The sequence below is a fragment of the Fluviirhizobium alvei genome (assembly GCF_030551875.1).
In the GTDB taxonomy this organism is placed as follows: Bacteria; Pseudomonadota; Alphaproteobacteria; order Rhizobiales; family Rhizobiaceae; genus Rhizobium_E; species Rhizobium_E alvei.
The window spans coordinates 1-56,048 of sequence record NZ_JAUOZU010000004.1; the positions used below are offsets into that span (position 1 = coordinate 1).

Consider the following 56,048-nt stretch of genomic DNA (forward strand, 5'->3'; position numbering starts at 1 on the left):
CTGAGCTCAGCCAGGCAATCAACGTAGCGGGTGAATTTGCCGGCAGCAGATGGTCGGGACAGGCCCGACCATGACGACTACGAATGTTGCGCTCGACTACGACGGCGATGGCGCGTCCGACCATAGCCGAGGCGCAAACCTCTCGACTATCATCCTCGGCCCTGTGCCGAGGATCTGCCTTGATTTGCCACACAATCGACGTCGTGACTGAATTCGGCGGCAGCGGATGGTCGGGACAGGCCCGACCATGACGGCGGTACGGGTATCCGACCATGACGCCGTTGGACGGACGCTACCATGAACAGCGGCGCAGCCCTCTCGACCGTCATCCTCGGCCCTGTGCCGAGGATCTGCTGAGCTCAGCCAGGCAATCAACGTAGCGGGTGAATTTGCCGGCAGCAGATGGTCGGGACAGGCCCGACCATGACGAAAGCAGGAAGCCCAGCCATGACAAATATTGAGTGCCGCCCGCACCCGAAACGCCCGTGTTCCCGCCGGAACAGCGGCAAATCCCGGCATTCGTTAGAACCCTCTCATCAACAGGGGATGAGGCGCGGCCCAGGGCAAATGGCCCCTCTCCCGGAACAGAACGGAGATGACCATGTTCAAGACCATTCTCGCAGCCGTCGCTGCCACGATCGCCCTCACTGCCCCGGCGCAAGCCGGCTTCCTGTTCAAGAAGCAGGACAATGCCATCGAAGTCGCCTTTCTCGAAAGCAAGAATGCCAAGACCGGCTGGCTCGATGTCCTGAACGCTGCCAAGCCCGAGAAGAAGGTGAAGAAGACCATTCACACCTCGCCGGTCGCCCGCAAGCTCGTCTCCTTCGATAGCGCCGTGGCACCGGGCACCATCATCGTCGACAATTCCGAGCGTCGCCTCTACCACGTCATCGCGCCGGGCCTTGCCATGCGCTACGGCATCTCGGTCGGCCGCGACGGTTTCCGCTGGACCGGCACCGAAAAAGTGACCGCCAAGACCGAATGGCCGAGCTGGAACCCGCCGGAAGAAATGCGCATCCGCGAGGCCAAGAAGGGCCACATCCTGCCAGTGCGCATGGAAGGCGGCATCGACAATCCGCTCGGCGCCCGCGCGATGTATCTCGGTTCCACCGAATATCGCATCCATGGAACCAACCAGCCGGCATCGATCGGCCAGGCCATGTCCTCGGGCTGCATCCGCATGGCCAACGAGGATGTCGAACATCTCTATGCCAGCGTCAAGATCGGCGCCACCGTCGTGGTCCGCGATTGATATCCACTTCAGAAACAAACCCTTAAGGCCCTCGGCATCACTCCGGGGGCCTTTCCGTTCAGTCGTCGTTGCTGGCGTCGAGCGTGTCGACCTTCCGACCATGGTCGCGCGCCGCCTCCATCACCTTCACCTTGGCGGCGAGTGCTTCGAGGCAGGCAATAAAACCCGTCAGATCGGTATAGAGCGCTTCAGGTTCGGCTGCATGGATTGCGACATGGCCGCCGCGACGCTCCACCCCGCCATCGAGCATCAGGTTCTCGATCATGCCGAAATCCTCGAGCGACAGCCCGTCCGGCCCGCGCTTGTGACCATGATCGTCAATCGAAACCTCGCCATTGTAATAGGCGAGCACCCGCTCATAGTGATTGGCCGCGACGTTGGTATAGACGGCAACGAGCTTGCCCTGCCCGCACATATAGCCGAGTTCGAACACCGTGCCGGGATCAGCGGCGATGCCGCGGAACGGCGTCAGGTTGGCGATCACCGCCTGCGACTGATTCATCATATGCTCGTCGATCTCGCTGATCGCGAGCCCCATCTGTCGCAGACTGTCGGTCTTGGGGATTTCGAGATCGCCGGGGCAGAGCGGCTCGAAACCATACTGTCGCGCAAGTTCGGCCTTCCGCGTCAACATCTCGCGTGCGTTGGGAAGGAAAACTTCGGGTCCGGCAATATAGAGCTTCATCGTCATGGCGATCTTTCGAATTCATAAACACTTCAAAGACCTAGCATGACGATACCGGGTTGGGAAGCTCGCCGGAAAGGCGGAAGGCGGCTTATACCAAGTGTCGATGATAGGAAGCGATTGCGTGGGACCGGACGCCGTCATCCGACGCGCAGCAGACCGGAGAGCGATGCAAACGCATCGGTCTAGGATTGCGACAAAGTTTACTGCCGGAAAAAGCAGGCTCGAAATAGAGATTTCGATTGCCAATTTTAAAATGGTAATATTTTCTTAACCAAAGGGAGATCCCAAAAACATATACTTGCGAAAACTGGGCGGAACATGACTTACATCGTCAGCGAAACGACTGTCGTCAATACAGTCACAACCGGAATGCAGAGCGACCCTGCGATTACGGTTCTTGCCGATGGCGGCTGGATTGTGACCTGGGAAGACCAGATGTCGAGTTACGACATCCATCTAAAGGTCTTCAATGCCGATGGATCTGTTCGCGTCGATGAAACAACGGTCAATGACTATTCCACCGGTGAACAGCGCAATCCTCTGGTGGTAGCCCTCGCGGACGGCGGCTGGGTCGTAGTCTGGGAAAGCGTCGGGCAAAACACATCGGGCGTTACGTCCATCTACGAACAGGTCTTTCAAAGCGATGGTACGGCCATTGCGCCATCCGAACTGCTGGCCAGCGTTTCTTCGAGCAGCGATGCCAGCAACGTATCGCTTGCGGCTCTTGATCCCGCCGGCGGCCTCCAATCCGGTTGGGTACTCAGCTACCAGATGGGCAACGACACCTATTATCACACCGGCCATATCGACTACGACCAGTCGAACATCGCGACAATCGTCACCGATGGCGGCCTGTTACATGCCGCCACGACCGGGCTTCAGCAGGATGCGCAGGTCGCGCCTCTTGCCAACGGCGGGTTCATCGCCGCCTGGTTCACCTATACGGGCTACAACCCCGCCGATGTGCTTTTCACCATATACGACGAGAACCTGGATCCCGTGGCAGGCCTTGAGGAAATCTCAGTCGCTGTCGATATCATACCTGACGACTACTATCAGGGCCTGCCGCAAATTGCCGTTCTCGAAGGTGGTGGCTGGGTCATCGGCTGGTTGGGAATGGTCAACAATGCCCACGGCGATTTCTACCATAAGCTCCGCTTCTATGGCGCGGATGGGACGGCCGGCGATACGGTCACGCTGAATCTCGGCGAGACCGAGGGAACCAGCAGCGAGGGACTGGGACTGACGGCCCTCAATGGCGGTGGCTTCGTCGCAACCTGGGTGACGGCCTCGTCGACAAACACGCATGAGATCTACCAGCAGGTCTTTGACGCGCAGGGCGACAAGATTGGCACTGTCGGACATGTCAATACGACGACGACGGATACCCAGAACGCGCCCGAAGTTACCGCTCTTTCCAATGGCGGTTATGTGACCGTCTGGCGATCCTACACGCAGGGAAATCCTGTTGTTCCCGGATACGATATCTATCTGCAGGTCTTCGATGCCGAGGGTAACAAAGTGGATGGCGAAGTCCTCGTCTATTCGGATGAGACAGATCTCGCAAAGCCGCTTCCAGAAATCACGGCTCTGCAAAAAGGATCCTTCGTCGTCACATTCGAGGCGACCGGCCCGGATGGCTCGCTGGCCGGCATCGTTCAGAAAACCTTTGCCGTCCTCAACGAAGCACCGGCCGGCACAGACAAGGCTCTGACGGTTACTGAAGATACGGTCTACACGTTCACAGCCGACGATTTCGGCTTTTCCGACACCGATGGCGATAGTTTCGCCGGTATTGTCATTACCTCATTGCCGCTCAAGGGCACGTTGACTCTGAACGGGGTCACTGTCGCCGCGAACCAGTCTATCGATCTCGCCAATATCGCCGATCTTGTCTGGACGCCACCGACAAACCGGTCGGGCAATGCGCTCGCCGAGATTGGCTTCAAGGTTCGGGATGATGGCGGCACGCTTTCGGGCGGCGTCGACCTTGATCCGACCGCCAACAAGATCACCTTCAACGTTTCTGCGGTCACCGATGTAATTCTCGGCGATGGCGATGCCAACGCACTCAACGGCACTCTAGAGGACGATATTCTCAAGGGGCTGGCCGGCGACGACAAGCTAAATGGCAAGGCCGGTATGGACCGTATGGAGGGTGGTGCCGATGACGACACTTACACCGTCGATAACAGCGGCGACACCACCATCGAAAAGAAGAACGAGGGCACCGACAAGGTCTTGGCGTCAATCACTTTTGCGCTCGCCAACCATGTCGAGAACCTGACGCTTTCCGGAACCTCGGCGATCGATGGCACCGGCAATGGTCTCGGGAACATAGTGTTCGGCAACAAGGCGGCCAATCGTCTTACGGGTCTCGGCGGAAACGACACGCTTTCTGGCGGCGACGGCAACGATGATCTGGCCGGCGGCTCCGGCGTCGATACGCTGACCGGCGGCAATGGCACGGACCTGTTCGAATTCAGTCTCGCAAACGACTCCGGCAAGGGCGTCAAGGCGGATCACATTACCGATTTCAAACAGGTGGAAGACGATATCGACCTGTCGGGATTTGCCGGCACCTTCACCTATCTCGGCACGACGGCGTTTCGCGGGAAGGCAAACCAGATCCATGTTGCCTTTTCGGATGGTGATTCCCATGTTCAAATCGATTTCAACGGCGACAACATCCTTGATTTCGAAATCGTGCTGGACAATGTCGCGAAGCTGGCCAAGAGCGATTTCCTGCTTTGAGGCCGAGCCGGGAAGCAGCCACTCCCCGGCATTTTCATAACAATCTGGTTTCTTACTTGCAGGCCGAAACACCTTCACGCCGGCCGATCTCGATCAGCTCGGGCCGGTATTCAAAATGCATCGTGTCATAGTGATACCAGCGACCACCCCAGATGAAACCGTGGCGCTCGAAAATATCGATGATCTGCATCGGATATTTGTTGGCATATTTGGGCACATGGCCCGGCTTGCCGCCCGACCAGATCCAGTAGTCGGCAAACTTGGTGTTGATGTCGATCGCGGCACCGAAACTATGGACCGAGAGGTTTGTCTGGCCTGAAACCTTGCGCCAGTTGAACACGCCGGCGGACGGCGCCAGGTAGCGCTTGAGCTCGGCATGCGCCGCCAGTTCATCGCGCACTTTTCCGAGCGCCTTGTCGACACCATTGACCTTCGTCACCCGCAGCGTTTCACCGAACCACTCCACCGGCGAAAGCTCTGCTTTCACCACCTTGGCGCTGTCGCCATACATCGCCCGCATCAGCGCTTCCGAGCGGATACGACCGGGGTCGAAATTCACCTCCGGTCGGGTTTCGCAAGCGCCGGCCGGATAGGTCTGCTGCAGCGAATCCTCGATGTCGCCCTGCTCCAGCTTCTGGAAGTGGTCGCGCACCTTGCCGTCGTCGATGATGATTTCGGCACCGGATTTCATGCGGATCTTGCCATCGGCGACCGCAGCGATCGTGTCGGGATAGGCATCGCGGAGGATGCCTATCTTTTCGTCGAGCGTCAGCGCCGCAGCGGGCGAGGCAACGGCTGCAAGAAGCGCGAGCGCGGCCAGACCCTTATTCAACAGTGATCTTGAGATAATCGCCATCATCGCCTTCGAACACCTTGACGTTGATCGTCACGTCGCCCTGAAGCAGGAGCTCGCGCGCATCGCGGGTCATCGTCCCGTCGCGGATCATGCGTTCGGCTGCGGCGCGGTTGTCGACCGAAGAGAAGAACTGGTCGCCCTCGTCGCCGCGCTGACGGATCTTGAACTTGTGATAGTTGGCGCGATCCTGACGGATGATCTGCCAGGGCTCGCGCAGGCGCTCGCCGTTGGAATTGTAGAGATCGTCCTCGCCGATATAGGCATTGTACTCGTCCACCAGGTCATCGGCCCGAGCCATCTGGGTCGTCTGGAGAAGGAGGGCCGCCGCAATCGCGACGACGGCTGGAATGGTCTTGCGCATAAATGTCTCCCTTTGGACCGGTTGAGCCCCCGGCCCTGCACAATGTTGCAGCCAGAAGACGGTTCGTCACGTCGGTTTATTCGAAAAAAATTCAGTCACCACATGGTCTTGGCTGCGCGACCCGGCCAGTCGCGATCATAGCTGGCTCCGTCGAAACCGGCCTTGATTTCCGTCATCATCGCGCCCACCGTCGGCAGTGTATTCGCATCGACATGCTTGTCGCTGTTCCAGAGATCGGCGCGAATGACGGCGCGGGCGCATTGCACATAGACCTCGGCAATCTCGATCACCACCACCGAACGCGGGTGCCGCCCGTCCATTTCGAACCGGTGGCAGGTCTCCTCGTCGATCGCAACGATCGCCCTGCCATTGACCCGCATGGTTGAGTTGGAACCCGGGATGAGGAACATCAGCGCCACACGCGGATCGCGCACGATGTTGGCGAGCGAATCGACGCGGTTGTTGCCGCGCCAGTCGGGCAGCATCAACACATGGTCATTGTCGACGAACACCACCTGCCCGGCATCGCCGCGCGGCGAACAATCGAGCCCTTCAGGCCCGACGGTTGCCAGCGCCACAAAGGGAGACGCCTCGATCATGCGGCGATAGGCCTGCGTCAGGTGCGGCGTTACCTTGAGGATCGAGGCTTCGGCCGGTTCGCCATAAAGCGCATTGAGTTCCTCGACCGTCTCCACCTTGCGCATCGCCTGCTCCCTTGATCGTATGGGCGCCGCAAGCCGAAATTCGGATGACCGGCGCATTCTTTTCCGCCCGTCATCCTAACGAAAGACTGTGACAGCTACACGAGGAAATCGGTGATGGCAGTGATCACTTCCTGTGATTGAACGATGCGGCGATGGCCGAGACCGTTGGTCCAGCGCAGGGTCACATGCGCGCCCGCCCGGTCGTACCGACGTGCCGCATCGGCCTTCACTTCGCGATCGTCTTCGGCATGCAGGACGAGAACGGGAAGATTGCCACGGCTGGACAACATCCGCGCCGCATCGAAGAAGGTGGTCGGCCGACCTGTAATCCGCTCGACCCGGTGATCGAGCGCCAGCCGCGTCTTCGGCTTCAGGCCCAGCATCGAACCGAAATGATCGAAGGCCGAGGATGCCGTCGCCGGCGCCGCAATCAGAACCAGCCGGCCGGGATCGATCGCCTTGCCATATTCTTCGGGCAGCGCGGTCGCCATCGCGGAAACGAATCCACCGAACGAATGGCCGACGACAGCATCGAAGGGGCCCAGATGATCCCAGGCGGCGCGAATTCCGGCGAGCGCGAGCGGCACGGTGAGATTGCGCCCCGACGAATGGCCATGCCCGGGCAGATCGAGCCCGACGACCGCAAAGCCTGCCTGCCGGAGCCCGGTGATGAGCGTCTGCAGATAGGCGATCCGCGAGCCCCAGCCATGGACGACAAGCAGCGTCTTGCCGTTGGCGGTGCCGAGCGGTGCGAAACGATAGGCCGCCACGGTCCGGTTTGCCCCGATCGGCAGATCGGCCCGAATCCCTTCGGCCATCCGGGCCCGGGTGGCTGCCAGCAGCGCCTTTTCCTTGTGGTTCGTCGGCTTGCCGCCCGGTGTGCGGCTGAAGAGCCGGAAAGCGAGATTGCCGGCAGCCGCAGGCGAAACATGCCCGGTCAGATTGAGCGCTTGCCCTGTCAGCCTGAAAAGATAAGATGCCATCTATGTCGCCTCAAAATGTTCAATGCTGAACAATAAAGTACAAGAATGAACGAAAATCAAGTCCTCCCTTGGGACCATCCCCGTTTTCGGACCTGGATTGCCGTGGCCCGCGCCTGCCAGCTGATGCAGCTGACGCTGACGCGCAATCTCGCGCATCTGGATCTCAAGCCGCCGCATCTCGATATTCTCGCCAATCTCTACAAGCGCGAAGGCATCTCGCAACAGGAGCTGGCGCGCAAGCTGCTCGTCGGCCGGTCCAACATGTCGATGCTCCTGCCGCAGCTCGAAAAGCGCGGTCTGGTCGAGCGGCGGGGCGACGGGCGCGATCGGCGCGTCCTGCGTCTCTACCTGACCAAGGAAGGCAAGAACCTCACCGAGAAGGCCTTGAAGATCCAGACCGCGCTGATCGATCAGGTCATGGCCGGTTCGGATGAGGAACGCTGTATCCAGACCAGCGAACAGATGGAGCGCATCGTCGCCATGCTCCTCGAGGAGGACGAGGCCGACATGGTTAGCGCGGCTTCGCGCTGATATCGCGGCTCATGCCCTTGTCTGCGAGTTCCTGTTCGTAGGCGGCAAACAATTCGCCGCCCTTTTCGCCGAGTTCGCGGAGGTAGGACCAGGTATAGATGCCGCTGTCGTGGGAATCGTCAAAGCCGATGCGGATCGCATAATTGCCGACCGGCTGCACGGAAATGATCTGCACGTTGCGTTTGCCTGGCACCGTCAGCTTCTGGCCCGGACCATGGCCTTGGACTTCTGCTGACGGTGACAGAACCCGCAGCATCTCGGCGGAAAGTTCGAACGCCGTACCATCGTCGAAAGTCACCGCCAGGCGTTGGCGGTCCTTGGTTACACGCAATTCCGTCGGCCAGTTGCTCATGATCACATCCTTTTGTCCCCAGTTAGTTCGCGACTGTCGCATCTGCAAGACATTTTGCCTTCAAACATCATTAGGAGCATCCTATATTCGCTTGCTGACGGATAAGGCGCTCGGGCAGACTGGCGCCCGGAGGAGAACCGCATGAACAGCCATCCCGGTCCATTGGCCGAGACTGACAAGACACCCCCGATGATCGATCCGTTCGGACGGATGGTCTCCTACCTGCGCGTTTCGGTGACTGATCGTTGCGATTTCCGCTGCACCTATTGCATGGCGGAAAAGATGACCTTCCTGCCGAAGAAGGATCTTCTGACGCTCGAAGAGCTCGACCGCCTCTGTTCGGCCTTCATCGACAAGGGCGTGCGCAAGATCCGCCTCACCGGCGGCGAACCGCTGGTGCGCCATAACATCATGTATCTCGTCCGCAAACTGGGCGAAAAGATCGGCCCGGGCGGACTGGACGAACTCACCCTCACCACCAACGGTTCGCAGCTGGCGAAATATGCCGCCGAACTCGCCGATTGCGGCGTCCGCCGCATCAATGTTTCGATCGATACGCTCGATCCGGACAAGTTCCGCGCCATCACCCGTATCGGCGATCTCGCGCAGGTACTCGCGGGCGTCGATGCGGCTCAGAAGGCCGGCATCGCGATCAAGATCAACGCCGTGGCGCTTAAGGATTTCAACGACCGCGAAATCCCCGACATCATGACCTGGGCCCATGGGCGCGGTATGGACATGACGGTGATCGAAACGATGCCGATGGGCGAGATCGACGAGGATCGCACCGATCAGTATCTGCCGCTCTCCGAGCTTCGCGCCAGCCTCTCCGAACGCTTCACGCTGAGCGACATTCCCTTCCGCACCGGTGGTCCCGCCCGCTATGTCCGGGTCGCCGAAACGGGCGGCAAACTCGGCTTCATCACGCCGATGACGCATAATTTCTGCGAAAGCTGCAACCGGGTCCGCCTCACCTGCACCGGTACACTCTACATGTGCCTCGGCCAGAATGACGCTGCCGACCTGCGTGCCGTGCTGCGTGCTTCCGACGATCCCGCCATTCTCAATGCCGCGATCGATGATGCGATCCGCCGCAAGCCCAAGGGGCATGATTTCATCATCGACCGGGCGAATAATCGACCCGCTGTCGCACGTCATATGAGCGTGACCGGTGGCTGATGGCTGCCGGACCGGCAGTCTTCAGGCCGGAATGGCAACCAACCGAATGGCATCGATCATGAATTTCCGCCTGCCCCTCTTCTCTCTCCTCACGCTTCTTTCCGCTTCGAGCGCGTTCGCCGCCGAGACCGACAAGGACATGATCCGCAAGGCGGCCCAGTGGGCGGCGCCCGTCATGGGCAGCGCCTGCGATTTCGCCACCGCCATCGATGGGAACGAAGCCGAACGCAGCGCCGTCTATTACATTCCCTGGCGCTATGCCGGCCAGGGCCAGGACGAGCCGGACAACCAGTATACCCTCGTTCGTCTCTATTGCTTTTCCGGTGCCTACAACGAAGTCTTCGTCTATGTCGGCCGCGAGAGCGCGGAGAGCGATTTCAAGCTCCTGTCCTTTTCCGAGCCGAAACTCGCCTATGACTATACGGACGAGAATTTCAACGCGCTGAAGGCGCCGCCGAAGGTGGTCGGTTATCTTGCCCGCACCGAACAGATCAATTCCGACTATGACCCGGCCACCAAGACGATCTTCTCCGGCGCCAAATGGCGCGGCATCGGCGATGCCTGGTCGTCCGGCAGCTGGGAATTCATCGAGGGCGAATTCGTGCTGAAGAAATACGAGGTCGATCCGACCTATGACGCCAATGCCGACAAGCCGGTGGCCGGCCAGCCCGAGAGCTATACGGTCTATCCGGAGAAATAATCGAAAGGACCGGAGGTCGCGCAATGAAACATCGTCTTTCAATCGCCTCCGGTCTGCTCCTGCTAACGATGGCTGCACCTGTGATGGCCCAGGACGCACCCGACCCCGACATCGCCGGGGCTGCCGCCCTCTTCAAGGTCGCCTTTGCCGGCCGTTGCGGCGATAGCGCCTTCCTTCCGGACTATCTCGACAATCCGAGCGTCTTCCCGATCGCGTGGAAAAACGAGGGCGAAGATGAAAAGACGCCCGAACACCGAATGAAGGTCTTCCAGTTCTTCTGTGACAACTTCGCCCATTTCGGCAGCGCCGCCTTCATCCAGAAGGCGGAAGACGGCACCTTCTCCGTCATTTCGCTCGCCTGGCCCTATGGCCGTTTCGTCAAGGATGAAAACGAGGAATCCGGCATTCGCCGGACGGGCATGGAAGGCTTTGCCGCCCAGGACATCGTGCTCGGCGGCGATTTCAATCGCGAGGACAATACGATCTCCGCCAACACCTGGGATCGTTACGCGGAATATTACTCCATCTGGAAATTCCACGAAGGAAGCTTCCTGTTCTCCGAAAGCGATGCCTACCGCATCGAGGATGGCAAGCTTACGGAAAAGCCGGCGGAACCGGCCGAAGAGTGACACCAGCTTGTAAGAGGTGACACGACAGCTGCAGGTCGCTCCGGCATAGATCGGCTCGCACCCAAAGGTCCGCCCGCCCCCGCCATCACCCTTGTCGAGGAACCGCCATCAATAAAAAATTAACCATGTTTTGAGATATCAGGAAGGAAAGGAACCTTTATGAAAAGCGTTGCCGTCCTTCTCTCCACGATCTGTCTGGCCGGCTGCGTTTCGGCTTCGAATGCACGGCGCCCGCCCCTTCCGCAAGCCGTGATCTATGCCTACACGAGCGACGATACAGCCTGTTATGTCCGCTATCTACAGCAGCTGCCGCTCGACCAGATCTGCGTCCAGGGGGACAATGTCCGCTACTCGGCCTTTCCGGATCCGGCACAGCTGAAATATCTCCCGATGCCGGCACCGGTGGACGCGCTTTTCAATTCCATGCCGGTCGAGCGCGTCTTGCAGCACCGTCGCTCACTGACGAACAACCGGAATCCGGCTGAGCGCACCGTTAATTAGATAAAAGCCGCTCTCGAGCCCAAAGGTTCCAATCTCCTCACCGTCTCTTGAAAAGGAGATCCCGTTTTCCGTGACGGCATAGGAGAATATGGCGCCATCGCAGCTGGCAAGCATCTGTTCCGGTGCCGATGGCTTGGAATAGAGATCCAGTTCGTGACAAAAGGCTGCCTTCTGTCGCGAGGAAAGCGCGCCATCTTCGCTCGATACGGAAAGAAGAAGCGTCGAATCCAGAAACTTTCCGCCAGCCCCATCGGCGGGCGGCATCGCATTCATGGCGTCGAGCAAGGCGTCGCCGGAATAGATCCCACCCTCGTCGATGGACTTGGGCTCCGCCTTCTGTGGCTGCTGGACATTGATCTGGCCGCCTTCGACCAGGAACCGGACCTCGATCCGGCGTCCACTCTCACCATCGAGCTGGGCGGCGCCCGCTACGAGCGGCATGGCGGTGCAAAACAACAGCACGCCCATCGCCCGAACTTCCCGAAACACATTCACAGCCATTCCAGCCTCCATGACCGAACAGGTTAAATGAAGGCGCGGCAGGAGCTCCGCCGCGCCTTCTCACGATCAACGGCAGGGAACCGGAACCAGGGTCATGTGCTGGTCTTCGATGATTTCACGGGTCTGGATATAGACCTCGTCATTGTAGCGGTCGCGAACCTGGGCGCCATGCCGCTGCATGTTGCCTTCCCAGCTGCGCGAGGCATCCCGAAGCTTGATGCCGCGGGTGTTGTAGGCGACGGTCGCCGGTACACGACGCGACTGATAGCACACATCGCGGTTGATCCGCTCCTTGCGCGTATAGACTTCGGCATTGGCAGAATCCACCGAAGCCAGCATCGAACCACCGGTCACGACCGTGGCAAAGGCGACTGCAAACAGGTTTACTTTCTTGATCATTGAGAACCCTCTTGAACTAATACCCGCTCCATTGCGGTACAGTCAAAAAGCATCACAACACATTACGAGTCAATATTCTTGATTTATCGATGTTTTCCATAATTAATATTTACTATTAATAGCAGAAAATCTACTTTTTACTTAGATATACAAAATTACATACTTTAATTTACGAGTACAATTCCTTCATCACCCATTTGGGTGAAACAGCATACTGAAGAGATCCTGTTTGCGCTCTATGGTAAACATTGCCCGAAACAGGACGGCACCCCCACTTCCCTAGAAGCCGGAGACCCGACAGGAGAAAACCAACAAAGACCTCATCAAAAGCTTTTGCCGCCCTTGAAGTGATGCCTGCGCAGAATGGATGGGATTTGAAACGCTATTCGATCGGTCGAAGGCTCGCGAGCGCCGCCACGAAGTCCGCCTGCCGCGACATGCCGGATTTCGACAGGATCGACTTGACCTGGCTTCGGACGGTTTCGGCGCTGACCGCGAGTTGTTCGGCCGTCATCGAAATATCCCGGCCCATCGCAAGGTTCTGCGCCACCCGCGCTTCTGCAGGCGTGAGATCGAACAGTCCCTGTATCGTCTCCGCGGTCGGCACGCGCGAACGATCGATCGGAGTCACAATCAGGAAATAGGCTGCGTTGGCAAAGATGTCGCATGCGTTGCCGCGCACGGGCACCAGATGAACCACCGCCGGCGGCGCATCTTCAATGCGCGGAAGCGGAAAGGATCGGCTTGCCTGCCGGCTTTCGCCATGCGCCATCGCGAGCATTTCGGCAAGAAGCGCGTTGGCAGGCGAATACTGAAAGCGAACGAAGTCATGCGCGGCAATCGAAATCTGTGGCGCGAAACGCTCGAGCAAGGCATTGGCAGCCATCACGCGCCCATCGTGGCGGAGGACAGCGGCGGGCAGATTGGCCAATCGCAACGCCTCGACCGCCGCATTGACACGCTCGAATTCAAGCTGGCTCGACATCATTGCGGCCCGCGCCAGGTGCGGCCGGATCCGGTCGAGTGCCGCGATCGACCGCGCGGTCACCGGTCCGGTATCCAGCTTTTTCTCCACCGCCACGATGATTGCGTCGCCGGTCGGCATTTTGATGAATGTCGATGTGCCGAAGCCGTATCCCAGGGGTCGGATCACTTCGGTGAAGATCGGCTGGGTGCGGACATCATGATCGGAGAAATACTGGGCCTCGTCGACAAAGCCATGATGATCGATCGAAATGAGCCTTGCAGCTCTCGTATTGCGTTCAAACCACCCCTCGGCCTGCATCTTGTGATGCATATCGGAAAGGGAGCGGGACGCCAGCGCATTTGTGGCGGCAATCCGCGGATTGAACAGTGCCGTGCCGTGAGCTTCGGCCAGTTTCGCCAGATCATCAAGGATTGGCAACCAGTTTTCCGGGATAAAGGCTGCCTCATAAACCCTGTCGATAATGGCAGAAATCTCAACCAAGACTATTCTCCTCACGCTACGACAGTTTTCCGCCCCGAAAACCTGCCTCAAATCTGAAGGATATTCCTGAGATTCGCCTTGAAATTGCAATCATTTCTTGATTGAAGTTTTTCGATTGCACACTTTGCCGATCGGTCATTGCGCTCGAACAGAAACGACACCAAATACCGGATCGATAATCCAGTCGCCCGCGTGATTGTGCTTGGCCGGTCAAGCCGCTATGAGAACCAATCATCTCATTGTTTCGCACTCCGGTTCCCATCATGGCCATGAACGACAATATCAAGGGCGCGCTGCTGATGTCGCTGTCGATGGCCAGCTTCACCATCAACGATGCGATGGTGAAGGTCGTGGCACCCGATATGAATGCCGGACAGATCATGTTCGTCCGCGGCCTGATGTCCTCGACCATGATCCTCATCATCGCCTGGCGGCTCGGGGCCTTGCGCCCGCTGTCGACGCTCAGGGACCCGCGGCTGCTCTTGCGCGCCTTCTGCGAAGTCCTCGCGTCGGTGACCTATGTCACGGCACTCTCGATGATCCCGCTTCCGAACGCGGCGGCCATTCTGCAGGCCCTGCCGCTGGCCGTCACCATGGGGGCCGCGCTCTTCCTCGGCGAACCGGTCGGCTGGCGCCGCTGGGCGGCCATTCTCGTCGGCTTTTGTGGTGTGCTCGTCATCATCCGGCCGGGTGCGGAAGGTTTTACCCTCGCCTCGCTTCTTGTCGTCGGCTCGGTTCTCACCGCCGGCGCCCGCGACCTCTTCACCAAGGTCATCGATCCGGCCACCCCGTCGCTCTTCATCTCGGCCACGACATCAATCGCCGTCACCCTGACCGGCGGCGCCCTCATCGTCCCGTTCGGCGGCTGGCAGCCGATCGGCATCAGCCATCTGGCCGCACTCCTGTTCGGCTCGTCGATGCTCATCATCGGCTACCAAACCATCATCCTCGCCATGCGGACCGGTGAGATCTCCTTCATCGCGCCCTTCCGCTATACGAGCCTGATCTGGGCTATCCTCCTGGGCATCTTCCTGCTCGGTGAACTCCCGGATCTCTGGATGCTCGTCGGCGCGGCCATCGTCATCGCCGCCGGCCTCTATGCCTTCTATCGCGAACACAAGCTGCATCGCGAGATCGCCGCCCGCCGCGCCACCTCGCCATCCCCCTGAAGGGTCATCATGCTGCCCATCCGCTCGCTCGAAAGACCGCATATCCTGACGATCGTGCTGATCGCCAGCCTCGGGGCGCTGAACCTCAACATCCTCTTGCCCTCGCTCAACGAAATCGCTCGCGCCTTCGCCGTGCCCTATTCCTATGTGCAGCTGATGCTGTCGGCCTATATGGCGCTCACGGGGGCGCTTCAGCTCGTCATCGGTCCGCTGTCGGACCGCTACGGACGGCGGCCCGTGCTGCTGATCTCGCTTTCCATCTTCCTCGTCGCCACCCTCGTCTGCATCTATGCGCCGACGATCGGCGTCCTGCTTGCCGCCCGCATGGTACAGGCAACCGTGATTGCCGGCCTCGTCCTGTCGCGCGCCATCGTGCGCGATATGGTCCCGCTCGACCAGGCCGCATCGATGCTCGGTTATGTGACGATGGGCATGACACTGGTACCGATGGTGAGCCCGGCCATCGGCGGCTATTTCGCCAATTCCTTCGGCTGGCAGGCCAATTTCGCCATCACTCTCATTTTCGGTGGTTTTGTCTATCTCGTCTGCCTGCTGACACTGGCTGAAACCAACAAGGCGCCGGCCGACAGTTTCACCGAACAGTTCCGCGCCTGGCCGCAGCTCCTGCGGTCGCGTCGCTTCTGGGGCTTTTCCTTCACCGCCACCTTCGGCTCCGGCGTCTTCTTCTCCTATCTCGGCGGCGCCCCCTTCGTCGGCAGCGAAATTCTCGGCATGAGCCCGTCCGAACTCGGCTACCAGTTCGCCTATGTCGGGCTTGGCTACATGGTCGGCAACTTCATTTCCGGCCGCTATTCCACCCGCCTCGGCGCAGTCAATCTCATGAATGCCGGCGCCATCGTTTCGGCCTCTGGCGCCATCGTTCCCATGCTGCTCTTCTGGGCGGGCTGGCAGGTGCCGACGGCCTTTTTCGCGCCGATGCTGCTGGTCGGGCTCGGCAATGGCATGACCCTGCCCTCGGCCAATGCCGGCATGGTCAGCGTGGCACCGCATCTCGCCGGCGCAGCCTCCGGCCTCGGCGGCGCCATGACGATCGGCGGCGGCTCGATCATGTCGGTCATTGCAAGCGCGGTTCTGAGCCGCGAAACCGGACCGTACCCGCTGCTGGCCGTCATGCTCGCCTCCACCATCCTGTCATTTTTCGCATCGTCCTACATCCGCATCCTCGACCGGCAGGAGGCTGATGAGGAATGAGACCTCCAGCCGTCATCCTCGCGGGCGGACTGTCCTCCCGCATGGGCAGCCCAAAGGCGCTGCTTGAACTGGCCGGAATGCGCCTGATCGATCGGATCGTCGCGCGTCTTGCGCCGCAATGCGACCGGCTCGTCATCAACAGCAACGATCCGGCGATTATAGTTGATGGCCTAGAACGCATTTCGGACCGGTTTGCGAATTTCCCGGGCCCGCTTGCCGGCATCCACGCTGCCCTGTCCTTGCTCGCCGAGACAGGCGAAACGGCGACGCACATGCTCTCGGCACCGGTCGATTGCCCCTTCCTGCCCGACGATCTCGTCGCCCGGCTCGCAGATGGTCTCAATGGTACCGACAGCGCCGCCGTCGCCATGTCCGGCGACCAATGGCAGCCGGTGGTGGCGCTCTGGCCGCTCTCGGCCTTGCCCCGCCTCGACGCCTGGCTCCGCGATCCGCCCTCGCTGAAAATGCGCATCTTCCTCGAAACGCTATCGGTCAAGCCGGTCGCCTTTCCGATGCTGGAGACGGTTACAGGCCCGCTCGATCCCTTCTTCAACATCAACCGGCCGGGCGATCTTGCCACCGCCCTCCATCATATCGAAGGCGAGGAAAATCCATGAAACACCCAAAAATCCTCGGCATTTCCGGCTGGAAGAATTCCGGCAAGACGGGCCTGACCGTCAGGCTCGTCACCGAACTCGTCGCGCGCGGCTACAAGGTCTCCACCATCAAGCATGCCCATCATGATTTCGATATCGACAAGGTCGGCGCGGATTCCTTCCGCCACCGGCAGGCCGGCGCCCATGAAGTGACGATCGTTTCCGGCACCCGTTTCGCGATCATGCACGAATTGCGCGGCGCCCCCGAACCAAGCCTTGAAGAAATCCTTGCCCGTATCGCGCCTTGCGATATCGTTGTGATCGAGGGCTACAAGCGCGAGCCGGTTCCGAAGATCGAAGCCCGCCGCCTGGAGGCTGCCAATCGCACGCCACTCGCGCCGACCGATCCCCATATTGTCGCAATTGCTGCCGATCATGCGGTGACGGATTCGCCATTACCCGTTTTCGATCTCGATGATACGCTGACGATCGCCGATTTTGTCGTCGACCTGCTCGAACTGAAAAGGAGCTAAAGATGCGCCTGCCCCTGATCATGCTTGCCTTCAGCCTCGCTGCCCCAGCCTGGGCAGCGGATTGCGAGCCCTGGAAGGCCGAGATGATGGAAGATGAAGGCGGTCCCGTCATGACCGCCGCAGTCTGCGCCATGACGAACGGAAAAAGCAGCGACCTTCTCGTCTCCTGTGGCGGCGATGTTCTGGCGTTCCGCTATCTGGCCGTGCTTCCGGACAATTTCCCGCCCGAGGGCACGACGGAGTTTCACACCAATCTCGATCTCAAGATCGATGGCAAGACACATACTGTCGATGCCGTCTTCGAAGAGATGGATGGCGCGCTCGCCTTCTACCCCAAGCGCAGCGATCCGCTCGTCGCGGCCATGAAAAGCGGCAAGTCGCTCACGATCTCCACGAAGGATGGCACGACCACGCCGGTGACTCTGCCTCTCAAGAATGCTGCGCAAGCGCTTGAGAAAGTCGAGAAAAGCTGCGGCGGTTGAGCGCCGCAGCTCTATCTTTCCTCACCGCAGGCTTTCCTGCCATTCCGCTTCGAGCGTGAAAGGCAGCACGAAACGGATATCCTCCGCATTGGCGGCAATCACGGCCTCATAACGACCGGCATCGGCAATCCAGGCCTTGCGCTCGACATCGAAACGCGCCAGGTCGCGATGGCTGATCGAAAGCACTGCCGTCCCGGTCTGGCCGGCATCGAGATGCAGCTTTGCGAAAGCCTTCAGTTCCTTCTCCGGTCGTTCGGCGCGGGCATCGAGCGGCCGGATATAGAGTTGCACAACATCAGAGCCGCTGCGGCTGCCGCTGTTGGTCACCTCGATCTGGACGCTGAGGCCACCCTCTTCCATCACAGGCGCCGAAAGACGGGCATTGGCCCAGACGAACGTCGTGTAGGAGAGGCCGAAGCCGAACGGCAGGAACGGCTTGATGCCGCGCGTATCATGATGGCGGTAACCGACAAAGATCCCCTCGCGATAGGCCACGTGGCCGTCGAGACCCGGATAGGTGAGAATATCATCGGTGAAGGCGGAATTGTCGATCGCTCGCCTGGGGAAGGTCTGCGGCAGACGGCCACCGGGTTCGGCATCACCAAACAGCACATCGGCAATCGCGTTGCCGGCTTCCTGGCCCGGATACCAACTCTGCATCACCGCGGCCACCCGGTCAAACCAGGGCATCAGAACCGGACCGCCAGTCTGCAACACCACGATCGTGCGCGGATTGACAGCCAGCACCGCCTCGATCAGCGCGTCCTGTTTGCCCGGCAGGTTGAAATGCGGCAGGTCCTGACCTTCCGTATCCCACTCGCCTTCGCGGCCGGCAAAAATTACCGCCACATCCGCATCGCGGGCGCGCTCGACGGCTTCGGCAATATCGGAATCCCCGAGAGGGCGAGCCGCCCCGATCCGGAAGGCACGCAGCGCCATCAGCGCATCACCCGGCAGGCCGGTCCGGTACTCGAGTTCATAACGCACCGTCTGGCCGAGTTTCATCGAAACGCTGGCGCGCTGCTCGTCATTGCCTGTCGAGAAGAAGTTGGTGCCCTGAGTCCAGTCGTCCCAGAAATCGGCAACCACCTCGCCATCGATCTTCAGAAGCCCGCGACCGGCCGTGACGGCGCCGAACACATGATCGCCATCCTCGGCCGCGGTATAGTCGCCCGAAATGCGTGCCGAGAAGGCCGACATATCGAGCTTCGGCGAAATCGGATCGAGCCAGAAGGCATGCGCCTCGGCGAGCGTCATCCGATGGACGACTGGGCCTGAGAGATCGACGGAATCGAAAAATTCCACCGTTACCGGCCCCTGCAGCATCGGCATCAGGCGGGAATTGTCGGCGCCGCGCGCATGCAGCACCGCATTCTTGCCGGCGAGTGCCATGCGGATGCCTTCAAGCGGCGAAACCCGATAGTGGGCGTTGATCTGTGCTGAACCGCCACCCATCACGCGCGCCGTGTCGGCATTGGGTCCGATGACCGCGATGTTGCCGATCTCGGCCTTGGCGAGCGGCAGCACGCCGTTGTTTTTCAGCAGCACGGTGCCTTCGGCGCCCATACGACGGATTAGCGCCCTGTGTTCGGGCCGGTCGATCGCCTGTTCCTCGTGCATCGTCGCATCTTCGAAGGCGCCGACCCATTCGAGCAGACGCAGCATGTTGCCGGCAGCGCGGCGAACCGTCTCTGGAGCAACAAGCCCATCCTTGACGGCCGCAACCAGCTTGGCGCCGCGATCGCGGGTCGGACCCGGCATTTCGAGATCGAGACCGGCATTGACGCTTTCGACCGTGGAATGGCTGCCGAACCAGTCGCTCATCACGATACCGTCAAAGCCCCAGTCGCCGCGCAGCACTTCGGTCAGCAGCCAGGGATGATCGGAGGTATAGGTCCCGTTCAGCCGATTGTAGGAGCTCATAACCGCCCGCACATTGGCGCGTTTCACGGCAGCCTCGAACGGCGGGAAATAGATTTCGCGCAGCGTCCGCTCATCGATATCAGAGGAGATCGTCGCCCGCTCGATCTCGCTTTCGTTGCCGACATAATGTTTGATGGTGGCCGCAATGCCTTCGCCCTGCACGCCTTCGATATAGGCCACAGCAAGCTCGGACGTGAGGTAAGGATCTTCCGAATAGCATTCGAAATTGCGGCCATTGAGACCCGACCGGTGGATATTGACCGTCGGCGCCAGCAGAACGCGGGCCGATTTCGTCTTCGCCTCTTCGGCAAGCGCCTTGCCGAGTTCGCGGGCCAGCTCAGGATTCCAGCTTGAGCCGACGGCAATCGCAGCCGGAAAGCAGGCCGACTTGACACCACCGACCAGCGAACCGCCGCCGCGAGCACCATTCGGCCCATCGGTCACCTTGATCTTCGGGATCCCCAACCGCTCGACCGGCACGGTGGTCCAGAAATCGGCGCCGGACAGGATAGAGGCCTGCTCTTCCAGCGTCATCTGATCGAGGATTTCAGCGATATTCATGGGACCTCCCGGCGGTTTGATCTGGCATTGATGGCGAATATTCTTATACCTATCATTCAGTAGGTTTAGGAGCAAGTCCGCCGTCACCCTCCGGCCATTGACGAACGGATTGCGCTGCGCTTGCTTGGAAGCGGATGAAAGGAGCCCTGGATGCAACAGGAACAGACGGTCAGGCGACGGCACTCTCCCAAGGGCAGCTTGCGGCGGAGCCAGATCCTCGAAGCCGCCATGCGTGTCTTCAGCCGCGACGGCTACCACAATGCCGCGATCGCCGCGATCGCCGAGGAGGTCGGCCTGACCCTAGCCGGGCTCCTCCATCATTTCCCGAGCAAGGTCGATCTGCTCCTGGCGATCCTCGAGCAGCGCGATATTGAAGGCCATGCTCTGATCCGCAAATCGGAAGCAGACTGGCGGGCTCTTCTGGCGGGCCTCAAGATGCTCAACCGGCACAATGCCGCCAATCCGGACCTCGTGCGGCTCTTCTCCATCCTGAATGCCGAAAGCCTGATCCACGATCACCCGGCAGCGACATGGTTTCAAAATCGCTCCGATCGGGTCAGAACCCAGTTCTCCGAAGCCATCGAGCAGGGCAAGATAGCGGGCGAGGTTCGAGCAGACGTCGATAGTGCCCTCCTCGCCAGCGAAATCATCGGCACCATGGATGGGCTTCAGATCCTTTGGCTGCGCGATCCCGCCCGGACTGACATCGTCGCGATCTTCGATCTTTATGTCGATCGTTTATCCGCCGCGATTGCCACCGGCACGGCTTGACCACCGGCGCCCCATACCGTCTCCTTGGTCACGGATTCGCAAGACAGGAGACGACGATGACCGAAACAGCCAGACCCGGTGGAGAACTGACCCTGCGCACGCTCGCCATGCCGGGTGATGCCAATGCCGCCGGTGACATCTTCGGTGGCTGGGTCATGGCGCAGATGGACCTTGCCTGCGGCATCCGGGCCGCCGAACGCGCCCGTGGTCGCGTCGTCACGGTCGCCGTGCGCGAAATGGTGTTCGAACTGCCGGTCAAGATCGGCGACACGCTCTGCATCTACACCGAGGTGCAATCGGTTGGCCGCACCTCGATCACGCTTGAGGTCGAAGCCTGGGCGCAGCGTTACCTGTCGCACCAGATGGACAAGGTCACAGCGGCGACCTTCGTGATGGTCGCGCTCGACAAGGACGGCAAACCCACCGAAGTGCCGGCCGAATAGTCACTTCGTCCGCACCACCTCGGCATCGACGATGCCGTCATACCAGGTCCGGCCGCGCCAGATCGCAAAGGGCAGAACCCACCAGAGCAAGGCAAACAGGCCGAGTGCGAGCATGCGGAGATAGTCCGCCGGGAAGGTTTTCGGTGCCGCCGCGCGTGCCTGCGCCACAAGCTCCGCCAGCGTCGGTGTCTTTCCCATCGCATAGGGCAAAAGATCGAACCAGAACGAGACCAGAAAGGCGACGATCAGAGGCACAAGCAACAGCGTTTCCCGCAGCAACGCCCGCCTGTAATCGAGCGCCCCGCCTCCGTGCCGCCGGATACTCAACTGCATCATCGCCATGCCCGGCGATCGTTTGCCGCCCGACAGAAAGAAGGCCATGATCGGCACGATGAAGAGAAGCGAGAGATCGGTTGCCGGCATCGGCTCCATCGCAGCTCCGTCTGTCCCGATCTCGACCGTGACCGCGTGCGACGCAGCCTCCTGCTCCCGGGCCTGATCCTCGCCCTCCCCTGTCATCACGGACACGAGGCTCTGGCGACCGGCGAGCCCGAGAAGCGAGGTCTCGCACAGCCAGTTGCGCCGCACCGCTCCGGCTTCGGTCGGCGAGAGCCGTTCGATTTCCTCTGCCAGCTCATGACCGGCCGGCGCCGGCGCGCATTGGCTGACGCGCACGAAATCCGGCGCACCCAGATCGCGCCCGACCGTAAGCGAAATCAGCGTGACGATAAAACCGGCGAGGATTCCGCTCAGAAGAAGATCGAACACAAGCGCCAGCCCACGTCTCAGAAAAAGGCGCGGCTGCGGATCGCTGGATGCTATTGCTGTCATGGACTGGCCTCCCGGATCGGCAGGTGCCATCGCGGCTGTCCGCTGTCAACCGCAAGCCCGGCGCGCGATCAGGCTACCTGTCGGCGGTCGCCGCTTCCCTCAAGAAAAGCCAGCGCCTGTTCAGCCGGCATGGCACGGCCATAGAGCCAGCCCTGACCGGTCTTGCAGCCCAGCATTCTGAGCGTTTCCGCTTCGCATTCGGTCTCGACCCCTTCCATCACGAGATCGATATCGAGCGAACGCCCGACGCTGACAAGCGCTGAAACCAGCGCCTGGTTGTGACGGCTCTTATCAATCCCGGCAACGAAGCTGCGGTCGACCTTCAACCGATCGATCTTGAGATCGAGCAGATAGGCAAGCGACGAATGACCCATGCCGAAATCGTCCACCGCAACCCGGAGACCGAAGGCCTTCAACTGTTCAATTTCCGAGACGGCCTTTTTAGGATCTAGGAGCGCCTCTTCCGTGATTTCCACTTCAAAGAGGTCCGGCGACAGGCCGCTTTCACGCACCGTTTCGACAATGAGGTCCGCTGGAGAATAGTGGTTGAATTCGCGGGGCGACAGGTTCACGCCGATGGCAAGGCTTTCGCCACTTCTGCGATTGGCCTCCAGAATGAAGGCGCAGGCGCGCCGCGTTGTCATGACCGCCAGATCGCGCGACAATCCGAGATCGCTCGCCGTTGCGACGATTTCCTCGGGATTGACGGGGCCGAGATTGGGGTGGTTCCAGCGGATCAGCGCCTCAAACCCCAGAGGCTTGCCGGTCGCCATCATCACCTGCGGCTGGAAATGAACCTCGATCTCACCGGTTTCGATTGCCGGACCGAGATCGCGCTGCAGCGTCCGCTTGATCGCGAGACGCTTGCCGAGCACGTCGTCGAACAGGCGGATGCATTTCCTGCCATCTTCCTTCGCCTTGTAGAGGGCAAGATCGGCATAGGCATAGAGGTCGCTGCTGTTGTCGGCCTGCTGGGGTGCGAACGCGATCCCGATCGACGCCCCGACACCGGAAGGAAGTTCAGGGATCGCTTTGAAAGCGACGAGCCTCGACAGCAGCGCTTCGGCAAAGGCTACGGCGCGATCCTGACAGGCTTCCCCCTTGACCAGCAATGCGAATTCGTCGCCGCCCAGCCGAACCGCAAGATCATTGGATCCCGCCAGCGCATCCATGCTTTCTGCCACGAACCGGAGAACCTGGTCGCCGACATGGTGCCCATGGCCGTCATTGATCGATTTGAACTTGTCGATATCGAGGAGGATAAGAGCCACACGGCTATCGCCGCCGGCAATTGCCTGATCGACAGCCTCCATCTCGCGGTTGAAAACGGAGCGATTGGAAAGGCCCGTCAGCGGATCATTGTTGGCAATCTGCTCGAGCGCGCGGTGGGAACGACCGATTTCCCGGTTGGCCTTGGTCAGGGATTCGGCCAGCGACATGGCTCTGAGCGCCGTACCCTTGCTCTGTCGAAATCCCTTTTCGCCCAGGACGCTGGCGCGCGCCAGCATCACCGAAAGAAGGAAGACGTTGGAGGCGATCAGGTAGTCCACCGGTCCGCCGGATTTCAGCAAAACCCAGACGATCGAGAAGACGAGCGGCGCACCAAAAGCCACCGCTTGCGGCCAATAGACGAGACTCTGGATAATGGCACCGGTCGCCATCCCCGCCAGAATGAAAATGACGTAGCCCATCGCGACCCGATTGCTGATATCGACAAAGACAATGGGAATAGGCGCCCAACTCAGGCCGCTGACGAGAGCCGCCACGGTCATGTAACGCAGCACTCCCCGCGGGTGACGCGCATAGAGCTTTTTTTTCTTGATCGCGATATTGATGACAAAACGTAACAGGGCGACGGAAAGCGTCATGCCGAGCCAAAAGCCGATGCCGGTCGCGTAGCCTTCCATCCACATGATCAGTGCGGTCGTGACTGCGATTGTAACATTGGCGCTCAGCGTCAGCCCGATATTGCCCAACACCAGTTCAGCCTGTGAAATCTGCAAGCGCAGCCGGAAATCTTTCTCTTCGTTTTCATTGGCTCGACGCATTTCACCGCTTTCAGGGCTGCCGGAAATCAAGATCTCAATTCTCCCGGTCGCAGGACTACTCACTCTCCTCTTAAAGGAGCCACCCCAATATTTGTTTATCAATAAGTCCTAAATTTTAGTGATTACATTTTGCAGTCATCAGAACTGCACTTGGGCGGCATGGCATTCGAGCCGCAATTCGGCTTTGATTGATCATCATCAAGAGAATCATGCCGTCTGCAACGAGAACCAACCATGCTGAACAGCCTCAAACTCGCTCCCCTCCTTCCGATCGCCATGCTGGTCGCGTCGAACATCTTCATGACCTTTGCCTGGTATGGTCACCTCAAGTTCAAATCCTCGCCGCTTCTGATCGCCGTCATCGGCAGCTGGGCCATCGCCTTCTTCGAATATTGCCTCGCCGTACCGGCCAACCGCATGGGCAGCGCCTACTATTCGACCGCCCAGCTCAAGACCATCCAGGAAGTGGTCACGCTTCTGGTCTTCGCTGGTTTCTCGATCTTCTGGCTCAAGGAAAGCCTGACGATCAACCACCTCATCGGCTTTGCCCTCATTGCGCTCGGAGCCTCTTTCATCTTCCGTTCATAACCGTTTCGCTATTACCAAGCGTCGATGATAGAAACCGATTGCGTGGGACCGGACGCCTTCATCCGACGCGGAGCATACCGGAGAGCGATGCTTAAGCATCGGTCGAGGACTGCGACAAAGTCGGGGACGGATATCCGGCCCGTCCGGAGGACCGGGCGATGTTGCCCTCCGGACTTCGTCGAAAATCCGCGCCGGACCTATTGGTCCGACTGTGGTTTTCTCCTCGCCGGAAACCAAAATCGCTCCGACGCAAGCTGTTCCTATCATCGACGCTTGGTATAACCCTATTCTTGCCGGTATTGCGGCGTAGAATCCGGCCTCAGGCCGAAACCAAAACGAGAGCCCGCCATGTCTCTGTCCATCCCCACCATGAGTGCAATCCGGTTCGGTTACGGCATCCGACCGGGGGAACCCGTCCCGAACGGCGCCAAGGATCTGATGGCGCAATTGTCGGCGGGCGCGGCGCAAGAGCTGCCCTTTCCGGCAGAAGGGATCGACGGACGTTACCAAACCATTGCCGAAATCCAGGAACGCATCTTCGGCGAGAAGGGCGAAAGCAAGGATGCGCGCCGCGAGCGGTTGAAACCGATCCGCAGCGAGATCTTCACCATCAGCGGCAACGACCTGCACCTGCGCCTCTCCCACACTGTCACCTCGCCTTTCGGCTTCTACGAGCGCTTGGTCGCCTTCTGGATGGACCATTTTTCGGTCTCCACCCGCAAGGACCGGATGATGTATTTGTTGACGCCGCTCTACGAAGTGGAAGCGATCCGTCCGAATGTTTCGCAAACTTTTGCCGAACTGCTCCGGCAGGCCATCCTGCATCCGGCCATGCTGATCTATCTCGACCAGATCAAATCGAGTGGACCGAACTCGCAGCGAGCCAAGCGCACCGGCCGCGGGCTCAACGAGAATCTCGGACGCGAGCTGCTGGAACTGCATACGCTCGGCGTCGATGGCGGCTATAATCAGGATGACGTGCGCAACGCCGCCCTCGTTCTCACTGGCCTTGCCATGGATCGCATGACGGGTCGGCTCGAATATCGCCGCCAGATGGCGGAACCGGCGACCATCGAACTGTTTGGCAAGAGCTATGGCGGCAAGCGCCGCTCGATCGAGGATGTGTATGCCCTTCTCGATGATCTCGCTGCTATACCGAAGACCCGCGAACATATCTGCCGCAAGCTTGCTGTCCATTTCATATCCGATACGCCCGACCCGAAATTGGTCGAAGCGATGATCACCGCATGGTCCGACAGCGACGGCAGTCTGGAACAGGTCTATCAGGCCATGCTCGCCCATCCGGCCGCCTGGGCCGACCCGGGCGTAAAGGCCCGCCAGCCGCTCGATTTCGTCATAGCCGGCCTGCGGGCTGTAAACGTTCCTGCTTCCGCTCTCATGCAGCCGAAACGCCGCCATAATGCGGCCGCGCAAGAGGAGGCCGAAGAGGCAGATATGGCGCCTCCGGCTCCCGCAATGAACCCGAACGCTCCCTCGATGGCACGGGACCCTGACGAGGAGGAAGCGCAAGCCGAGCAGACTGCCGACAGAATGGAGGCTATGGATAAGAACAAGAAACCCAAAATGCGACTGAGGCCACCGGTCAACCAACTCAGCATCGGCGCATTGCGCAAGCTCGGACAGCCGCTCTGGGAGCCCGCGAGTCCGGCCGGCACCGACGAGGCTTTCGCGGTTTGGATTTCCTCCAGCCAACTCACCAACCGTATTGCCTGGGCGCAACGGGTCGCCAACCGTTTCGGCAGCCAGGCCGATCCGGCCAGCCTGCTCAAGACCGTGCTGCGTGATGCCGCCCGGCAGGACACGATCACCATCGTCTCCCAAGCACCCAATCGCCCTGCAGGCGTGGCGTTCGTGTTGGCGTCACCTGAATTTAACCGTCGCTGAAAGGAACCGACATGGCCCAGTTTACGATTTCAAGACGGTCGTTTCTTGCCTCCGCCTGCTGCGTGGCCGCGTCCCCGCTGATTACGCCGGTGAGTTTCGCCGCAACACCCGGCGAAAATCGCTTCATCACCATCGTGCTGCGCGGTGCGCTCGATGGGCTCTATCTTGTACAGCCCTATACCGAACCTCTGCTAAAAAGCTATCGCCCCGAACTGGCGCTGGATCCGTCGAATGGCCTGATCGATCTCGATGGCCAGTTCGGCCTGCATCCGGATGCCGGCGATCTCCTGCCGCTGTGGAAAAGCGGCGATCTCGGTTTCATTCACGCCGTCTCCACGCCGTATCGGAACACCCGTAGCCATTTCGATGGCCAGGACATTCTTGAAAGCGGTGCCGAGCAGGCGGCAGAAGCTGATAGCGGCTGGCTCAATCGCGCCCTTTCCGGTATTGCGAATGTGGAGAGCCGCAAGGCGATCGATGTCAGCGCTTCAGCCGAACTCATCCTCTCCGGTCCAAATCCGATCGACGTCTGGTCTTCCCAGTCCGACATCGCGATGAAGCCCGACGAGATGGCCTTCTTCAAGCGCCTTTATCAGAGCGATCCGGATTTTTCGAAAGTGTTCGCCGAAGCCGTCAAGACCGATGACGACGCCGACGCAGTGTTCGGCAGCGACAAGCGCACAGGCGATGCGGCCGGTATTGCTCATCTGACGGCCGGGATGCTGCGCAAGGACTATCGCATCGCCAATTTCTCGATCGGCGGTTGGGATACTCATGTCGGCCAGGTCTCGGTGTTCCGGCGACCATTGAAAACCCTCGTCAATGTGCTCACCACACTGAAGACCGAGCTCGGGCCAGAGATCTGGTCCAAAACCGCCATCCTCGCCATGACGGAATTCGGCCGCACCGTGCGTCAGAATGGCTCGCGGGGCACCGACCACGGCACCGGTGGCATTGCCATCATCGCCGGCGGCGCCATTCGCGGTGGCAAGGTGCATGGCCAATGGCCGGGCCTCAAGGAAAGCGCCCTGTTCGAAAACCGGGACCTGATGCCGACCGGCGATATCCGCGCCATTTCCGCATCGCTCCTGCATGCCCAGTTCGATATCGGCCGCGAAAAACTCACCAGCCAGGTTTTCCCGGGCCTCGAATTCGACCTTGCAAAACAGACCTACCTGAAAGGCTGACAGATGCCAGCGCATCGGACCAACCCGGCAAACGGCACGAAAACCTTCGGGCCGGCGCTTTGCCTGCTCGTCGCGCTTGCGCCCGGCGTAGTCCTGGCCGAACCCGTGCCGGATTGCGCACTCAAGGGCGCCCTGTCGGTCATGATCGGCGGCCGCCCTGCCCTCAGGCTTTCCGATGTCGCCCGCTGCCCGGCCGCGCTTTATGAGGTGATCCCTTCGATCCAGATCGAGGGCCAGCCGATGGTGCATTTCAAGACCGGCGCTACCGAAAAAGCCAACTGCACGGCCACGGGCGATGCGACCGTCAGTGTCGAAGGCAAACAGGCGACCCGCCTCGGCGACGTCAATTGCCAGCAGAACTGATGGCGTCCTGACCCTGGCCTATCCCAGCTTGCGCACCAGATGTGCGAGCGCCAACAGCACCACAAGGTCGCGGATCATCGGCTCGGCATCGCGCGCAAAGTCGATATCCTCGGTGATCGATGGCAGCGCAAAATAATCCTTCTTCGACGGCAGCAGCAGGTAGCAGGCCTTGCCATCGAGCGCCATCAGCACATCGCCGTCGCGCCAGTCGCGGGAAAAAAAGCGGAGCGCCGATGCCAGCGCGCCCTGAATGAGCGGCTGGGCAGCCGCTAAATTGCTGCTTCGAAATTCGTAGAAGGCATCGATTTCAGGATCGCCGCATTCGAGCACATCGTCGCGATTGCCGAACAGGTCGCGGACCTTCTCCTGCAGCCAGTTGCCGCGCCGGGCCACGATCAGCGTGCCGTCGAAGGGATGATCGAGCGGAAAGTGAAACACCAGCCCCTTGAAAAGCGTTGTTTCATTCTTGCCGCTGCCGCTCACCAGACTGGTCTCGACCAGCGAGAAATCAAGCCCCTCATGGTTGCCCGAAAGAGCGTCATCATTCTTGGACCGGGTGAACCGCAAGAGCTTGAGCTGCTTCAGATCCTCGAGAAACCAGGGCTGCTGCCCGTGGCTATAGTCAACATTCTCGACAAAGCCGAAGATCTCCGGAAACAGCCGGTAGCGCAGCACCATCTGATGGTCTTTCACCGGCTTCCAGGCGAAATCCCACACATAAAAGGCGCCGACCATGAGTAGCGCACCGGTGAATCCGAACAGACGATGCTTGGCATCGTCGTTCGCATAGGCGCCATAGAGCAGCAGGGCCGAGAAAATGATGTAGCCGCCGAAATACATCGCCACCTGTAGATAGGCCGATGACAGGATCTGCGGTCGCTCGACATTGTATTCGTCGATCGCCGCTTCGGCGCGGGCGCGTCGTTCGGCGTCCGGCATGTACTGCCCGGAATTCGCTTTCTCCTCCATGTACGCCTCCCATCGTACCAGGGGCCAATGATGGAACACCGCAAAGTACTTTAGCGTTTCCGAATGATCCGCCTGTCTTGGCTGTCCGTCAAGTGCAGGTTTGTTTCCCTTTTGTACGCTTTTCGCCTTCCCTTTATTCGATTCTCTTGCCATATATCTGCCATGGCCAGATCTCCGAAAAACCCGCCGTCCGGCTTCGAGGAAGCCCCGCAATCTCCCTTCGAGGGCGAGCCTCTGTCCGGCTCGGTCAGCGACTGGGTGCGCCAGATGGAACAGGAGGCCGAGAAGGCCCAGCGCGCCGAAAGCATGCGCGAAATCCGCTCCAAGGCCGGCACCCATCGCAAGAAGGTCGAGAATGCCGCCCGCCAGAATGAGGAGAGCCAATCTGCCGCAGGCCGCAAGCCCGGACGGGCGTCCGAGCCCGGGCGAGGCCCCCGCGGAGGCGTTGAGCGCAGCGAAACTGCCGTGAGCGCAAAGACCTCTTCGCGCGGCGGCTCGATCGGCGGCTCGAACGATCCGAAGGAGCGCGCCGCCGCCGGTCTCAATCCGGTCGCCGGCCTCGATGTCTCGCTTGAGGAAGCGCAGGCACTCGCCCCCGGCGCCGTGACCGCGACGGTCGATGCATTGTCGAAACTGATCGAGAGCGGCAATCCGCTGTTCAAGGATGGCGAGGTCTGGGTGCCGCACCGTCCCGTCCGGCCGCCGAAATCGGAAGGCGGCATCGCCTTCCAGCTGGTGACCGATTACAAGCCGGCCGGCGACCAGCCGACGGCAATTCGCGAGCTCGCGGGCGGGCTGAATTCCGGCGAACGCAGCCAGGTTCTGCTCGGCGTCACCGGTTCAGGCAAGACCTTTACGATGGCGCAGGTGATTGCCGAGACGCAGCGCCCGGCTGTCATCCTTGCGCCAAACAAGACGCTCGCCGCCCAGCTCTATTCCGAATTCAAGAATTTCTTCCCGCACAATGCGGTCGAATATTTCGTCTCCTACTACGATTACTACCAGCCGGAAGCCTATGTGCCCCGCACGGACACCTATATCGAGAAGGAATCGACCATCAACGAACAGATCGACCGGATGCGGCATGCCGCCACCCGCGCGATCCTCGAACGCGACGATTGCATCATCGTCGCCTCGGTCTCCTGCATCTACGGTATCGGCTCGGTCGAAACCTATACGGCCATGACCTTCCAGATCGAGATCGGCGACCGGCTCGACCAGCGCCAGCTGCTCGCCGATCTCGTCGCCCAGCAATACAAGCGCCGCGAGATGGATTTCCAGCGCGGTTCGTTCCGGGTTCGTGGCGATACGATCGAACTTTTTCCCGCCCACCTTGAAGATGCCGCCTGGCGCATCACCATGTTCGGCGACGAGGTCGAGGCGATCACCGAATTCGATCCGCTCACAGGCCAGAAGACCGGCGATCTCAAGAGCGTCAAGATCTACGCCAACAGCCACTATGTCACGCCGCGTCCGGCGCTCAATTCGGCGATCCGCTCGATCAAGGACGAGCTGAAGCTCCGCCTCGCCGAACTCGAAAAGGCCGGTCGCCTGCTCGAAGCCCAGCGGCTCGAACAGCGCACCCGCTACGATATCGAGATGCTGGAAGCCACCGGCTCCTGTCAGGGCATCGAGAACTATTCGCGCTATCTCACCGGCCGCAAGCCGGGCGAACCGCCGCCGACCCTGTTCGAATATGTGCCGGACAATGCCATCCTCTTCATCGACGAAAGCCATGTGACGATCCCGCAGATCGGCGGCATGTATCGCGGCGACTTCCGCCGCAAGGCGACGCTGGCCGAGTACGGCTTCCGCCTGCCCTCCTGCATGGACAACCGGCCGCTGCGCTTCGAGGAATGGGATGCGATGCGGCCCGATACGGTGGCAGTGTCGGCCACGCCGGGCGAATGGGAAATGGAGCAGGCCGGCGGCGTCTTCGCCGAACAGGTCATCCGCCCGACCGGCCTGATCGATCCGCCGGTGGAAGTGCGTCCGGCCAAGAGCCAGGTCGATGACGTTCTGGGCGAAATCCGCGCCACCTCGCTCGCCGGCTACCGCACCCTGGTTACGGTTCTCACCAAGCGCATGGCCGAGGATCTCACCGAATATCTTCACGAACAGGGTGTGCGGGTGCGCTACATGCATTCCGACATCGATACGCTCGAACGGATCGAGATCCTGCGCGATCTCCGCCTCGGTGCCTTCGACGTGCTGGTCGGCATCAACCTGTTGCGCGAAGGTCTCGATATTCCGGAATGCGGCTTCGTCGCCATTCTCGATGCCGACAAGGAAGGGTTTCTGCGCTCGGAAACCTCGCTCATCCAGACGATCGGCCGCGCCGCCCGCAATGTCGATGGCAAGGTCATCCTCTATGCCGATCATGTTACCGGCTCGATGGAGCGCGCCATGGGCGAAACCGCCCGCCGCCGCGAAAAGCAGATGGCCTGGAATGCGGCAAACGGCATTACGCCGGAAAGCGTCAAGGCCCGCATTTCCGACATTCTCGACAGCGTCTACGAGAAGGACCATGTGCGGGCGGAAATCACCGTCAAGGGCGTCAAGAGCGGTGCCACCGATCTGGTCGGCGGCAATATGCAGGCCCATCTCAATGCGCTGGAAAAATCGATGCGCGATGCCGCCGCCGATCTCGATTTCGAGACCGCCGCCCGTCTGCGCGACGAGATCAAGCGCCTGAAGGCCGTCGAACTGGCAGTGATGGACGATCCCATCGCCAGAGACGAACAGAAGGCGCTGGAGGCACGCGGCTCAAAGCTTGCCGACGGTGGAAAGAAGCCCGCGGCCGGCCGCAGCTCTTCCTCTCCCCTTGCGGGAGAGGATAGTTCGCCCCGAGAGGCAAAGCCGATCGGAACGGCGAACTTGGTGAAGGGTGAATCCGACACCGCCTCCCCCGTCGGGATGGCTGGAGAGGAGGGTTCTCGCGGCAGCTACTTCGCCAAACCCGACCTCGACAATATGGGCCCCGGCACCGACATGGAGCGACCGTTGTTCCGCCGCAACTCGCTTGATGAAATGACGGTCCGCCGCACCGAAAAGCCGCTCGCCTCCGGCCCGCTGCCGGAGAAGCCCCTGTCCTCTTCTCCCCAGCGGGGAGAAGGTGCCCGAAGGGCGGATGAGGGGGCGACGCCCTCGACCGGCGACGACGGCTTCCGACCCGTCATCCGCGCCAAGACCGGCAAGGGCTCCTACGAAGATGCCGGCGATCTGGCGAAAGCGAAGAAGAGCAAGGGCAAGACCGGAAAACCGGGGAAGTAAGAGGCACGCCTCGGGCCCTTGCGGGGGAGGCTTCGGAGCGACCGGAGCAGTCGGGCAAAACAATGAAATTGTTTTGAGCTCAGAAGGCCTGAGCGTGGGCCACGCGAGGGCTGTTTTGGGGAACGGTAATTTTGCGGAAAGCGCCGCGGCCTTACCTCTCCCCTTGCGGGAGAGGATACGGAGGCCGCACGAGGCGTAGCCGAGGGCTTGGCCGAAGTTGGTGAGGGGTGAAGCGGTGTTCAGACTACCCCTCACCAACTGCGGCTAGGGTTCGCAAATGCTCACCCAGCCTCCGTATCCTCTCCCGCAAGGGGAGAGGTAAGGCCGCCGCACCGAAACGCCGCTCGCCTCCGGCCCTCTGCCGGTGAACCCCCTACCTCTTCTCCCCAGCGGGGAGAAGGTGCCCGAAGGGCGGATGAGGGGGCGCCGCCCTCGACCGGCGACGACGGCTTCCGACCCATCATCCGCGTCAAGGCAAGGCATCGTCGAGGAAGTAAGCCGCAGCCTCACCTCTCCGCTTGCGGGAGAGGCTTCGGAGCGACCGGCGCAGTCGGGCAAAACAATGAAATTGTTTTGAGCGCAGAAGGCCTGAGCGTGGGCCACGCGAGGGCTGCTTTGGGGAACGGTAAGTTTACGGAAAGCGCCGCAGCCTTACCTCTCCCCTTGCGGGAGAGGATACGGAGGCTGGGTGAGCATTTGCGAACCGTAGCCGCAGTTGGTGAGGGGTAGTCTCAACACCGCTTCACCCCTCACCAACTTCGGCCAAGCCCTCGGCTATGCCTCGTGCGGCCTGCGTATCCTCTCCCGCAAGGGGAGAGGTAAGGCCACGACACCGAAAAGCCGCCCGCTGCCGGAAAAGCCCCTATCCTCTTCTCCCCAGCGGGGAGAAGGTGCCCGAAGGGCGGATGAGGGGGCGACGCCCTCGATCAGCGACGAAGGCTTCCGACCCATCATCCGCGCCAAGACCGGAAAACCGGGGAAGTAAGAGGCAGGCCTTACCCCTCCCCGACAAATAAAACAACCTTCACCCCGCCAAACCGATTTGCGGTCAGAAATGGAAATGGCGGGCGCCCTACCCGGAACGCCCGCCCAGTTTGTTCCGTCTGAATCAATCAGAGAATGAAGTCCGACGCGACGAGGTTGATCTTGCCTTCCAGCTGGATCACCATGTCCGGCGTCGTATCGAAATCCAGATGCTTGTTGAACTGGATGAACGTATCGCCATTCTTCTGGACGTAGCGCACCTGATTGCCAAGTTCGGCATTGAACGCATCTTTTCCAATGAAAACAATGTCATCCTGGAATCCGGTCAGATCGATCTTGTCGCCCTGCGACTGCTTGAAGTCCATGATCTGATCGATATCGGTCGTCATGAATTCCTTGGAGGATGAAAAGGCAAACACATCCGTCCCATCGCCGCCCCAAATTTTATCCTGACCGGCACCGCCATAGAGCGTATCGTTGCCTTCATCGCCCCGCAGGATGTCATTTCCAACTTCGTTCAGCGCACGATCGCCATAGACCGCATCATTGCCCAGGCCACCATACACCGTGTCATTGCCGTTACCGCCGCTCAGCGTATCATTTCCATTCTGGCCCAGAACGTAGTCGTTGCCGCCGAAGGCATTGATTTCGTCCTTGCCGGAGGAACCGGTAAACATGTCGGCGCCAGCGAATGCCTTTGCGACAATTTTGCCGATTGCATCGATGCCGGTATCAAATGCAGCACTAAGAGCCTTCAGGTCAATTTTCACATCGCGCAGCTGGATATCGACACTGCCCTTGTTTTCAAACCAGTCGAGGCTCTTCAATGTCCCGTCTGTCACATGGCCGTTCTTGTAAGTGAAGCCGGTGCCTCCGGCGACATAAATGTCAATTCCGGTTGTCGCAGAAAATGTCGTCTTCGCGCTTTTGGTTAAGTCAGCATTGACGACATTCAACATTATCAGCAGGTTATCTTCGTTAAAGACACTGCCGCCATAGACTGTTACTTTAGCCATCTGCCTCTCCTTGCTTGCCTCATCACATAACTTTTCATTGCATATATGATAGGCCGCAACTCACGCATCCCCACTTTTCGGTAGACGGCAAAATAAACCCGACGCACTGACAGGCCCCGGGCAATGGGCCACAGCAACTGGTACGGAATTGCGAATTCCCCCCCCCCACATCCCCGCTCTCTCCACCCATGTTAACCTCCCTCCCGTCCCATCACGGATACACAGCCAGGCGTGGTTGCGAGATGGGGCCGGTGCCCGGCGGGTGGGAAGGACGTGAGCCTGTTCGCCGGGGGCGTGAGAGATCGGGTCCCCAGCATGCTCCCGGGCAAAAGCCCGGCCCTGGTGCAGGCGTGCGTGCGACGCACACAACCGCCCACCGCTGTCGGTTTGTGACGGGCAGATGGGAGGCGGGCAGCCCCCGTACCATCGCGCAAAAACCACCGAACGGGACACGGCGCGTGTCATTTTATACTTTTTCCGAGGCACAAACCGTGTCCCGGCCGATCCGTCCCGACCTTTAAGGAAGGGGCACGAATGATTTCACACCGCGGGATGGTTCTACCGTTCGCGCGATCCTATCCCCCTGCCCGGAGGAACCGATGACGATGATCGCCCCCGACGATGCCGACAGTGATCGCCTCACCAGCGAGGAGCTTGACGCAATCAAGCAACTGCTCTGGCGCGCATCCTTTCACCGGCTCAGCCTGCCGCGTCTCTGCCGCACCCGCGCCTGCCGCCGCCATCGATTTTGTCAGGAGGATCAGCCCTATCCGCCGCGCTGCCTGATGCAGTTCAAGCCCGGTCCTATCGATGCATTCCACGCTCTTCTGGATATGGTCAAGCTTCTGCTGGAGGATAGTGGCCCGGTGCAGCTGCCGGCCGATCCGGTCGCGCGCAGCTATTACAATCTTGCCCTGTGGGTGCTGATCGATATCGGCGAAAGCGCTCCGCGCTTCAGCGACTATGCGACCCTGGCCTTGCAGCGTCCGCTGATAGAGCTGGCAGATAGGACGGACGCGACATGCGCGTGATGACGGCAATGCCCATCGGCCCGGTCATCAACGTCCGGATGTTACGATTTGGAGGGGGATTTTTTCGACGTTTTGGCCGTCTTGGCGACCGCCTTCTTGGGCGCCGGGGTCACGATCGCCTCGGGCTCGGGGGGACGGGCTTCGCGCAGTGCGCGGAGCCGTTCCGTCTTGCGGTTGCGGGTGATCGCCTCACGCTCGACAATTTCACGGGCCGTCCGGTCAGTCAGGGCGGCCTTGTCCTGCGAAGAGAGACGGGCGGGCATGTTAGTTGTGGCTTTCATACCCGTCTGCCTCCTGGCATGGCTGGCGCGCGATCAACGCGCGCGGGGGGATTTCTTCGGCGCCGGCAACAGGCCTTCGCGCTGCAGCTTCTTCTTCTGCGCCTTGCGGTGACGGCGCACGGCTTCCGCCGCTTCGCGCACCCGCTTTTCGGACGGCTTTTCGAAGGATTCGCGCGCGCGCATTTCGCGGAAGATGCCTTCGCGCTGCATTCTCTTCTTCAGAACCCGGAGGGCCTGTTCAACGTTGTTATCTCTGACGATGACCTGCAAGATATCTCCTGACGCAGCGGCGCTGCTACTTCTTCATGCGGATGCTGTTGGAATTGATCCAGCTCGAACGGCTGGCGGCGGAAGTTCTGGACGACGGATCGAGGCGCGGTACGGACGATGTATCGGGGTCGATATCATCCTCGCCGATGCTGCGTTCGAACGTCTCCTGTTCGAACCGGACGCGATAGGCATTAAGGCCACGCGTCTCCGGCAGCAGGCTGATGATTTCGCCGCGACCGTCCGGCTGGCGCGCACCGAGCACGCGGGCCTTGAGGACAACCACGTCACCGGGTCTGTAACGATGCTTGAGCATGTCGACCGCTCCTGTGGTGGAAAACAGAAAAACAAAAGGCCGGGCATGGACCCGACCTCTCACCATCACTCAGCCGCGCTGCCAGTACATCCGTGGTCAACGGCGGCGAATGACAAATCAAGCAGCCTGCAGGTTGTCTGCAGAATTCTTGCCGGACTTGCGGTCGCGGACGATGTCATAACGGATCTTCTGACCGTCATTGAGGCCGCGCATGCCGGCACGTTCCACGGCCGAGACATGCACGAAAACGTCCGTGCCGCCGTCATCCGGCTGAATGAAACCAAAACCCTTGGTGGCGTTGAACCACTTCACTGTACCTGTGTTCATAACGATTTCCTTTCGAAGCAATCGTTGTTGTTCTCGCGATACCTTGCGAGGATAGATCGATTATTTGAGAGGAAATCCGGCTTGAGCCTCAGGCTCTGTAGCGACGTCACAAGCAATGGTCGATAGGCTAGATATAGTCTCTATTTTTGATTTTGCAAGCGAAACAGGCCGCATTTTGAAATTTCGGCAGCTAATCCACCTATCCCTCTGTTTTCATGGAAGGATATTATCGCGGGCTTTTCCAGCCTGCCGCGCCGCCTTCGCCAAACGGCACAGGAAAGGAAATTTGCATCGATTCCTTGAGCCTAGGCGTAAAGCCAATCCACTTGCGCTAATCTCACGCCGTACGAATCGCATGCTCTGGAGAGACAATCATGCACAGAACCATCCTGGCCAGCGTCGCGGCCGCCCTCCTCTTCACAACCTCCGCCTTTGCCGCCGAAATCAGCTTTCCGAGCGATGCGCCGGTCGCCACCATGACCATTCCGGACGATTGGGGTCCGAAGGAAACCGAAACCGGCATCGATGCCACCGCGCCTGACAATTCGATCTATCTGGCCGTCGATGTCGCCACCGCCGACAATACCGAAGCGACCGTCAAGGAAGCGATCGAGTATCTGAAGGAACAGGGCGTCACCGTCGATGCCGCCTCCGCCAAGCAGGATGAAGGCACGCTCAACGGCATGCCGCTCTTCACCATTTCCTGGTCGGGCACCGATGCGGATGGCCCTGCCAGCATCGGCCTTGCAGCCGTCACCGTTGGCGACAAGAACCTCGTCTTCACCTACTGGGGCACCCAGGGCGAGGAAGACAAGAATGCCGAAGCCGTCAACGCCATCATGCGCAGCCTGAAGCCGGCGAACTGATTGATACGACTGTCGGGCGGCCGCTGGGTCGCCCGGCATCACAGCAGGAATCAATTGATCGCGGTGATTTCGAGCTCCTGGGTTCCGACTGTCACCAGATCCCCGATGCCTTTGCCGATCAGCGCCTGCGCCACCGGCGAGACAAAGGAAATCGAGCCCGTCTTCGGATCGGCCTCATCTTCGCCCACGATCCGATAGGTCTGCACGCGCCCGTCATCGCGTTCGAACGTCACGGTCGAACCGAATGCAACGCTTTCGTCGCCCGAGGGCTCCGGCATCACCTGCGCCGTGCGCAGCCGCTCGATGAAATAGCGAATGTCGCGCAGCGGCGCTGCCGTCTGGCGCCGCCTTTCGTTGGCGTCCTCGAGCCCGTTCGCCACCTCGAAGAGAGCTCTCGCCTCGGCAAGCAGGCGTTCGAGTTCGGCCAGACCCGTCCGGGTCACGAGATTGGGATGGGGCGAAATCGGCCGATCCGGCAATTGCGTCTCGGAAGCGGTTTCGGCACTCTCTTCCTTCAGAAAGGCTACGCTCAACGTTAAACTCCCGCCCGGCTTAATTGTCGCAAGTACAACCGACACTGCCCAAATGCCGGCTTGAACACAAGTCTTGCCAACGACAGAAGCATCGGCATCCCCGCCTTCCTGATTTGCAGGACAATTCTTTTGACGACAGGTGCCTTCCCGCATGGAATATTCCTGCTAGGCTTCGATGAAACAGAAGGCTGGAGAGACCGATGGCGAATTTGTCTGCGCAGGAACAGTTGATGCTCGAACTGACAAACCGGGCGAGGATGGATCCGGTGGGCGAAGCCAGGCGCATGGGGCTGAGCAACCTCAACGAAGGTGTCGCCGCTGCGGACCGCATTTCATCCGCACCAAAACAGGTTCTGGCCGGCAATGACGATCTTGCCCAGGCCGCCGCCAGGCACAGTTCCTGGATGCTGGCCCACGATATCTTCGATCACAGCGAAACATCCGGCACCTCGGGCTTCACCGGAAAGAATCCATCGGATCGCATGACGAACGCGGGCTACACGTTCAGCGGCAGTTTCACGGCCGGCGAAAACATTGCCGTGCGGGGCACCACGACACAGATCAACGCGAAAGATCTCACGCAGATGATCATTGCCCAGCACAAGGATCTCTTCGTCGATGAAAACATTGATGGCCGTGGCCACCGTCTCAACATTCTCGAGGATGCCTACCGCGAAATCGGTATCGGCCAGGAGAGCGGAAAGTTCGCCTTTGAAAGCGGCGGCACCCAGTTCAACAGTTCCATGGTCACACAGGATTTTGCCCGCAGCGGCACCAGCCTGTTCGTCACCGGCGTCGTCTACAAGGACAATGTCATCAACAATGATTTCTTCAGCGTCGGCGAACAGATCGCCGGCCGCAAGGTCTCGGGAGGCGGCCTCTCCGACACGACCGGTTCCGGCGGTGGTTACGAGCTGGCGATGGCGAACGGCAATGCCCGCAGCATTCTCTTCGATCTTGCCAATGGCGATGTCACGGTCGGACTGCAAACTTTCGTCACCAATATCAAGGTCGATGTGGTCAATGGCAACGAAGTCTGGACCAACGGGGAGCTCGCTTTCGTGTCAGGCAATGTTCGGCAGGTCCATGCGCTCGGCATTGCGGCAATCGATCTTGCCGGCGGCACCAATGGCCAGACACTGACGGGCAATGATGCGGCCAACCGGATCGATGGCAAAGCCGGAAACGATGTGCTGATCGGCGGGCTCAGCGTCGATGTTCTGGTCGGCGGCAGTGGTGCGGACCAGTTCCGTTTCGATGATCGCCATTCCGGCAAGACCAACTCGACGGCGGACCGGATCACGGATTTCACCGGCGCCGACACGATCAATATGGAACTGGTCGATGCCAATTCGAAAAAGGCCGGCGATCAGGATTTCAGCTTCATTGGCGGCGAGGCCTTCCATCACAAGGCCGGCGAACTGCGCGCCTTTTCATCCGGCGGCGATACGTTCATTCAGGGCGATACGAATGGCGATGGCAGCGTGGATTTTCTGCTCAGGCTCGATGGGCGCCACGCGATGACCGCAGGCGATTTCGATCTTTAGGACTGGGTCCGGGAGGGCGCGTTGCGTTCGAATAGAATAACCTCGGCGCCGTGATAGTCCGTCCTTGCAAATTCGGCAAAGCCGAGCTTGGCGGCCACGCGGCGCGAGGCTTCATTCGAAGGTTCGATAAAACAGGTGATCCGCCGCCCGGCATGCGCCTCATCGGCCCAGGCCATCATGGCACTGACGGCTTCGGTTACGATGCCCCTGCCCTGGGCTGCGCCACGCAGCACCCAGCCTGCCTCCAGCGATCCCTCGATCGCCGGGTCTATTTTGCGGCGCAATTCCTGGAAACCGGTTTCCCCCAGGAAGGCGCCGGTCTGCCGGTCGGTGATTGCCAGATAGCCGAAACCCATATGGAGCCACATGCCGGCATGGCGCAGAAATCGGGTCCAGGAGGTCTCGCGATCGAAGGGCTTGCCGCCGATGAATCGAACGACCGCGGGGTCGGACCACATGGCGAAATAGGCATCGAAATCAGCGGCTTGGTGCGGCCGAAGAATAAGCCGCTCGGTGTGCAATATCGGAATCATGGTGCAATGCTAGCGGATAAGTCAGCCGACCGCCAGCGCACACCCCCTTCACTCGGCTGGGGCGACGTCCGCCGCTGTCTCGCCGGCTCCATAGACAATGTACCAGACCACGGCGGTCAGCACCACCGCGCCGCCGGCCAGCACCGGCAATCCGACGCGCTCGTCGTAGAAGATCCAGACCCAGAGCGGACCGAGAACGACATCGAGCAGAGACAGGAGGCTGGCTTCGGCGGCCCCGATCAGGCGCGAACCCATCAGGATCAGGATATAGGCTATTCCAGTCGTAAGAATGCCGTAGAGCGCACAGGCCAGCAGTTGCTGCGGCGCCGGAATGCCGCCCGGCATGAAGGGCAGCGCAACGAGCAGCGCACCGCCGGCGGCAAGAACGGTGATCGCGGTCGAATCCATGGCGGGGTGACGGCGGGCGATGACGAGTTGCAGCGCAAATCCGGCGGTCATGGCAAAGGCGGCGCCAATGCCGAGGAGATCGCGCGGGCTCACTGCGGCGCCAACGGTCAGCACCACACCGAGGAAGGCGACCGAGCCTGCCAGGATGAACCGTTTCGTGACCCGTTCGCGGAACCAGAGAAAGGCAATCAAAGTGGCAAGGAACGGCAATGCCGCATAGACGATCATCACATTGGCAACCGTTGTCCACTGCAATGCCGCCACATAGCTGATGGTCGCGACGACCGAAACCGAGCCGGCAAAGAGGCCGAGCCAGCCGAATTGTCGTCCGTTACCGTCGTCGGAGGTCATCCGGTTGCGCACCAGCATGAAGGTTCCGAGCGTGACGAAGGAAAAGGCCGAACGCCAGCCGACGATCGACCAGACATCGAGTTCGGCCATCCGCACGAACAGACCGGCGGTGCTCCACAGAAGCGTCGAGAACAGGACGAGAAGGATGCCAAGCTGGCGATTACGTGCTAAAATCATGTCGGGAACCGTGAAAATCAGTGAACAATTCTCCAGTAGACGGTCGTCTAGTAAATGTCCATCCAATCCACGACACGCGACATGCTCATTTCCGAAGGCCTGCGGCAAATGCTTGCGCATGGCTATGAGGGGATCGGCATCGGCCCCGTGCTATCGGCCATGAATGTACCGAAAGGATCGTTCTATTATTTCTTCAAGAGCAAGGACGATTTCGTCCTTTCGATTCTCGATGCCTATGAGGCGCGCTACCGCACCATGCGCGAGGCACTTCTGGCCGATCCCAACCTCACCTCGCTGCAAAAGCTGGACCGTTATTTCGAAGTGATCGAAGAGGAGTTGCTGGACCATCACCCGTCCGGCGGCTGCCTTTACGGCGTTCTCGCGCAGACCGTGACGGCGCGCGATGCCGCTATCCGGACCCGTCTGGCACGCTCCTACGAGACCTGGCACGCGGCCATCGTCGAAATTCTCGAGGGTGCCCGCAAAGCCGGCGAGATCGATGCCACCTCGGATACGGCTGAACTCGCCACTGATATCATCGATGCCTATGAAGGGACCCTGATCCGCATGAAGGCGACCGACGATCCGGCCGCCTTTCGTCGTTTCCGCACCCGCACCATCCCACGGCTCCTGTCGGTCGCAATGGTTCAGTCGACCGCTACGCCTTGAAGTGGAACGGGCGCAGCCTGGTCCGCCAGCACCTGCTCGACGGCTTCGACGAGAGATTTGGACAGCGGATAGATCAACCCGTCATGCCCGACGACCTTGAAATTGGTACCGTCCTTGCGAATGCCAGCAATCAGGGACTTCCGGATCCACCAGGACCGGTGGATCTTGATGCCATCGTCCGGCGCGACCTGTTCAAGCGCATCCCGGAACGTCATGCGATGCAGGGTGGTTCTGTCCCCGACGCGAATGGACACATACTGATTCTGCGCCTGAATGCTGAGAATTTCGCCTTCGACAGAAAGCGATGCCCTTGCAGCACTCGCATCTGTGTCCTGCACCTGGGGATCTCGATCCGGCCACCAGACGGGAATGGGCCGGCCAGGCAACGAGAGAAAGCGGCTGACATCCTTGCCGATGGCCAGAAACAGGGTCAGCGTGGTCGCCGTATTCAAGGCAAGCTGCCGAAAAATCCGCATCGAAACAGGTATGCCCATATATTGATGGGTAAAGGGCGTCAGAATGAGATGGAAAAGCAGAATGAGCCCAAAAATGAAGCCCAGATAGGCAAAGAACAGCGGAATGCCGCGTCCAACGCAAAAATGGAACCACGGCGCCAGCAACAACAGGACTGCCGTAAAATAACCGGCCAGCCGCACAACGAAGATCACGACCTCGACCCATACCGGCAATCCCGGATATTCCCGTGCGAACATGCCCGTGGCCGGAAGAACCGACAACAGCGTTATCATGCCGAGTAACACCGGATGCGTCGCGAAATAGACAGCAAAACGCCTGTAGTCGGCGTAGGGGCGCTGCTCGAATTCAGATCGCTTGGAAACAGTCGTGGTCTCGTAAGTCATGAGTAATAGATTTGGTCAGATGTTTGGCGCCATTCACTTGCCGACTTGGGCAGTCGGCTCAACGTTACCGATCGAACACATTCCGTCGTGAGCCCTGTTTCCATACGTGTTTTCCGCGCGGCATCAGGAACCTCATCCCTTCCATGGCACAAATATCCATGATCACGCCACTGGGAATGGCTCCCGAAGCGGTGAATAATTGAGTTTTTTCAAATATACGATTAACGGCGACGGGCTGCGTATGAGGGGACTTGCTGTCATGGCTTTCGGACCGCGGTAAGTCGCGCGCTTCATTCCATCGTCGGCAAATCTGGAGCCGAGCCATCCAGGGCGTGCGCGGCGACCAAACCTCCACAAGCGATTGTCACCCGTTGGAAAATTCGCACCAATGTTGCGAATTTTCGCACAAAACCCGCGATCGGACCGTCCCGCCAAGTTGCGAAAACGCAATATTCGTGGGATTTGCCGGGGGATCCGATCGCCCCATCAGGCGAGGGAATTCTAATAAAATCAATCAAGTTCCGCTTGCTGGTTCAAGATCCGGCCTGAGCGAACGCGCCCAATGGAGCAGAAAATGCAGCTTAGTTTTGAAGGTGGAATGTTCGGAAAGGATCTCGGCACCGCCATCGATTATACGTTTCTGGATCTATCCTTTGACGATTCGGATTCCGATACGATCGAGCTGAGCCAGAACATTCTTGATGTCGCCAATGTCTGGGCAAAATTCAACTATAGCTACGATTTTTCCTTCGCCTTGCTTGGCACGGCCCATCTCGATCTCGGCAAGATCGAATCGTCGTTCGATCTCGAATCCAATGCGACCACATCGGACAGCGACCTGGCCCCCAACAGCAGCGCCTTCATCGATCTCTCCGGCTTTTCGCTCGGGGAGTCCGAAGACGGTGCCTTGTCTGCGACCGGCCCGAGCGCCGCTGAATCCTACGTCAAGATCGACCTGTCGACCTCCATCGAAGGATCGCTTTCAGCCGAAGTCGGATATGACTACGATATCGGCGTCGATTGGGGCGATGGAAGCACGACGCTGTTCGACACCGATTTCTCCGCCAGCCTCGACGAAACCATTTTCGAAGTGACCGCCGACATTCTTGGCGGCCTCGATGGCGAGATCTATGAACTTGATCTGGGGTTCGGCACCGTTGCGGCCGCCATTCCGGAATTCGAATATGATGAGGTTGAGCTCGTCGATGACGGCAGCCAGTTCGGCTCCTACCACCTGACCGGAAAATCAAGCCCTGTCGTGACCGCCGAAGTCGACCTCGACGCCTTCCTGCCCGTGCCCCTTTCGGTAGATGAATCGCTTGATCTCAGCGTCGTCTCCTTTACGGTGGAAACCGGCTTGCTCGATGCCAAGCTGGTCGGGACCGCCTCGATCGGCCAGGACATTACGGTGACGCCGGATGTCGAAGTGACGATGGAAACCAGTCTCGGCGAGACCGTGACCGGTGATCTCGGCGACAAGTTCGAATTCGAAACGCCGGAGGGCGAAGGTTCCTTCACCGTGACCGCCACCTACCAGCTGATGATGACGGTAACCGCAGTCACCTCGCTCGTCTTCGATGCATCGATCGACTGGCAGGTCGCCTATGGCAAGTTCGAGGCCGGCATCGATGTCGGCGTCTATCAGGACAAATGGGAAACCGGCTTCTCTGCCTTCGAAAGCTCGGAACCGCTTACCGATGGCATTGCACTGGAACTCGCCAGCGACACCAGCGTCTATGAAGCCGGCAGTGCGACGGAAGAATTCACGCTTTACTACGAAAACTTCGTCACCGCCGCTTCGGGTGTCGTCCTCAACCTGACGACGCACCAGGTCTCGATCAAGGCCGGCACCGAAGACAATCAGATCAAAGGGAACGACCTCGCCAACAGCATCAATGGATATGACGGCAACGACACGATCAATGCCGGCAAGGGCGACGATACTGTTTACGGCGGCATCGGGGAGGACACGATCTTCGGCGGCAATGACAACGACATGCTTCTGGGTCGGATGGGTAGCGACACGATCAGCGGCGGCAGTGGAAACGACACCATTTTCGGCGGACGCGGCAAGGATATCCTCACCGGTGGCAAGGATGCCGATACGTTCCTCTTCGACGACGGCGGTTCGTTCAGCCAGCGCGATACGATCACCGATTTCCGCGCCAAGCAGGGTGATTTGATTGACCTGTCGCAGATCGATGCCGATGCCAACCTGACCGACGATCAGGCCTTCACGTTCATCGACACGGATGCCTTCAGCGGCCAGGCTGGGGAACTGCGGATACAGTTCACCAAGGGTGAAGGATTGACGGTGTTCGCCGATATGGATGGCGATGGCCGCGCCGATGGCTCGATTTTCCTCGAAGGCATCCGCTCGATTACGGCCGATCAGTTCGTACTCTGATCAAGCAGGGCGACCGGCGCAGTCACTGCACCGGTCGCCTCTTCATTCCGCGGCCTCGTCGCGCACCTGTGCGGCCATCTGAAGCTCGACCTGCAGTTCGTAACGATAGCCTTCCAGCATCTGGTAGGCATGTTCGATCATCTCGATCTGGCGCTCGGTTTTGCGGATCGCATCCGCGATCGTTTCGCTGCGGGCCCTGAGCATCGATCCCAGAACATCGCTGCCGCTCTTGCCGCCCAGACGGTCGATATGCTGGCGTACCCGGTTGCGGTGGCGTTCAAGCTCCAGAATATGAATACGGTTCTTGACGATATCGTCGGACAGCGATCGCCGCATGGCGGAGACCGGATCGAAACTGCCGGGCTCACGTTCGTCGAGAATGACGTCATTGACAAGCCGTTCAAGTAGTTTCACGCCTTCGAGATCCTTCGGATCCGCCAGTTCCGGATCATATCCGGTGTCATCGAAGATGCGTCGACGCACAGGATCCCGCAGGAGATCATAGGCCACCTGCAGCCGGGCGAATGTGTCTGCGTCGCCGCCGGTGTCCGGATGGGCGCCTTTGGCAGCCTTTCTCCAGGCCTCGCGAATGGCGGGCTCCTGAGCATCGCGTTCAAGCCCGAGAAGGCTGTAGGGATCCATCAAACTTCGCACCCTCATTTCAATTCGTCACGATCGCGAACGGCAGACTCTTCGGGCGACCATGGCTTAACTCATTGATTTCAATGAACCGCATCGCATCAGAGCAACATAGCCGGATCTGTGTACCCCCTCGGACAGGACCCGACAAGCCTCTCGCCACCAACCGCACCTTATTCACGGTGCCACGACAAAATTGTGGAGATCCGGCCGCATTTCACAGGTGAAAAGACGCCTACACCGTTAATTTTCGTCAACCGAGATGAACAGGATATGACTCTTTGCAATCAGAATTTGGCAATTGTTAACCATATTTGGCGACATTAGCGTCAGGTATTGCGTCTCCCTCAACAATCATTCCCGATAACGGGTTCCTTTTCGAGACGAAGATTCAATGACAAGCATAATTACAAACAACCCGGCGACTGCAGCGCTTGCAACCCTGCGCGGCATCAGTTCGCAACTCGAAGATTCCCAGAACAGGATCTCCACCGGCTATCGCGTCGAAACCGCCAAGAACAACGCCGCCTACTGGTCGATCGCAACCACAATGCGCTCCGATACGGCTGCAATCTCGGCCGTTCGCGATGCGCTGGCACTTGGTGCGGCAACGGCGGACACCGCCTATTCCGGCCTGTCGCAGGCGGCGGACCTGCTGGCTGAGGTCAAGTCCCGGCTGGTGGCGGCACGCGAACCCGGCGTCGACCGCGGCAAGGTCGGTACCGAAATCGAGGAACTCAAGAACCAGCTGATGAGCACGGCCACCTCGGCGACCTTCAATGCCCAGAACTGGGTCTATTACGAAAAGTCCGACAGCCCCTGGCTGACCGGCGTCAAGGAAGTGGTTGGCGCCTTCAACCGCAATTCCGACAATACCGTTTCCGTCAAGGTGCTCGAATATGGTTCCAACAGCGTGACCGCCCTCGATCCGCCCTTCGCGCTCATCGATGCGTCGGATGCGACCCATGGCGAATTCGGCATCCTGACATCGGAACGCTATTCGGTTGCACTTGGCCAGACGACCGGCTGGATCATGCTCGATATGGGGACGCGCTCGAACAGCTACTCATCCGCAACCCTGCCGCAGCAGGAGATCACCCTCACCTCAGCAACGACCGATGCAGAACTTACCGAGATGCTCGATGTCGTCGATGCGATGCTGCTCGATGTGACCGACGTCGCAGGCACCCTTGGCGCACTCGCCACCCGCATCAACATGCAGAGCGAATTTGCCGACGATCTGACCGATACGATCGACAAGGGCGTTGGCCGCCTGGTGGATGCCGACATGAACGCGGAATCGACCCGGCTCAAGGTTCTGCAGGGTCAGCAGTCGCTCGGCCTGACATCGCTTTCGATTGCGAACTCCAATCCGCAATCGGTGCTCAAGCTACTGCAGTAACACCGAGATCGGCGCCCCGTGCGGTGGCGCCGATGACTTCTTCGAAGGCACGCGCGATCACCTCTGGCCCGGCACCGGGCCGAACCGCATCGGTCGACAGGATCTGCCGGTAGCGCCGGGCGCCATCCACGCCGGCAAAAAGGCCAAGCATCGGCTTGGTTACCGCATTGAGGCGTCCGCCGCCCACAAGCCAGCTCTCCGCATAATCCATCATCCGGTCGCGCACATGGTTCCAGTCGATTGGCCGTGCCGGTTCGCCATAGACCCGGTGATCGACCTCTCCCAGAAGGGCGGCATTATGCCAGGCTGCGCGGCCAAGCATGACGCCATCCATGTGAGAAAGATGTTCAACCGCCTGATCGAGATCGGCAATTCCCCCGTTCAAGCCAATGAATCGACTCGGAAAACGCTTCTTGAGCCTGTAGGCGCGATCGTAATCGAGCGGCGGGATTTCGCGGTTCTCGCGCGGCGACAATCCTTTAAGCCAGGCCTTGCGGGCATGGACCCACAGCGCATCGGCACCAGCAGCAAACACCTTGTCAGCAAGCGTATCGAGAGCGATTTCGGGATCCTGCTCATCGACGCCGATCCGGCATTTGACCGTGACAGGCACGGACGAAACCGTCTTCATGGCCGCCACGCATTCGGCAACCAGATCCGGCGTCAACATCAGACAGGCACCGAACGTGCCCGACTGAACGCGATCTGACGGGCAGCCGACATTGAGGTTGATCTCGTCATAGCCGTAATCAGCACTCACGCGCACGGCGTCCACAAGCTTCGCCGGATCGGAACCGCCCAACTGCAGGGCAATCGGATGTTCGGACGGATCGTAGGCAAGCAGCCGGTCGCGCGGCCCATGGATGGCCGCATCCGCAACCACCATTTCCGTGTAAAGCAGCGCCTTGTGCGACAACAGTCGGTGCAGGTAGCGGCAGTGCCGATCGGTCCAGTCGAGCATCGGCGCGACGGCAAAAATCTTTGCCTTGTCCGCCAGGGCCGCCGCGTACATGGAAGGCCTCAATGGGCCGCCGGCATACCGCTCTTGAGCAGCGGTATGTTCGGCAGCGTATGACCGAGAACCTGATCGGCACCCTCATAGATCATGCGGATCGCGACATAGAGAATGACAAGCAGGCCGACCCAGGCGATCCAGCGGAAGCGGTGGAGAAGCTTGGCGATGGCGGCCGAGGCAGCCCCCATCAGCACGACCGACAGGCCAAGGCCGAAAATTAGCGCGGTCGGATGTTCGCGCGCGGCACCGGCGACGGCCAGCACGTTGTCGAGCGACATCGACACATCGGCGACAATGATCTGGAACACCGCATCCTTGAGCGTCTTGGTTCCGGCCTGGCCGGCAACCTTGCCGTCCCGGTTCTCGTCCTGATCGCTGAGTGCCTCCTCGGCGTCGGCAATGTCTTCCGGCTTGACCGTCAGTTCGCGATACATCTTCCAGGACACCCAGAGCAGCAGGATACCGCCGATGAGGATCAGGCCGATGATCTGCATCAGCTCTGTGGCGATGATCGCAAAGAAGATACGCAGGACGGTGGCGGCGAGAATACCGATCAGGATCGCCTTGCGGCGAAGCTCGGGAGCCAGGCCAGCCGCGGCGAGGCCGATGACAATGGCATTGTCTGCCGCAAGCACGAGGTCGATCATGACAACCTGAGCGAAGGCTGCGAAAGCAGCATAGTCCAAACCAAACATAATCTTCTCGTCAAAAATGGGAAATCGGCTCAGTCGCCCGAGATAACCAGCCAATTGGACGAAATCCTCCGATGAGTCAACCTTCTACGAAAGTCGATCGTCGCAGGCTCGACACGGATGGAGGTTGTTCTTTCAGACGAACAAGGCGAAAGTGAAGGCTCGGCTGTGCAAAAACATCATGCGAGCCTTGCGGATTTGCTCAGGCCTGTTTCTATCCGTGCAAACAGGAGGACCGACCATGCCGCTTTATTCTCTCGACGACACCCGCCCCACCCTGCCCGACGACGACCGCTACTGGGTGGCGCCGGATGCCCATGTGATCGGCAATGTTGTGATCGGCGCCGATTGCGGCATCTGGTTCGGCTCTGTCTTGCGCGGCGACAACGAACCGATCGTCCTCGGCGAAGGCACGAATATCCAGGAAGGAACGATGATCCATACCGATCCGGGCCAGCCGGTCACGATCGGCAAGGGTTGCACCATCGGTCACCACGCCATCATCCATGGCTGCACCATCGGCGACAATTCTCTCGTCGGTATGGGAGCGACTGTCCTCAACGGCGCCAGGATCGGCAACAACTGCCTGATCGGCGCCAACGCCCTGGTCACCGAGGGCAAGGAGTTTCCAGACAATTCCCTGATCGTCGGCTCGCCCGCCCGTGTGGTCCGCACGCTCGACGAGGCAGCAGTGGAAGGACTGAAACGCTCTGCGGCGAGTTACATCGCCAACTGGAAGCGTTTCAGGAGTGGCTTGAAACAACTTTGAGCGGCCGGTGCGCCACGTCGGCGAGCTGTTCGAGCACCGCCGACGCCGTCATCGGACGGCCGAAATGATATCCTTGCGCATAGCCGCAACCGAGACGCTGCAGGATGGTGACCTGTTCGATCGTCTCAACGCCTTCCGCCGTGGTCTTCATGCCGAGATCGCGGCAGAGATTGGTCACCGCCCTCACGATTGCCAGTGATTCCGGATTGTCGGACAGATCGCGGAGGAAACTCTGGTCGATCTTGATCCGGTCGAACGGGAACTTGCGGATATAGCTCAGCGACGAGTAGCCGGTACCGAAATCGTCCATCGCAAAGCTGACGCCGAGCGCCTTGAGCTGGGCCAGGATCATCATCGTATGATCGCTGTCGTTGAGGAAGACGCCTTCGGTGATTTCCAGCATTAGCCGTTCGCAGGGCAGACCGGATTTCGAAAGTGCCGAGGCAACGGCCAACGGCAGGCCGACGCCACCGAACTGGATCGGCGAAATGTTCACCGACACGACGATATGGCTCGGCCAGGTCATGGCGATACGGCAGGCCTCATCGAGGATCCAGCTGCCGAGTTCGTGGATAAGACCGGCTTCTTCCGCGACCGGGATGAAATCGGCGGGCGAAACGAAGCCGCGCGTCGGATGGTGCCAGCGGACCAAGGCCTCGTAGCCCGAGATCGAGCCGGAGGCGATATGGACCATCGGCTGGAAGTAAAGTTCGAACTGGTTGAGCTGGATAGCCTCGCGAAGATCGCGTTCCATCGCCTGGAAATCGCGCATGCGCCGGTCCATGTCCGCTTCGAAGAAACGGAACTGCCCCCGACCCTCCTGCTTGGCGCAATAAAGTGCCAGATCGGCATTCTTGAGCAACTCGTCGGGGTCATTGCCATCCCGAGGATGGATGGCAACGCCGATCGATGTTCCAATATTGATATGATGGCCGCAGATGTCGAACGGCTCCGAGATCTTGCGGATGATCTCCGACGAGAGCGTATCGATGCAGCTCTCGTTTTCCTTGATGACGTGGAACACCGCAAACTCATCGCCGCCGAGACGGGCTGCGAAACTGTCCTCGTTGAGGCAGGACTTGAGCCGGTTGGCCACTTCGACCAGAAGCGCGTCACCGATCGGATGACCGAGCGTATCGTTGACGATCTTGAACCGGTCGAGATCGAGGAAGAGCAGCGCCGCCTGCCGGCTCGATGATCCCGATTCCAGATAGCGGGCGACATGATTGCGGAACAGAGTGCGGTTCGCCAGACCCGTCAGACTGTCATGCAGGGCGAGATGGGCGATCCGGTCGTCTGCCGATTTCTTCTCGGTAATGTCTTCGTGAGTAACCACATAACCGCCATCCGCAAGCGGCATCACAGTCATGGTCATGAAACGACCGTCATCGAGTTCGACGAGGCGCTGCTTGGTCGACCGCCCGTCGACAATGGCCGGAGAGACCACTTCATCCGAAATGACCTTGCGGACGCCAGCACCCTTGCTGCGGCAAAGGGCGATGAAATCCGGTACTGTCATGCCCTGGATTTCGTTGGCGGACCCCAGATGGTAATGCGAGGCCAGCTGCCGGTTCGCCACCACGATCCGGCCGGTCGCATCGAGCATGTAAAGCCCCTGCGGCATGTTCTCGATCGCACCATGAAGACGATCGCGCTGCATGGCGATTTCGGCCTGCGACGCTTCCTGAAGCTGCAGGCGCGCATCGGCCAGGGCCTGGAATGTCTGGGCAAACTGGTTGGCAAGGTCGCCGATCTCATCGCCGCGTTTCAGAAGCACTTCATCGACCGGCTTGGTATCGCCCGTCAGCCTCTGGCCAAGCCGACTGACATTTCCGGTCAGAAGTTCGAGCGGCTTGGTAACGGCGGATTTGAAGTACCAGCCGATGATGAGCGCAAGAATCGCCGAAATGAACACACCGGCAGCGATCTCCCAGATTGCGATCAGCGCATAGCGCTCCGTCTTCATCTGAGCATTGCGGTTGATGCGCTGGGCGACATCCATGATGTTGAGGAGAGCGACCGAATATTGCCCCTGCTCGCGCTGCAGGCGGGTGACGAGGCTCTCCTTTTCGCGTTCGTTCTTGATCAGATCAAAAAAGGAGGAGAACAGCGATTCCGGACCATCATAGAGGAGATACCGGGTGTTGTAGGCCTGCGCCAGCATGCGATTGTAGTCGAGCGTCCGGTCATGCTCGGCAAAATGCGGCCGCAACTCGCGGATGGAGGATTCCAACGAGGATGTTCGCACGCGATAGGATTTCAGTTTGCGCTCGAGATCAAACTGCTTGGTGACGCCTTCAAGATCGACATGCGCCATGTTGATCTCGGACATGTAGAGCTTGATGCGATAAAAATCGCGCAGCCGCTTCTGGATCACCATGGCCGAGAGTTTCGCCTCGGCGGCATCCAGGGTCGGAACATCCGGCAAGTTCATGCCGGACTTCGTCGCTTTGTTCCAGTAACCTGAAAGACTGCTCTCAATCTCCAGGACATTCGTGGAGGCAATAATCGCAATTTCGCCGGTCGAGGTTTTCAGACCCGCTTCCGCCGATGAAAGCTGCGCCCGCAGCGCCGTGTTGCGATGGCAGACATCCAGCAACGCCTTGCGCGTCCGGAAGATCTTCTGGCCGGAGAATTCGTAACGCCCCAGTTCCGCTTGCGCATCGGCCTGTTTCGCCAGCGGCTTAAGCGCATCGAGCTTCCGGCCCTGGCTTACTTCGGAATCGTTGAGAAATCGGGCCGCACCTTCAAGACCCGCACAATTCTTCATGACAGGGTCGAAAACCGATTGCAGCTTCTGATAGCTCTCGGACAGCGATATGGCACCAATCAGCAGGGGGGACGCGGCTTCGACCGAAAAATTGACGGAATTGCCGACTTCACGCACATTGAAAACCGCAACGGCACCGGAAACCATGCCGGAAATGAGGGTGAGCCCCATACCGAGCAGGATCTTGTGGCGAAACCTGAGCCCGACCTTGTTGAAGAAGGGCTGGCGCCAATCAGATTCTCTATCGTTCATAGCCGATCCCGCGTCAGGCGTCTGATCACAATCGTTGCGTAAGAAAAGTATGATTGAGAACTTTAAAATGAATTAAGAGGAACGCGCATATATAGCCCGCCAGAACCACAGATTGCAGCTTGGTTTAAATCGCCTTACGTTTTGCGACTGTCAGTGGTTACAACTGCACACGACGCAGTCTCAATGCATTGCTGATGACCGAAACCGACGACAGACTCATGGCGGCGGCGGCAACCATCGGCGACAGAAGCGAGCCGGTAAACGGATAGAGAAGGCCGGCCGCCAGGGGAACGCCGACGGCATTGTAGGCGAAGGCGAAGAACAGGTTCTGCTTGATGTTGGCGATGGTGGCATAGGCCAGCCGGCGCGCGCGCAAAACACCGGAAAGATCGCCCTTGACGAGGGTGATGCCTGCACTCTTGAGCGCCACATCTGCACCGGTCCCCATGGCGATACCGACATCGGCTGCCGCGAGCGCCGGGGCATCATTGACCCCGTCGCCAGCCATAACCACGACATGACCTTCCGATTTGAGACGATCGATCAACGCTTTCTTGCCATCCGGCATAAGGCCGGCATGGATCTCGCGGATGCCAAGGCGGCTTGCGACATGGTTGGCGGTTGCGGCATTGTCGCCTGTCGCCATGACGATGCGCATGCCGGCTGCGGTGAGAGCGTCCACAAGCGCCTTCGCTTCGTCCTTGACCGGATCGTTGACCGCAATCAGCGCGGCTGCGACACCATCGATGGCGCAGAAGATGACCGTATGGCCGAGCGCACGCTTGACCGCAGCATCCTCCTGGAAATCCGCAATCGATATCCCCGCGTCCGCCATCATGGCATCATTGCCGAGCATGACCCGCCGGCCCGAAACCGTGCCGGTGACGCCCTTTCCGGTGACCGCCTTGAAATCCTCGACCGGAAACAAGGTTGCACCGCGCGCCTTTGCCCCCTCGACAATCGCATCGCCGAGCGGATGTTCGGATCCGTTTTCGAGCGAGGCCGCAAGCCCCAATGCTTCCAGCGAATGAACGCCGGGAGCGGGCACCACGCTTTCAAGCGCAGGGAGCCCGCGCGTCAGCGTCCCGGTCTTATCGACGACAAGCGTATCGGCCTTGGCGAGGCGTTCGAGGCTTGAAGCTTCGCGGACGAGCACGCCCGCCTCGGCACCGCGACCGGTCGCCGTCATCACCGAAACCGGTGTGGCGAGACCGAGCGCACAAGGGCAAGCAATGATGAGGACAGAAACCGCAGCGACCAGCGCATAGACGATAGAAGGCGACGGACCAAACAGCAGCCAGGCAAAGAAGGCCAGTACAGAAACACCTGCGACGGTGGGAACGAACCAGGCGGAAACCCGATCGGCCAGCTTCTGGATCGGCGCCCGCGACCGTTGCGCTTCGGCGACCAGTTGCACGATCCGGCTCAGCAGCATATCGGCGCCGACATGGCCGGCACGCATGACGAATTGACCCGACCGGTTCAGCGTACCGCCGGTGACCTTGCTGCCGGCACTCTTTTCGACTGGCAGCGGCTCACCGGTGATCATGCTTTCATCGACCGGCGAATGACCCTCGGTCACCTCGCCATCGACTGGAACGGCCTCGCCGGGACGCACCCGCAAGAGATCGCCCGGCAGGATATTTTCAAGTGGTGCGTCGAATTCGGTCCCGTCGGGCTGGATGCGGCGGGCCGTTTTCGGCGCCAGCCGGCTCAGCGCCCGGATTGCCTCTCCGGTTCTGTCGCGCGCCCGCAGTTCGAGAATCTGGCCGAGAAAGACAAGCGCGATGATGACGGCCGCCGCTTCGAAATAGACCGGTACATCGCCGCCATGTCCGGCGATGTCATGCGGGAAGATCTGTGGCACGAGGGTGGCGACGACACTGTAACCAAAGGCTGCCGAAACGCCGAGCATGATCAGCGTCCACATATTGTAGTGGCCCGTCCGGAGCGACATCCAGCCGCGTTCGAAGAAGGGCTTGGCAGCCCAGAGCACCACGGGGGCTGCAAGCGCCATTTCCAGGAAAGAGGACAGGCGATGGCCGATCCAGTCGCGGATCGGCAGGCCGAGCATCGGTCCCATCGACAAGATGACGAGCGGAACTGCCAGAGCGAGCGAGAGCTTGAACCGGCGCGTGAAATCGACAAGTTCCGGGTTTGGGCCTTCGCTCGCCGTCGGGTTCATCGGCTCGAGCGCCATGCCGCAGATCGGGCAGGCACCGGGCTCCGACCGGATGATTTCAGGATCCATCGGGCAGGTATATTGCGTCGCCGCCTTGGCCTGCTTCGGCTTGTTCTTCGAATGACCGGAGAGATAGAACCAGGGATCGGCCGAAAAGCGGGCTTTGCACTTCGGATTGCAGAAATGATATTCGGTACCTTCATGGACGAGGCTCGGCTTGCCGATACCGAGCTTGACCTTCATGCCGCAGACCGGATCGATGGCAATCGGCGTATCTCCTCCCTCGCCCGGAGCGGCGGCGGAATCGAACAGGGGGCCGGTGACCGACTCGATCATGTTGTGCATGCTAACCTCGGAAGCCTTGAATCATGACATAGGACGCAAACTATCTTTATGCACCCTATGACGTCTTGATACAAATCAAGAGACGCTTACGAGCAGGCGCGGCACAGGCCGCGGATTTCTATCGTTGTCTTCTCTGCCTTGAAGTGGCTGGCCATCTGCCACTCCTGCAGCCGCACATCGATGGCTTGATCATGAAATTCGTTGACCTGACCACAGGCATTGCAGATCGCAAAGGCCGTCACGCCATGGCTATGGTGATCGTGATCATGCTGGTGCGAACAGGCGACGAAGGCATTGAGGCTCTCGAGCCGGTGAACGAGGCCGAGCGCCTGCAGCTTCTCCAGCGCCCGGTAAACCTGCAGCGGAGCCCGGAAACCATCACCGCGCAACCTGTCGAGCAGGTCATAGGCGCTCTGTGGCGCCGAGGCACCGTTGAGCGCATTGAGAACCAGCGTCTGGTTACGGGTCAGATCTACGTTGGATTTCATGACTTGTCTCCACGGATCGCATTGGCCGCCGAACCCGATGGGAGCCGGATCAGGCTCAGGACGAACAGGAAAAGCGCGGCAACGACGATCGAAGGTCCCGATGGCGTATCGAATTGCAGCGAGCCGAACAGACCACCCACCACCGCCACAACCCCGATGAAGGCCGCCATCACCGCCATGACTTCCGGAGAAGCCGCGAAGCGGCGGGC

At 59.9% G+C, this 56,048-nt stretch carries 55 protein-coding genes (1 of these 55 running past the window's edge); 26 read left to right on the plus strand and 29 right to left on the minus strand.

The window, feature by feature from the left end; genetic code table 11:
* Window positions 1–595: 595 nt before the first annotated feature.
* Window positions 596–1,252 (plus strand): L,D-transpeptidase, encoded by a 657-nt coding sequence (locus Q4481_RS04450; protein WP_377352900.1) that lies wholly within the window; start codon window positions 596–598, stop codon window positions 1,250–1,252.
* Between the two features lie 58 nt (window positions 1,253–1,310).
* Here the strand turns inward: Q4481_RS04450 and Q4481_RS04455 are convergent, their stop codons facing one another.
* Window positions 1,311–1,943 carry a nucleoside 2-deoxyribosyltransferase gene (locus Q4481_RS04455; protein WP_304375097.1) on the minus strand — a complete coding sequence of 211 codons (633 nt, stop codon included), beginning with the start codon at window positions 1,941–1,943 and terminating at the stop codon, window positions 1,311–1,313.
* 315 nt (window positions 1,944–2,258) lie between these two features.
* On the opposite strand from Q4481_RS04455, the gene Q4481_RS04460 reads away from it, so the two are divergent.
* Window positions 2,259–4,694: a calcium-binding protein gene (locus tag Q4481_RS04460; protein ID WP_304375098.1), complete on the plus strand. Its 2,436-nt coding sequence runs from the start codon at window positions 2,259–2,261 to the stop codon at window positions 4,692–4,694.
* A 52-nt stretch (window positions 4,695–4,746) separates the two neighbouring features.
* Here the strand turns inward: Q4481_RS04460 and Q4481_RS04465 are convergent, their stop codons facing one another.
* The 4 genes from Q4481_RS04465 to Q4481_RS04480 all read right to left on the minus strand — a co-directional run bounded on the left by Q4481_RS04465 (window position 4,747) and on the right by Q4481_RS04480 (window position 7,598).
* On the minus strand, window positions 4,747–5,526 hold the full coding sequence (locus Q4481_RS04465; protein ID WP_304375099.1) for a M15 family metallopeptidase: 780 nt from the start codon (window positions 5,524–5,526) through the stop codon (window positions 4,747–4,749).
* Window positions 5,519–5,911, minus strand: a complete 393-nt coding sequence (locus Q4481_RS04470; protein ID WP_304375100.1) for a hypothetical protein — start codon at window positions 5,909–5,911, stop codon at window positions 5,519–5,521. Before Q4481_RS04470 ends, Q4481_RS04465 begins: the two co-directional genes overlap by 8 nt.
* Window positions 5,912–6,006: 95 nt before the next feature.
* The gene (locus Q4481_RS04475) at window positions 6,007–6,615 is read right to left on the minus strand and encodes a pyridoxamine 5'-phosphate oxidase family protein (RefSeq protein WP_304375102.1); all 609 of its coding nucleotides are present in this window, start codon (window positions 6,613–6,615) and stop codon (window positions 6,007–6,009) included.
* Between the two features lie 95 nt (window positions 6,616–6,710).
* A complete protein-coding gene (locus Q4481_RS04480; protein ID WP_304375103.1) occupies window positions 6,711–7,598 on the minus strand; it encodes an alpha/beta hydrolase in 888 nt (295 codons plus the stop codon).
* Window positions 7,599–7,643: 45 nt separating this feature from the next.
* Between Q4481_RS04480 and Q4481_RS04485 the strand changes: the two genes are divergently transcribed.
* Window positions 7,644–8,129: a MarR family winged helix-turn-helix transcriptional regulator gene (locus Q4481_RS04485; protein ID WP_304375104.1), complete on the plus strand. Its 486-nt coding sequence runs from the start codon at window positions 7,644–7,646 to the stop codon at window positions 8,127–8,129.
* Here the strand turns inward: Q4481_RS04485 and Q4481_RS04490 are convergent.
* The gene (locus Q4481_RS04490) at window positions 8,110–8,481 is read right to left on the minus strand and encodes a gamma-butyrobetaine hydroxylase family protein (protein WP_304375105.1); all 372 of its coding nucleotides are present in this window, start codon (window positions 8,479–8,481) and stop codon (window positions 8,110–8,112) included. The genes Q4481_RS04485 and Q4481_RS04490 overlap by 20 nt on opposite strands.
* Window positions 8,482–8,622: 141 nt before the next feature.
* Between Q4481_RS04490 and moaA the strand changes: the two genes are divergently transcribed.
* The 4 genes from moaA to Q4481_RS04510 all read left to right on the plus strand — a co-directional run bounded on the left by moaA (window position 8,623) and on the right by Q4481_RS04510 (window position 11,490).
* Window positions 8,623–9,660, plus strand: coding sequence for a GTP 3',8-cyclase MoaA (gene moaA / locus Q4481_RS04495; RefSeq protein WP_304375106.1), 1,038 nt, complete (start codon window positions 8,623–8,625; stop codon window positions 9,658–9,660).
* 31 nt (window positions 9,661–9,691) lie between these two features.
* The gene (locus Q4481_RS04500) at window positions 9,692–10,360 is read left to right on the plus strand and encodes a DUF1176 domain-containing protein (RefSeq protein WP_304375107.1); all 669 of its coding nucleotides are present in this window, start codon (window positions 9,692–9,694) and stop codon (window positions 10,358–10,360) included.
* A 23-nt stretch (window positions 10,361–10,383) separates the two neighbouring features.
* The gene (locus Q4481_RS04505) at window positions 10,384–10,989 is read left to right on the plus strand and encodes a hypothetical protein (protein WP_304375108.1); all 606 of its coding nucleotides are present in this window, start codon (window positions 10,384–10,386) and stop codon (window positions 10,987–10,989) included.
* Window positions 10,990–11,148: 159 nt separating this feature from the next.
* Complete coding sequence (locus Q4481_RS04510) at window positions 11,149–11,490, plus strand: hypothetical protein (RefSeq protein ID WP_304375109.1); 342 nt, start codon at window positions 11,149–11,151, stop codon at window positions 11,488–11,490.
* Here the strand turns inward: Q4481_RS04510 and Q4481_RS04515 are convergent.
* From Q4481_RS04515 to Q4481_RS04525, 3 genes are all read right to left on the minus strand, one after another.
* Window positions 11,446–11,991, minus strand: coding sequence for a hypothetical protein (locus Q4481_RS04515; protein ID WP_304375110.1), 546 nt, complete (start codon window positions 11,989–11,991; stop codon window positions 11,446–11,448). The two genes, Q4481_RS04510 and Q4481_RS04515, sit on opposite strands and share 45 nt — an antisense overlap.
* Before the next feature lie 66 nt (window positions 11,992–12,057).
* On the minus strand, window positions 12,058–12,390 hold the full coding sequence (locus Q4481_RS04520) for a hypothetical protein (RefSeq protein ID WP_304375111.1): 333 nt from the start codon (window positions 12,388–12,390) through the stop codon (window positions 12,058–12,060).
* 382 nt (window positions 12,391–12,772) lie between these two features.
* A complete protein-coding gene (locus Q4481_RS04525; protein WP_304375112.1) occupies window positions 12,773–13,858 on the minus strand; it encodes a helix-turn-helix transcriptional regulator in 1,086 nt (361 codons plus the stop codon).
* A 263-nt stretch (window positions 13,859–14,121) separates the two neighbouring features.
* Here Q4481_RS04525 and Q4481_RS04530 point away from each other — a divergent pair, with 263 nt between their 5' ends.
* The 5 genes from Q4481_RS04530 to Q4481_RS04550 are packed head-to-tail and all read left to right on the plus strand — an operon-like array spanning window position 14,122 to window position 17,850.
* Entirely contained in the window at window positions 14,122–15,027 is a 906-nt protein-coding gene (locus tag Q4481_RS04530; RefSeq protein WP_304375113.1) for a DMT family transporter, read from the plus strand.
* Window positions 15,028–15,036: 9 nt separating this feature from the next.
* Window positions 15,037–16,239, plus strand: coding sequence for a multidrug effflux MFS transporter (locus Q4481_RS04535; RefSeq protein WP_304375114.1), 1,203 nt, complete (start codon window positions 15,037–15,039; stop codon window positions 16,237–16,239).
* Complete coding sequence (mobA, locus tag Q4481_RS04540; protein ID WP_304375116.1) at window positions 16,236–16,856, plus strand: molybdenum cofactor guanylyltransferase MobA; 621 nt, start codon at window positions 16,236–16,238, stop codon at window positions 16,854–16,856. The genes Q4481_RS04535 and mobA overlap by 4 nt, the downstream gene beginning before the upstream one ends.
* The gene (gene mobB, locus Q4481_RS04545; RefSeq protein WP_304375117.1) at window positions 16,853–17,368 is read left to right on the plus strand and encodes a molybdopterin-guanine dinucleotide biosynthesis protein B; all 516 of its coding nucleotides are present in this window, start codon (window positions 16,853–16,855) and stop codon (window positions 17,366–17,368) included. The genes mobA and mobB overlap by 4 nt, the downstream gene beginning before the upstream one ends.
* 2 nt (window positions 17,369–17,370) lie before the next feature.
* Window positions 17,371–17,850 (plus strand): invasion associated locus B family protein, encoded by a 480-nt coding sequence (locus tag Q4481_RS04550; protein ID WP_304375118.1) that lies wholly within the window; start codon window positions 17,371–17,373, stop codon window positions 17,848–17,850.
* A 21-nt stretch (window positions 17,851–17,871) separates the two neighbouring features.
* Here the strand turns inward: Q4481_RS04550 and Q4481_RS04555 are convergent, their stop codons facing one another.
* Window positions 17,872–20,334 (minus strand): glycoside hydrolase family 3 C-terminal domain-containing protein, encoded by a 2,463-nt coding sequence (locus Q4481_RS04555; protein ID WP_304375119.1) that lies wholly within the window; start codon window positions 20,332–20,334, stop codon window positions 17,872–17,874.
* Window positions 20,335–20,484: 150 nt separating this feature from the next.
* Between Q4481_RS04555 and Q4481_RS04560 the strand changes: the two genes are divergently transcribed.
* Together Q4481_RS04560 and Q4481_RS04565 are read left to right on the plus strand one after the other, a co-directional pair.
* Window positions 20,485–21,105 (plus strand): TetR/AcrR family transcriptional regulator, encoded by a 621-nt coding sequence (locus tag Q4481_RS04560; RefSeq protein ID WP_304375120.1) that lies wholly within the window; start codon window positions 20,485–20,487, stop codon window positions 21,103–21,105.
* A gap of 56 nt (window positions 21,106–21,161) precedes the next feature.
* Window positions 21,162–21,548, plus strand: a complete 387-nt coding sequence (locus Q4481_RS04565; protein WP_304375121.1) for an acyl-CoA thioesterase — start codon at window positions 21,162–21,164, stop codon at window positions 21,546–21,548.
* Here the strand turns inward: Q4481_RS04565 and Q4481_RS04570 are convergent, their stop codons facing one another.
* Complete coding sequence (locus tag Q4481_RS04570) at window positions 21,549–22,379, minus strand: RDD family protein (RefSeq protein ID WP_304375123.1); 831 nt, start codon at window positions 22,377–22,379, stop codon at window positions 21,549–21,551.
* Between the two features lie 68 nt (window positions 22,380–22,447).
* Window positions 22,448–24,427, minus strand: a complete 1,980-nt coding sequence (locus tag Q4481_RS04575; RefSeq protein ID WP_304375124.1) for a putative bifunctional diguanylate cyclase/phosphodiesterase — start codon at window positions 24,425–24,427, stop codon at window positions 22,448–22,450.
* Between the two features lie 234 nt (window positions 24,428–24,661).
* Here Q4481_RS04575 and Q4481_RS04580 point away from each other — a divergent pair, with 234 nt between their 5' ends.
* The 4 genes from Q4481_RS04580 (at window position 24,662) to Q4481_RS04595 (ending at window position 28,470) form a co-directional block, all read left to right on the plus strand.
* Window positions 24,662–25,015, plus strand: a complete 354-nt coding sequence (locus Q4481_RS04580; RefSeq protein ID WP_304375125.1) for a DMT family protein — start codon at window positions 24,662–24,664, stop codon at window positions 25,013–25,015.
* Between the two features lie 348 nt (window positions 25,016–25,363).
* Window positions 25,364–26,920: a DUF1800 domain-containing protein gene (locus tag Q4481_RS04585; protein WP_304375126.1), complete on the plus strand. Its 1,557-nt coding sequence runs from the start codon at window positions 25,364–25,366 to the stop codon at window positions 26,918–26,920.
* 11 nt (window positions 26,921–26,931) lie between these two features.
* On the plus strand, window positions 26,932–28,107 hold the full coding sequence (locus Q4481_RS04590) for a DUF1501 domain-containing protein (RefSeq protein ID WP_304375127.1): 1,176 nt from the start codon (window positions 26,932–26,934) through the stop codon (window positions 28,105–28,107).
* Between the two features lie 3 nt (window positions 28,108–28,110).
* Complete coding sequence (locus Q4481_RS04595) at window positions 28,111–28,470, plus strand: PAAR domain-containing protein (protein WP_304375129.1); 360 nt, start codon at window positions 28,111–28,113, stop codon at window positions 28,468–28,470.
* A gap of 18 nt (window positions 28,471–28,488) precedes the next feature.
* Here the strand turns inward: Q4481_RS04595 and Q4481_RS04600 are convergent, their stop codons facing one another.
* A complete protein-coding gene (locus tag Q4481_RS04600) occupies window positions 28,489–29,439 on the minus strand; it encodes a DUF3137 domain-containing protein (RefSeq protein ID WP_304375131.1) in 951 nt (316 codons plus the stop codon).
* Window positions 29,440–29,601: 162 nt separating this feature from the next.
* Here Q4481_RS04600 and uvrB point away from each other — a divergent pair, with 162 nt between their 5' ends.
* Window positions 29,602–32,712, plus strand: a complete 3,111-nt coding sequence (uvrB, locus tag Q4481_RS04605) for an excinuclease ABC subunit UvrB (protein WP_304375133.1) — start codon at window positions 29,602–29,604, stop codon at window positions 32,710–32,712.
* A 1,112-nt stretch (window positions 32,713–33,824) separates the two neighbouring features.
* Here uvrB and Q4481_RS04610 read toward each other — a convergent pair.
* Window positions 33,825–34,712, minus strand: coding sequence for a calcium-binding protein (locus Q4481_RS04610; RefSeq protein WP_304375134.1), 888 nt, complete (start codon window positions 34,710–34,712; stop codon window positions 33,825–33,827).
* 599 nt (window positions 34,713–35,311) lie between these two features.
* Here Q4481_RS04610 and Q4481_RS04615 point away from each other — a divergent pair.
* Window positions 35,312–35,743, plus strand: a complete 432-nt coding sequence (locus Q4481_RS04615; protein ID WP_304375136.1) for a hypothetical protein — start codon at window positions 35,312–35,314, stop codon at window positions 35,741–35,743.
* Between the two features lie 41 nt (window positions 35,744–35,784).
* Here the strand turns inward: Q4481_RS04615 and Q4481_RS04620 are convergent, their stop codons facing one another.
* From Q4481_RS04620 to Q4481_RS04635, 4 genes are all read right to left on the minus strand, one after another.
* A complete protein-coding gene (locus Q4481_RS04620) occupies window positions 35,785–36,024 on the minus strand; it encodes a hypothetical protein (protein WP_304375138.1) in 240 nt (79 codons plus the stop codon).
* Window positions 36,025–36,057: 33 nt separating this feature from the next.
* A complete protein-coding gene (gene rpsU / locus Q4481_RS04625) occupies window positions 36,058–36,294 on the minus strand; it encodes a 30S ribosomal protein S21 (RefSeq protein ID WP_304375140.1) in 237 nt (78 codons plus the stop codon).
* 25 nt (window positions 36,295–36,319) lie between these two features.
* Window positions 36,320–36,607, minus strand: a complete 288-nt coding sequence (locus Q4481_RS04630) for a cold-shock protein (protein ID WP_304375142.1) — start codon at window positions 36,605–36,607, stop codon at window positions 36,320–36,322.
* Between the two features lie 117 nt (window positions 36,608–36,724).
* Window positions 36,725–36,934: a cold-shock protein gene (locus Q4481_RS04635; RefSeq protein WP_304375144.1), complete on the minus strand. Its 210-nt coding sequence runs from the start codon at window positions 36,932–36,934 to the stop codon at window positions 36,725–36,727.
* Window positions 36,935–37,308: 374 nt separating this feature from the next.
* Between Q4481_RS04635 and Q4481_RS04640 the strand changes: the two genes are divergently transcribed.
* Window positions 37,309–37,800, plus strand: coding sequence for a histidine kinase (locus Q4481_RS04640; RefSeq protein WP_304375146.1), 492 nt, complete (start codon window positions 37,309–37,311; stop codon window positions 37,798–37,800).
* Between the two features lie 50 nt (window positions 37,801–37,850).
* Here Q4481_RS04640 and greA read toward each other — a convergent pair whose 3' ends face one another.
* A complete protein-coding gene (gene greA / locus Q4481_RS04645) occupies window positions 37,851–38,333 on the minus strand; it encodes a transcription elongation factor GreA (RefSeq protein WP_304375148.1) in 483 nt (160 codons plus the stop codon).
* A 200-nt stretch (window positions 38,334–38,533) separates the two neighbouring features.
* Here greA and Q4481_RS04650 point away from each other — a divergent pair, with 200 nt between their 5' ends.
* Complete coding sequence (locus Q4481_RS04650; protein ID WP_304375149.1) at window positions 38,534–39,880, plus strand: CAP domain-containing protein; 1,347 nt, start codon at window positions 38,534–38,536, stop codon at window positions 39,878–39,880.
* Here Q4481_RS04650 and Q4481_RS04655 read toward each other — a convergent pair.
* On the minus strand, window positions 39,877–40,413 hold the full coding sequence (locus tag Q4481_RS04655; RefSeq protein WP_304375150.1) for a GNAT family N-acetyltransferase: 537 nt from the start codon (window positions 40,411–40,413) through the stop codon (window positions 39,877–39,879). The two genes, Q4481_RS04650 and Q4481_RS04655, sit on opposite strands and share 4 nt — an antisense overlap.
* Window positions 40,414–40,461: 48 nt before the next feature.
* Window positions 40,462–41,349, minus strand: a complete 888-nt coding sequence (locus Q4481_RS04660) for a DMT family transporter (RefSeq protein WP_304375151.1) — start codon at window positions 41,347–41,349, stop codon at window positions 40,462–40,464.
* A gap of 54 nt (window positions 41,350–41,403) precedes the next feature.
* On the opposite strand from Q4481_RS04660, the gene Q4481_RS04665 reads away from it, so the two are divergent.
* Window positions 41,404–42,018 (plus strand): TetR family transcriptional regulator C-terminal domain-containing protein, encoded by a 615-nt coding sequence (locus Q4481_RS04665; protein ID WP_304375152.1) that lies wholly within the window; start codon window positions 41,404–41,406, stop codon window positions 42,016–42,018.
* Here Q4481_RS04665 and Q4481_RS04670 read toward each other — a convergent pair.
* Window positions 41,997–42,878 carry a LytTR family DNA-binding domain-containing protein gene (locus tag Q4481_RS04670; RefSeq protein WP_304375153.1) on the minus strand — a complete coding sequence of 294 codons (882 nt, stop codon included), beginning with the start codon at window positions 42,876–42,878 and terminating at the stop codon, window positions 41,997–41,999. The genes Q4481_RS04665 and Q4481_RS04670 overlap by 22 nt on opposite strands.
* 574 nt (window positions 42,879–43,452) lie before the next feature.
* On the opposite strand from Q4481_RS04670, the gene Q4481_RS04675 reads away from it, so the two are divergent.
* A complete protein-coding gene (locus Q4481_RS04675; protein ID WP_304375154.1) occupies window positions 43,453–45,285 on the plus strand; it encodes a calcium-binding protein in 1,833 nt (610 codons plus the stop codon).
* Window positions 45,286–45,327: 42 nt separating this feature from the next.
* Here Q4481_RS04675 and Q4481_RS04680 read toward each other — a convergent pair whose 3' ends face one another.
* On the minus strand, window positions 45,328–45,945 hold the full coding sequence (locus tag Q4481_RS04680; RefSeq protein WP_304375155.1) for a J domain-containing protein: 618 nt from the start codon (window positions 45,943–45,945) through the stop codon (window positions 45,328–45,330).
* Window positions 45,946–46,318: 373 nt separating this feature from the next.
* Here Q4481_RS04680 and Q4481_RS04685 point away from each other — a divergent pair, with 373 nt between their 5' ends.
* Window positions 46,319–47,326 (plus strand): flagellin N-terminal helical domain-containing protein, encoded by a 1,008-nt coding sequence (locus tag Q4481_RS04685; protein WP_304375156.1) that lies wholly within the window; start codon window positions 46,319–46,321, stop codon window positions 47,324–47,326.
* On the opposite strand, the gene dusA is transcribed toward Q4481_RS04685, so the two are convergent.
* The gene (gene dusA / locus Q4481_RS04690; protein WP_304375157.1) at window positions 47,310–48,338 is read right to left on the minus strand and encodes a tRNA dihydrouridine(20/20a) synthase DusA; all 1,029 of its coding nucleotides are present in this window, start codon (window positions 48,336–48,338) and stop codon (window positions 47,310–47,312) included. The two genes, Q4481_RS04685 and dusA, sit on opposite strands and share 17 nt — an antisense overlap.
* An 8-nt stretch (window positions 48,339–48,346) precedes the next feature.
* On the minus strand, window positions 48,347–49,036 hold the full coding sequence (locus Q4481_RS04695; RefSeq protein ID WP_304375158.1) for a TerC family protein: 690 nt from the start codon (window positions 49,034–49,036) through the stop codon (window positions 48,347–48,349).
* 238 nt (window positions 49,037–49,274) lie between these two features.
* Between Q4481_RS04695 and Q4481_RS04700 the strand changes: the two genes are divergently transcribed.
* On the plus strand, window positions 49,275–49,802 hold the full coding sequence (locus Q4481_RS04700) for a gamma carbonic anhydrase family protein (protein WP_304375159.1): 528 nt from the start codon (window positions 49,275–49,277) through the stop codon (window positions 49,800–49,802).
* Here Q4481_RS04700 and Q4481_RS04705 read toward each other — a convergent pair.
* The 4 genes from Q4481_RS04705 to Q4481_RS04720 all read right to left on the minus strand — a co-directional run.
* Window positions 49,777–52,824, minus strand: a complete 3,048-nt coding sequence (locus tag Q4481_RS04705; protein WP_304375160.1) for an EAL domain-containing protein — start codon at window positions 52,822–52,824, stop codon at window positions 49,777–49,779. The two genes, Q4481_RS04700 and Q4481_RS04705, sit on opposite strands and share 26 nt — an antisense overlap.
* A gap of 157 nt (window positions 52,825–52,981) precedes the next feature.
* Entirely contained in the window at window positions 52,982–55,342 is a 2,361-nt protein-coding gene (locus Q4481_RS04710; protein ID WP_304375161.1) for a heavy metal translocating P-type ATPase, read from the minus strand.
* A 95-nt stretch (window positions 55,343–55,437) separates the two neighbouring features.
* Window positions 55,438–55,839: a Fur family transcriptional regulator gene (locus tag Q4481_RS04715; RefSeq protein WP_304375162.1), complete on the minus strand. Its 402-nt coding sequence runs from the start codon at window positions 55,837–55,839 to the stop codon at window positions 55,438–55,440.
* Window positions 55,836–56,048, minus strand: the end of a protein-coding gene (locus Q4481_RS04720; RefSeq protein WP_304375163.1) for a metal ABC transporter permease. It continues 609 nt past the right edge of the window; 213 of the gene's 822 nt are visible here — the last part of the coding sequence; its start codon lies off the right edge, out of view; the stop codon is at window positions 55,836–55,838. Before Q4481_RS04720 ends, Q4481_RS04715 begins: the two co-directional genes overlap by 4 nt.

What these genes read in the sequence shown, in the direction of transcription:
- Q4481_RS04710 (WP_304375161.1), bottom strand. Translation starts at nt 55,342, where the DNA reads ATGATCGAGTCGGTCACCGGCCCCCTGTTCGATTCCGCCGCCGCTCCG.
- Q4481_RS04455 (WP_304375097.1), bottom strand. Translation starts at nt 1,943, where the DNA reads ATGACGATGAAGCTCTATATTGCCGGACCCGAAGTTTTCCTTCCCAAC.
- Q4481_RS04485 (WP_304375104.1), top strand. Translation starts at nt 7,644, where the DNA reads ATGAACGAAAATCAAGTCCTCCCTTGGGACCATCCCCGTTTTCGGACC.
- Q4481_RS04580 (WP_304375125.1), top strand. Translation starts at nt 24,662, where the DNA reads ATGCTGAACAGCCTCAAACTCGCTCCCCTCCTTCCGATCGCCATGCTG.
- Q4481_RS04560 (WP_304375120.1), top strand. Translation starts at nt 20,485, where the DNA reads ATGCAACAGGAACAGACGGTCAGGCGACGGCACTCTCCCAAGGGCAGC.
- Q4481_RS04500 (WP_304375107.1), top strand. Translation starts at nt 9,692, where the DNA reads ATGGCAACCAACCGAATGGCATCGATCATGAATTTCCGCCTGCCCCTC.
- Q4481_RS04515 (WP_304375110.1), bottom strand. Translation starts at nt 11,991, where the DNA reads ATGGCTGTGAATGTGTTTCGGGAAGTTCGGGCGATGGGCGTGCTGTTG.
- Q4481_RS04670 (WP_304375153.1), bottom strand. Translation starts at nt 42,878, where the DNA reads ATGACTTACGAGACCACGACTGTTTCCAAGCGATCTGAATTCGAGCAG.
- Q4481_RS04585 (WP_304375126.1), top strand. Translation starts at nt 25,364, where the DNA reads ATGTCTCTGTCCATCCCCACCATGAGTGCAATCCGGTTCGGTTACGGC.
- Q4481_RS04475 (WP_304375102.1), bottom strand. Translation starts at nt 6,615, where the DNA reads ATGCGCAAGGTGGAGACGGTCGAGGAACTCAATGCGCTTTATGGCGAA.
- Q4481_RS04460 (WP_304375098.1), top strand. Translation starts at nt 2,259, where the DNA reads ATGACTTACATCGTCAGCGAAACGACTGTCGTCAATACAGTCACAACC.
- Q4481_RS04550 (WP_304375118.1), top strand. Translation starts at nt 17,371, where the DNA reads ATGCGCCTGCCCCTGATCATGCTTGCCTTCAGCCTCGCTGCCCCAGCC.
- mobA (WP_304375116.1), top strand. Translation starts at nt 16,236, where the DNA reads ATGAGACCTCCAGCCGTCATCCTCGCGGGCGGACTGTCCTCCCGCATG.
- Q4481_RS04520 (WP_304375111.1), bottom strand. Translation starts at nt 12,390, where the DNA reads ATGATCAAGAAAGTAAACCTGTTTGCAGTCGCCTTTGCCACGGTCGTG.
- Q4481_RS04575 (WP_304375124.1), bottom strand. Translation starts at nt 24,427, where the DNA reads ATGCGTCGAGCCAATGAAAACGAAGAGAAAGATTTCCGGCTGCGCTTG.
- Q4481_RS04480 (WP_304375103.1), bottom strand. Translation starts at nt 7,598, where the DNA reads ATGGCATCTTATCTTTTCAGGCTGACAGGGCAAGCGCTCAATCTGACC.
- Q4481_RS04615 (WP_304375136.1), top strand. Translation starts at nt 35,312, where the DNA reads ATGACGATGATCGCCCCCGACGATGCCGACAGTGATCGCCTCACCAGC.
- Q4481_RS04630 (WP_304375142.1), bottom strand. Translation starts at nt 36,607, where the DNA reads ATGCTCAAGCATCGTTACAGACCCGGTGACGTGGTTGTCCTCAAGGCC.
- Q4481_RS04450 (WP_377352900.1), top strand. Translation starts at nt 596, where the DNA reads ATGACCATGTTCAAGACCATTCTCGCAGCCGTCGCTGCCACGATCGCC.
- Q4481_RS04590 (WP_304375127.1), top strand. Translation starts at nt 26,932, where the DNA reads ATGGCCCAGTTTACGATTTCAAGACGGTCGTTTCTTGCCTCCGCCTGC.
- Q4481_RS04655 (WP_304375150.1), bottom strand. Translation starts at nt 40,413, where the DNA reads ATGATTCCGATATTGCACACCGAGCGGCTTATTCTTCGGCCGCACCAA.
- Q4481_RS04680 (WP_304375155.1), bottom strand. Translation starts at nt 45,945, where the DNA reads ATGAGGGTGCGAAGTTTGATGGATCCCTACAGCCTTCTCGGGCTTGAA.
- Q4481_RS04640 (WP_304375146.1), top strand. Translation starts at nt 37,309, where the DNA reads ATGCACAGAACCATCCTGGCCAGCGTCGCGGCCGCCCTCCTCTTCACA.
- Q4481_RS04635 (WP_304375144.1), bottom strand. Translation starts at nt 36,934, where the DNA reads ATGAACACAGGTACAGTGAAGTGGTTCAACGCCACCAAGGGTTTTGGT.
- Q4481_RS04490 (WP_304375105.1), bottom strand. Translation starts at nt 8,481, where the DNA reads ATGAGCAACTGGCCGACGGAATTGCGTGTAACCAAGGACCGCCAACGC.
- Q4481_RS04535 (WP_304375114.1), top strand. Translation starts at nt 15,037, where the DNA reads ATGCTGCCCATCCGCTCGCTCGAAAGACCGCATATCCTGACGATCGTG.
- Q4481_RS04715 (WP_304375162.1), bottom strand. Translation starts at nt 55,839, where the DNA reads ATGAAATCCAACGTAGATCTGACCCGTAACCAGACGCTGGTTCTCAAT.
- Q4481_RS04600 (WP_304375131.1), bottom strand. Translation starts at nt 29,439, where the DNA reads ATGGAGGAGAAAGCGAATTCCGGGCAGTACATGCCGGACGCCGAACGA.
- moaA (WP_304375106.1), top strand. Translation starts at nt 8,623, where the DNA reads ATGAACAGCCATCCCGGTCCATTGGCCGAGACTGACAAGACACCCCCG.
- Q4481_RS04470 (WP_304375100.1), bottom strand. Translation starts at nt 5,911, where the DNA reads ATGCGCAAGACCATTCCAGCCGTCGTCGCGATTGCGGCGGCCCTCCTT.
- mobB (WP_304375117.1), top strand. Translation starts at nt 16,853, where the DNA reads ATGAAACACCCAAAAATCCTCGGCATTTCCGGCTGGAAGAATTCCGGC.
- Q4481_RS04565 (WP_304375121.1), top strand. Translation starts at nt 21,162, where the DNA reads ATGACCGAAACAGCCAGACCCGGTGGAGAACTGACCCTGCGCACGCTC.
- Q4481_RS04610 (WP_304375134.1), bottom strand. Translation starts at nt 34,712, where the DNA reads ATGGCTAAAGTAACAGTCTATGGCGGCAGTGTCTTTAACGAAGATAAC.
- Q4481_RS04570 (WP_304375123.1), bottom strand. Translation starts at nt 22,379, where the DNA reads ATGACAGCAATAGCATCCAGCGATCCGCAGCCGCGCCTTTTTCTGAGA.
- dusA (WP_304375157.1), bottom strand. Translation starts at nt 48,338, where the DNA reads ATGTACGCGGCGGCCCTGGCGGACAAGGCAAAGATTTTTGCCGTCGCG.
- Q4481_RS04685 (WP_304375156.1), top strand. Translation starts at nt 46,319, where the DNA reads ATGACAAGCATAATTACAAACAACCCGGCGACTGCAGCGCTTGCAACC.
- Q4481_RS04695 (WP_304375158.1), bottom strand. Translation starts at nt 49,036, where the DNA reads ATGTTTGGTTTGGACTATGCTGCTTTCGCAGCCTTCGCTCAGGTTGTC.
- uvrB (WP_304375133.1), top strand. Translation starts at nt 29,602, where the DNA reads ATGGCCAGATCTCCGAAAAACCCGCCGTCCGGCTTCGAGGAAGCCCCG.
- Q4481_RS04650 (WP_304375149.1), top strand. Translation starts at nt 38,534, where the DNA reads ATGGCGAATTTGTCTGCGCAGGAACAGTTGATGCTCGAACTGACAAAC.
- Q4481_RS04530 (WP_304375113.1), top strand. Translation starts at nt 14,122, where the DNA reads ATGGCCATGAACGACAATATCAAGGGCGCGCTGCTGATGTCGCTGTCG.
- Q4481_RS04700 (WP_304375159.1), top strand. Translation starts at nt 49,275, where the DNA reads ATGCCGCTTTATTCTCTCGACGACACCCGCCCCACCCTGCCCGACGAC.
- Q4481_RS04705 (WP_304375160.1), bottom strand. Translation starts at nt 52,824, where the DNA reads ATGAACGATAGAGAATCTGATTGGCGCCAGCCCTTCTTCAACAAGGTC.
- Q4481_RS04555 (WP_304375119.1), bottom strand. Translation starts at nt 20,334, where the DNA reads ATGAATATCGCTGAAATCCTCGATCAGATGACGCTGGAAGAGCAGGCC.
- Q4481_RS04595 (WP_304375129.1), top strand. Translation starts at nt 28,111, where the DNA reads ATGCCAGCGCATCGGACCAACCCGGCAAACGGCACGAAAACCTTCGGG.
- Q4481_RS04620 (WP_304375138.1), bottom strand. Translation starts at nt 36,024, where the DNA reads ATGAAAGCCACAACTAACATGCCCGCCCGTCTCTCTTCGCAGGACAAG.
- Q4481_RS04675 (WP_304375154.1), top strand. Translation starts at nt 43,453, where the DNA reads ATGCAGCTTAGTTTTGAAGGTGGAATGTTCGGAAAGGATCTCGGCACC.
- Q4481_RS04660 (WP_304375151.1), bottom strand. Translation starts at nt 41,349, where the DNA reads ATGATTTTAGCACGTAATCGCCAGCTTGGCATCCTTCTCGTCCTGTTC.
- Q4481_RS04665 (WP_304375152.1), top strand. Translation starts at nt 41,404, where the DNA reads ATGTCCATCCAATCCACGACACGCGACATGCTCATTTCCGAAGGCCTG.
- Q4481_RS04505 (WP_304375108.1), top strand. Translation starts at nt 10,384, where the DNA reads ATGAAACATCGTCTTTCAATCGCCTCCGGTCTGCTCCTGCTAACGATG.
- Q4481_RS04510 (WP_304375109.1), top strand. Translation starts at nt 11,149, where the DNA reads ATGAAAAGCGTTGCCGTCCTTCTCTCCACGATCTGTCTGGCCGGCTGC.